The following is a 56511-nucleotide window of genomic DNA, read 5'->3' as shown; positions in this document are numbered from 1 at the left end:
GGAAGAGAAAGCCGCGAAGCATCTTGATACGGTATCCCGTGGTATACTGGGATCGTTGACGCCGCAGTTGCAAAATGCTAGCTGGACACGCGACGAGCTTGAAGCTGTCACGTCCCGTTTCGCGGAGGAGCAAGGGACGAAATTCGGCAAGCTGGCCGGCCCGATGCGCGCGGCCCTGGCAGGCCGGGCCGCGACGCCGAGCGTGTTCGATATGATGCTCGTTCTGGGCCGCGAGGAAACCATCGCGCGGCTGGACGACGCAGCCACCGGAGGGGACGCATAGCACCGCGAGGGGCGACTCCACGGGATAAATGCCGGCCTTGGACATCCGTTCAAGGCATTGAGATGAAGGGAATATCTATGTCAGACACCTCCAAATCCGCGACTTTGACGATCGATGGCGAAAGCTATGATCTGCCGATCCTGACGCCGACCTGCGGGCCGGATGTTGTCGATATCCGCAAGCTTTATTCGCAGGCGGGCGTTTTCACCTACGATCCCGGTTTCACATCCACGGCAAGCTGCGACAGCTCCATCACCTTCATTGATGGCGACAAGGGCGAATTGCTGCATCGCGGCTACCCGATCGAGCAACTGGCCGAAAAATCGCATTATCTGGAAGTCTGCTACCTGCTGCTTTATGGCGAACTTCCCTCTGCCGCGGATCTGGAAAAATTCGAGGCGACGATCACGCGCCACACGATGATCCACGAGCAGATGCACAATTTCTTCCGCGGCTTCCGCCGCGACGCGCATCCGATGGCGACCATGGTGGGCGTGGTCGGTGCGATGTCAGCCTTCTACCACGACAGCACCGATATCGGCGATGAGCGCCAGCGCGAGGTCGCCTCGCACCGGCTGATTGCGAAAATGCCGACCATCGCGGCGATGGCCTATAAATACTCCATCGGCCAGCCTTTCGTCTATCCGCGCAACGATCTCGATTACGCCGCGAACTTCCTGCATATGTGCTTTGCCGTTCCGGCCGAGGAATACGAGGTCGATCCGATCCTCGCCCGCGCGATGGACCGGATCTTCACGCTGCACGCCGATCACGAGCAGAACGCCTCGACCTCCACGGTGCGTCTGGCGTCGTCCTCGGGCGCCAATCCCTTCGCCTGCATCGCGGCGGGCATCGCCTGTCTCTGGGGTCCGGCGCATGGCGGCGCAAACCAGGCCTGTTTGGAGATGCTCAAGGAAATCGGCTCGCCCGACAATATCCCCGAATATATCGCGCGCGCGAAGGACAAGAACGATCCGTTCCGCCTGATGGGTTTCGGCCATCGCGTCTACAAGAATTTCGATCCGCGCGCGACGGTGATGAAGCAATCGGCGGATGAAGTGCTCGATCTCATGGGCGTAGAAAACAACCCGATCCTCGCCACGGCGAAGGAACTGGAAAAGGCCGCCCTGGCGGATGAGTATTTCGCAGAGAAGAAACTCTTCCCGAATGTCGATTTCTATTCGGGCATCATCCTCGAAGCGATGGGTTTCCCAACCTCCATGTTCACGCCGATTTTCGCCCTGAGCCGCACCGTGGGGTGGATTTCCCAGTGGAAAGAGCAGCTTGCCGACCCGCAAATGAAAATCGGCCGCCCGCGCCAGCTTTACGAAGGCAGCGGACCGCGGGATTACGTGGATATCGAGAACCGCTGATTCGGAAAGCGACTCCGCAACGTGATCGCCGGGCTTGACCTGGCGATTCCCTGCAAACCGGAGATCCTCGGGCCTAGCCCGAAGGACGCTTGGCGTTGTGACGCGAGGGGCCGTCTACCGACCCTCGTAACGTGCGGGGCGTTTTTCCAAAAAGGCCAGGACGCCCTCCTGAAAATCGCGGGTTTTGCCGCAGCGGCCTTGTAGGCGTGCCTCCAGCGAAAGCTGGGATTCGAGAGTGTTGTCAAAGGATTCCCGGATCGCTTCTTTCACCCCGGCATAGGCCGCGGTCGGCCCCTGGGCGAGATGCGCCGCGCGCGCTTTCCAATGATCGGTAAAGGCCGCGTCCGAGACCGCCTCCCAGATCATCCCCCAGTCATCGGCCTGCCTTGCCGTGATCTTTTCGGCGAAGAGCGCGGCACCCATGGCCTTGGCCAATCCGATCTGGCGCGGCAGATACCATGTGCCGCCCGCATCCGGCACGAGACCGATCCGGGTGAAGGCCTGAAGGAAAAATGCACTTTCGGTGGCGATCGTCACATCGGCGGCCAGCGCCAGATTGGCCCCGGCCCCGGCCGCCGCGCCGTTCACGGCTGAAATCGTCGGCACGGGGCAATCATAGATGGCGCGGAGCATCGGCACGTATTCATCGCGCAGCACGCGTTCCATGTCGAGATTGGCAACCGATCTCGCATCGCCCAAGTCCTGCCCCGAGCAAAAGGAATCGCCCGCCCCGGTGAGAACGACCACCCGCGCCTTGCGTCCGCCTTCGAGCACCGCATCGGTAATCTCGGCCCGCATCCGGCTGCTCAGGGCATTTTTGACGTCCGGCCGGTTCAGGGTGACGGTGGCGATATCTTCCGCGATATTGAAGGTGATCGTGTCGTAATCCATGCGCTAGGCCTTCCTGGTCAGGGTTGCACGCATGAAACACGGGGCGGTATGGCTTGGCAAAGCCAAACGCGGCGTCACTCTTGCTTGAGGATTTCCTTGAGCCGGGCCCGCTCGGCCTCCGACAGTCCGGCCTCTGCCGGGGCCGCCGCGTTGGAGCGGCTGCGGATGTAGACCGCGCCGACGCCGAGCGCGATCAGAAACAGAACCGGCCCCGTCGCCCAAAGCAGGATATTCCAGCCATCGGTGCGCGGCTTGAGCAGGACGAATTCGCCATACCGCTCGACAAGGAAATCGATCACCTCCGCGTCGCTATCGCCTTCGACGAGCCGTTCCCGCACAACCAGCCGCAATTCTCGCGCAAGGGCTGCGTTGGATTCGTCGATGCTCTCGTTCTGGCAAACAAGGCAGCGCAGCCCCTTCGACAATTCGCGCGCCCGCTCTTCGAGCGCCGGATCGGCCAGAACCTCGTCAGGCTGCACCGCGAGCGCGGGCAGCGTCGATCCGATTACCATGAGCGCAACCAGCGCCGCTTTCATAAGCCGAAATAGGTTCATTCCGCCGGCACCCCCCGCGGCGCGCGCGCCTTCCTGGCCCCCGCCGCCACACGATAGCGACGGTCGGACAGCGACAGGAAGCCGCCAAGCGCCATCAGGATGGACCCCGCCCAGATCCAGTTTGCGAGCGGCTTGATATAGGTCCGCATCACCCAGCCGCCATTCTCCTGCTCGTCGCCGATCACGACATAGATGTCGCGCAGAACGCGATAATCGATGGCCGCCTCGGTCGTCGGCATTTGCGCGACCGGGTAATTGCGCTTCTCGGGGTTGAGATGGGCGATCTGCTCTGCGTCCTTGCGCACGATCACATCGCCCATCGTCGAGAAATAGTTCGGCCCGCGGACCTCGCGCACGCCGGTGAGTTCCAGCTCGAACGCGCCGACCTCGAACGGCTCTCCGACCTTGGCGACACGAATGTCCTCCTCCTGCCAGGCCATCAGCCCGGCAATGCCGACCATCGTGATGCCCAGCCCGGTATGCGCGACCGCCTTGCCCCAATCGGCGCGCGGCAAGCGGCGCAGGCGGGACAGGTCGCGATCGCGCCCCGTGCGGTTCAGAAGGTCGATCGCAGCGCCCGACACGATCCATGCGCCAAGGAAGACGCCGACAGGGCCAAGCAGGCTATTGCCGGTTTGCATCGTCCAGAACAGGCCCGTCAGCAGCACCGCGAGGATGAAGGCCGGTGTCAACTGCCGCAGCGTCCGGCCCAGTTTGGCCCGCTTCCAGCTAAGCATGGAGCCGACAGGCAGGAGCAGGCCGAGCACGACCATGAACGGCGTGAAGGCCATATTGAAGAAGGGCGCGCCGACGCTCAGCTTGCTGTCGAAGAACATCTCGGCCACCACGGGCCAGAGCGTGCCGACGAAGACGACGAAACAGCTCACCGCGAGCAGTACGTTATTGGCCACCAGCGCGCTTTCGCGGCTGACGACGCCGAAGACGCCCTTGGCCTCCATCGCGCTGGCGCGCGCCGCGTAAAGCGTGAGCGCGCCGCCGGTGAAGACGACCATGATTGCGAGGATGAACACGCCGCGTTCGGGATCGTTGGCGAAGGCATGCACAGAGGTCAGCAGCCCGGAGCGGACGATGAACGTGCCGATGAGCGAGAAGCCGAAGGCAAGGATCGCCAGAAGCATGGTCCAGCTTTTAAGCGCCTCTCGCTTTTCCACCACGATGGCCGAGTGCAGCAGGGCGGCGGCCAGAAGCCACGGCATGAAGGACGCGTTCTCGACCGGATCCCAGAACCAGAACCCGCCCCAGCCAAGCTCGTAATAGGCCCACCACGACCCCAGCGCGATACCGATGGTCAGAAACACCCAGGCCGCCAGCGTCCAGGGGCGCACCCAGCGGCCCCATGCGGCATCGACGCGGCCTTCGATGAGTGCGGCGACCGCGAAGCTGAAGCAGATGCTCAGGCCGACATAGCCAAGATAGAGGAAGGGCGGATGGAAGGCGAGGCCGGGATCCTGCAGCAAGGGATTGAGGTCCTGCCCGTCGAAGGGCGGCACCGCAAGGCGCAGGAACGGGTTCGAGGTGAAGAGGATGAAAGCGAAGAACGCGACCGCGATGGCCGATTGCACCGCCAGCACCCGCGCGCGGAGCGTGGGGGGCAACCCATTGCCGAACCACGCCGCCATCGCGCCGAAGAGCGTCAGGATCAGCACCCAGAGCAGCATCGAGCCCTCGTGATTGCCCCAGACGCCGCTGATCTTGTAGAGCATCGGCTTGGCCGAATGGCTGTTGAGCCAGACCAGACGGACCGAGAAATCCGATACGACAAAGGCGTAGGTCAGCGCGACGAAGGAAAACGCGGTCAGCAGGAATTGCACGCTTGCCGCGGGTTCGGCCACTGCCATCCATCCCGGCCATCGTTTATGCGCACCGACGAGCGGCACGATGGTTTGCACGATCGCGACAAGGAACGCGAGGATGAGGGCGAAATGGCCGAGCTCTGTAATCATGGGCGCGAATATAGTCCGTCGCGCGTCTTGAGGCCAACCGCTAACGGCGGGAATCGCGGTTCACATTGTCGCGGGTTTTCCCTTGGCGGATAACGCCGGACGCAGAGTTGCGTCCGGGTTCGCCTAGTGGCGGTGTTTCAGCCAGTCGTCCAGCGCCGCGTTACCGTCCGCGTTGACCGGGCCTGTTGATGCGTTCTGAGGGGCGTGCCGCTCGATCACGGGCGGCACGGCGCTCCTCATCAGATCCCGCCGGAAGTCCCGCCCTTTCTCGAGATGCCGCGCGCCGAAATAGAAGCTGACGATCGCGCCCAGAAGCCACCAGAGCGGCTCCGGTACCAGCGCAAGACCCGCCATTCGTGCGCCGAACCAGACCGGATCGATCATCGCCGACACGAACAGCCCCAGCGTGCCCAGCGCCATGGCCGGGCGCGGCAGGCGGTTGAGCGCATCCATCAGCCTGTCGAAGCGGCCGCGCTCCGGCGCGCGGAACTCGGCTCCGAACTGCCCCAAAGCCGCCTCGCGAGCGGAATGATCGCGTTGCGCCTGCGCCTCGGCGTTGGGAATGAACACCTCCGCCGTGTCGCGCACCACGTTGCGCCCCGATCCGAAGATCGCGGCCAGAACCTCACCGATCAATCCCATGCCGCCACCCTTTGTTGAAACGCCCGTTCATCAAGATGATACCGCGCGGCGATGAACGCCTCCGCCCGCTTCACCCAGCCGCCCTTGCCGCCCGAGCGGCTGCGCGCGTATTTGCGGCTCGCCGGGCGGCGGTCGGCCAGATCGAGATAATAGTTGCGCCGTTCGATCCCGTAGGCATCGACCATGTGATCCGGCGCGGCCGCGAAGGCCCGCGCAGTCGCAGCGATGGTGCGCGGGCCGATGGCACCGTCCACCGCCACGGCGAAGCCCATCTTGCCCAGCAGGCGTTGCAGGATCTTCACCGCATTTTTGCCCGCGTTCACATACATATCGAACACCGTGGCCTGTAGCGCCTCCGGCAGATCGCCGATGCGCGGACGGGTGAAATAGTGCTGAAGGAAAATCTCCACCGCCTGGCCTTCGGTCAGATGCCGAACATCCGCCGCCGTCACCTGCCCGTCCCCCGTCAGATCGAGCCCCAGCCGACGCATGGTGTGGATCGTCACGCCGTATTTCGTCGCCCCGCCCGGATCGTCCGGATCATCGACATAGCCGCCCTCGCGTCGCACGATCTCACGCGCGATCCGGCGCACCCGGTCATTGTCGCTCATCATCGCCCCCTTTGCCCTGACGCGCCAAGGCTCCGCAAAGAAGGTTAATGGCGCGCAAACGCAGCGCGCGGCGAAAGGCTTTGACAATCCTGCGCCGGCTTGCCACCCAGTCCCGCATGACCGATCTGCCCTTCCTCACCCCTCTCTCGCCCGAACAGCAACGCGCCGCCGACTTGGCCGAACCGTGGCCGCTCGCCCATGTCGACCGCGTGCGCTTTTCAGAACTCGACCCGCTCGGCCATGTGAATAACGTGGCCTACCTGACATGGTTCGAGATCGCCCGCGTCGCCTATTTCAAGCATATCGGCCTCTCACGCTACCGCGACGCGGAGGCCGAGCCGCGCATCGTCATCAGGCGCGGGGAGCTGGACTGGCTCAAGGAAATGCACGCCGATGAGCCTTATGTGATCACGTCGAAAACCGTCGCCTACCGGACGAGCAGTTTCACCATGGCTCAGGAGGTCTGGTCCGGCGGCACGCAGCGCGCGGCGTTTCGGGGCGTGATCGTTCTTCTTCGCCCGGACGGGTCGGGCAAGATGCCGATCCCGCAGGCGATCCGCGATCATTTCCATCAAGTCGATGGCGTGCCGCGCGATCAGGAATAGCGCTTTACATACTCCACCAGCGCCCGCGTGCTGGCGTCCTTGCCGTCCGCCGGCCTTTCCCCGCTGACCACCGGTCCGAGCGAGGTCGCCAGTTCCTTGCCAAGCTCCACCCCCCATTGATCGAAGGAGTTGATCCCCAGGATCACACCCTCGACAAACACGCGATGTTCGTAAAGCGCAATGATCTGGCCCAGCGTCTCGGGCGTCAGTTTCGGCAGCATCAGCGTGGTCGAGGGCCGATTGCCCGGAAACACCCGGTGCCGCGCCTGCCGTTCCAGTTCCTTGCCCGAAAGCCCCTTTTCCGCCATCAAACGGCGCGCCTCTTCAAGCGACCGGCCGCGCATCAGCGCTTCGGATTGCGCAAGGCAATTGGCGATCAGCAGCTCGTGGTGATGGCGCAATTCGGGCTCATGCCCTTCGGCGGCGACCATGAATTCGCAGGGGATCACCCGCGTGCCCTGATGGATCAGCTGATAGAACGCATGCTGCCCGTTGGTCCCCGGCTCGCCCCAGACCACGGGGCCGGACTCGACCGGAAGATTGCTGCCATCCATCGCGACCGACTTACCGTTACTCTCCATCTCGAGCTGTTGCAGATAGGCCGGCAGCCGCGCCAAGCGGTTCTCATAGGGCAGCACGGCGCGCGTTGCATGGCCCAGCCCCTGATTGTGCCAGATGCCGACAAGCGCCAGCATCACCGGCATGTTGTCGGCCAGATCGGCGGCGCGAAAATGCCGGTCCATCGCCTGCCCGCCGCGCAGGAAGGCGCGGAACGCCTGCGGCCCGATGGCGATCATCAGCGACAGTCCGATCGGCCCCCAGACCGAATAGCGCCCGCCGACCCAATCGGCGAAGCCCAGCACCCGCTTGGGCGGTATCCCCCACTCGGCCGCCTCCTCCTGATTGGAGGACAGCGCGATGAACCGCCCGTCGGCGCTGACGCCTTGATCCGACAGCCATGCCCGCGCCGTGCGCGCGTTGGTCATCGTCTCGATGGTAGTGAAGGTCTTGGATGCGACGATGAAAAGCGTCTTCTTTGGATCGCACCCGCGCAGCGTGTCGGCGATATCCGCCGCATCCACGTTCGATACGAAATGACAGCGCGGCCCGTCGCGATAGGGCGACAGCGCAAGATAGGCCATTGCCGGGCCAAGATCGGAGCCGCCGATGCCGATATTCACCACATCGGTGACATCGGACCCCCGCACCTCCTCGGCCAGCGCCTCCATCCGCGCCAGCGTATCCAGAACGCCGGGCATCACGTCCCGCCCGTCCACCTCGACCGGCCCGCCATCGAGATTGCGCAGCGCGGTATGCAGCACCGCGCGGCCCTCGGTCTCGTTGATGGCCGCGCCGCTGAACATGGCCTCGCGCCGCGCCTCGACATCCGCGCCGCGTGCCAGATCGAGCAGAACGTCGCGCGTTGCGGCATCGATCTGGGTTTTGGAATAATCGAAAAGCATGTCCAGCGCGGTAACGCTGAACGCTTCCGCCCGGTCCGCATCCGTTTCGAAAAGCCCGAGGATCGATCGCTCCCGCCCTTCCTCTGCAACCCGCTTCAAGTCACCCCACATGCCGCCTACTCCGCCCAATGCACAATGGCCTGATCGAGAACCGCGTTGATCGGCGCTTCTTCGGGTGAAAGCCCATCCGCCCGTTCGAGCGCCTCGCGCTTTTCCTTTCCGAAAATCAGCACATGCTTGCGCATCGCATCGTTCAAAACCCGCGCACTGAAGGTGATGCGCGGCTCTGGCGCGCCAGGCGCGCGCATCGCCAGAAGCGTCGGCGCATCCGGCGACAGCGCGGTTTCCAGCTGATCGGCACCGGGAAAGATCGACGCGGTGTGCATGTCCTCACCCATACCAAGAAGCACGACCGAAAGCGGCAACCGCTCTTCGATTTCCGCCTGCAACGCGTCCAGCGCATCCTCCGGTTCGGCCACCGGGCGGTGAAGCGGCAGCAGCCGCGCCTCCGCCGCCCGTTCCACCAGCAAACGCTCGCGGATCAGACGGGTGTTCGAGCGCGGGCTGTCCTCGGGCACCCAGCGTTCATCCGTCAGCACCACATCGACCCGGCTCCAATCGAGATTCGCGGCGCACAGATCGTCGAAGACCGGCCCCGGCGATGTGCCGCCCGGCACCGCAAGAACCGCGCGATCTTCATGTTGCAGGATCATGCGCAGATCGCCCGACAGCTTGTTCGCCAGGTGAATCGTCAGCATCTCCCTGTCCGGATAGGTCTGCAAATCAAAGCTCATGGCCTCATCCCCCGTCAGTTTTCAACGGCTCTTGCGTGTGTCGGCCACCATCACACCGCAGGGGGGCGGACGGTTCAACCCTTGATCTTTCGTCACGCCGACACGGGCCGCCCTCGGGCGCGCCCATGCGCCTTACGCCTTGATCTCCCGCCACTTCCGGCCATCGCGATGCATCAGCATCAGCGCATCTTCGGGGCCGGAACTGCCCGCATCGTATTCCTTGGGCACGTCATTGCGATCCTCCCAGCCCGCGATCAGCGGATCGGTCCAGGCCCATGCCGCCTCGACCTCGTCGCCGCGCATGAAGAGCGTCTGGTTGCCCCGGATCACGTCCATGATGAGCCGCTCATAGGCATCCGGCGCTTCCTCGGCCTCCGGGCCGAGCGCTTCGGCGAAGCTCATGTCGAGCGGCACATCGAGCAACCGCATCCCCCCCGGTCCAGGCTCCTTGATCGTCACGTCCAGAGTCATGCCCTCGTTCGGCTGCAGCCGGATGGCAAGCACATTGCGATGCCGACCGGCATCGGCTCCGAAGATCGAATGGGGGGCATCCTTGAAGACCACCGCGATCTCGGAATTGCGCGCCTTGAGCCTCTTGCCCGTTCGCAGATAGAACGGCGTTCCCGCCCAGCGCCAATTCGAAATGTGGCACCTCATGGCGATGAAACTTTCAGTGCGCGAGCGTGGGTTCTCCACATCCTCGCGATAGCCCGGCTCGTCTTTCGTCGCGGTGTATTGCCCGCGCACGATATGGTGCGGCTCCACCGGCTCCAGGGCGCGGATCACCTTGAGCTTTTCGTCGCGCACCGCGTCTGGCTCGAACTTCGCAGGCGGCTCCATCGCGATCAGGCACAACAGCTGCATGAGGTGGTTCTGCATCATGTCACGCATCGCGCCCGACTTGTCGTAATAGCTGCCGCGACCGCTCACGCCGACGGTTTCCGCAACCGTGATCTGGATGTGATCGACATATTGCGAATTCCAAAGCGGTTCGAACAACATGTTGCCGAAACGCACCGCCATCAGGTTCTGCACGGTCTCCTTGCCGAGATAATGATCGATCCGGTAGATTTGCGTCTCGTCGAAATGCTCTGCCAGCGTAGCATTGAGCGCGCGGGCGCTTTGCAGATCATGCCCGAACGGCTTTTCCACCACGATCCGGCTGTCTGGCGTCGCCAGTCCGAAACGGTGCAGCCGTTCAGCAAGTGCCCCGAAGAGCGAAGGCCCGACCGAGAAATAGAAGGCCCGCACGCGATCGCTGCGCAGCTTTTCGTTGATCTCGGACCAGCCGCCATCGCCCTGCGCATCCGTCGCGACGTAATGAACGATCTTCAGAAAGGCATCGAGCGTGCCGCTGTCGCAAGCCCGGTCGCCGCCGAATTCCGCAATCGCCTCCGATGCCATGTCCCGATACCCGGCATCGTCGAGTTCCGAGCGCGCCGCCCCGATGATCTGCGATCCGTCCGGGATTTGCCCGGCGCAGAACCGGCGAAACAGCCCCGGCAGGATCTTCCGCCGCGCAAGATCGCCGGTTCCGCCAAAGATCACCAGATCGAACGGGTCTACGGGAATGACGCGGGATACCATGGCGAAATCCTTTCGATTCTGCTGCGTTTGCGATCTTGTTAGCGCTAACCGAGGCAAAGTAAACCTCGGATCGCCCATTCCGGGGTGAGCCTAGCACGCGCGTGCCAGCCTGCAACGCAAACCGCAGGGCGCGGCGGCAAAGCCTCGCCAGAGGCCGATGATGCCGCTTGATCCCGCCCGATCCGCATGCGACGAGGCACCACCAAGGAGGCGAATATGGCACCGCGCAAGATCATCATCGACACCGATCCCGGCCAGGACGACGCCGTCGCCATCCTGCTCGCCCTCGCTTCCCCCGACGAGATCGAGGTGCTGGGCATCACCGCCGTGGCGGGCAACGTGCCGCTCGCGCTCACTCAGAAAAATGCCCGGATCGTCTGCGAACTGGCAGGCCGGACCGACATGCGTGTCTTTGCGGGTTGCGATGCGCCCATCTCGCGCAAGCTGGTCACGGCAGAGCATGTTCACGGCAAGACCGGGCTCGACGGCCCGGTGCTGCCCGATCCGGTGATGGCGTTGCAGGATACTCATGCCGTCGATTTCATCATCGACACGCTGCGCGCCGAGCCCCCGGGAACGGTCACGCTCTGCCCGCTCGGGCCTCTCACCAATATCGCCGTGGCGCTGGAACGCGCTCCCGATATCGCCGGGCGGATCGAAGAGATCGTGTTGATGGGCGGCGCTTATTTCGAGGTCGGCAACATCACCCCGACCGCCGAATTCAACATCTATGTCGATCCCGATGCCGCGAAGATCGTCTTCGGCTGTGGCGCACCGATCACCGTCATGCCGCTTGACGTGACCCACAAGGCGCTGGTGACGAAACCGCGCAACGACGCCTTCCGCGCGCTCGATACCCCTGTCGGGGTCACAGTGGCCGAGATGACGGATTTCTTCGAACGGTTCGACAAGGAGAAATACGGCAGTGACGGCGCGCCGCTGCACGATCCTTGCGTAACCGCCTATCTCATCGCGCCCGAGCTTTTCTCCGGGCGGCACATCAATGTCGAGATCGAAACCGTATCCGATCTGACTCTCGGCATGACCGTCGCCGACTGGTGGCGCGTGACGGACCGTGCGCCCAACGCGACCTTCATGGGCGATCTGGATGCGGACGGCTTCTTCACCCTGCTGACGGACCGGATCGCGCGGCTATGAGATCGCTGCATCTGGCCGCGCCCGAGGATCTACCGAAACTCCTGCCGCTCGTCGCCGCCTTTCACGAAGAACAGGGCTTCGGCACCACGCCCGAACATCAGCACGATGCGATCGCGCCGCTGCTCGAAGGCAGCCCGCATGGCGCGATCTGGCTCATCGGCCCGCGCCGCGCGCCGGTGGGATATGTCGCGCTGTCCTTCGGCTGGTCGGTCGAATTCGGCGGGCTCGACGCGATGATCGACGAGTTGTTCATCCGCCGCGCGGTTCGCAAGCGCGGTATGGGAGGCGAAGCGCTGGACGCGCTGGCCAAGGCGCTGCGCGAGGGCGGCATCCATGCTCTCCACCTCGAAGCGCGCCGCGACGACGACACCCTGAGCCGCTTCTATGCCCGCGCCCGGTTCCAGCCCCGCGACGGCTACCGACTCATGTCGCGGGTGCTCTGACTACAGAAGCGCGCCGACGACGACGATCATCAGGATCGAATAGACCATCACCCCGCCGCCGATCAGCCAGACCGGATAATTGCGCGCCATGCCGGCCTTGGCCAGTTCCTTCGCCTGATAGATCAGGTCGGGCCACGTATAGCTGACGAAATCGCCTTGCGTGAAAATCACCTTGATGCGCCCCTCTCCATCGACGACAGGCAAGCGGCGGAAGCGATCATTCGACATGATGCGCAGCCAATCCACCACGTCATCCGTCTCGCGCGCAAGACGCGGGTTTTCCGTCATGATCTCGGACAGTTTGGTCGTCTTGGCGTCGCGCCCCTGCGCCACCAGCTTTCGCATCACGTCACGTTCGGTGGCGATGCCGACAACCTTCTCCTGCTCGTCGACAACGACGACCGAGCCGAAATTCTTTTCGCTCATCGCCTGAACCGCCTCGTCGACGCTAGCCTCCGGTCCGAAACACAATGGCTTGGGTTTGGTCGAAAATTCCGGACGATCCTTCAATTGCATCCCGTATGGATTATGATCCGTCATCGTGAAATCTCCCTTACAATAGAGCCTTGATGCTAGAGCCAATCGAATAAAGGCAAATGGCTGGAGATCGGCGGCGCATGGACCTATCTTCAGGCCATGACCCTGCACATTCCCTTCGACAACAGCTATGCCGCCCTTCCGCCGGACTTCTTCGCCCGTGTTTCGCCCGTCCCGGTGAAAGCACCGAGCCTCATCGCGTTCAACGCCGATCTGGCGCGCGAGATCGGTATCGACGGCTGGGATGAAGCCGATCTCGCACCCGTATTCGGCGGCAACCGGGTCCCCGACGGCGCGAGCCCGCTTGCGCAGCTTTATGCCGGGCACCAGTTTGGCCAGTACAACCCCCGCCTCGGCGACGGGCGCGCAGTGCTCTTGGGCGAAACCGTGGGGCCGGACGGCATCCGCCGCGACATCCAGCTCAAGGGTTCGGGCCGCACGCCCTTTTCACGCATGGGCGACGGGCGCGCCTGGCTCGGCCCGGTTCTGCGCGAATACGTCGTCAGCGAGGCGATGCACGCGCTCGGCGTGCCAACGACCCGCGCTCTGGCGGCGGTGCGCACCGGCGAGCCGGTCTACCGCGAACGGCCCCTGCCCGGCGCGGTCCTCACGCGCGTTGCGCAAAGCCATCTGCGCGTCGGCACCTTTCAGGCCATCGCCGCCACGGGTGATCACGACGCGCTGCAAACGCTCTTCGACTACGCGGTCGCGCGGCATTACCCCGATGCGGCCGATCCGGCGCTGTTCCTCGACGCGGTCATGCGGCGGCAGGCGGCGCTAGTCGCGCAGTGGCTTTCGCTCGGCTTCATCCACGGCGTGATGAATACCGACAATTGCGCCATTTCGGGCGAGACCATAGATTACGGCCCCTGCGCCTTCATGGACAGCTACCATCCCGCGACCGTCTATTCCTCGATCGACCGGTTCGGGCGCTACAGCTATGCCGCGCAGGCCGATATCATCGTCTGGAACATGGCGCAGCTTGCATCGGCGCTGCTTGGGCTGATGCCCGACCCCGAAGCGGCGGTGGAGCCGTTCACCGCGCAGATCCACACCATGCCCGAGATGATCCGAAGCGAGTGGCTGAAGCGCTTTGCCGCCAAGATCGGGATTTCCGATCCGCGCGCCGAGGATGCGCAGCTGATCACCGATCTTCTGGCCCTGATGGAAGCGTCCGAAACGGATTTCACCAATACGTTCAGAGGCTTGATCGATGGCAGCGCGCGCGGCCTCTTCGCCGATCCAACGGGGTTCGATCAATGGTCCGAGCTTTGGCAAAAGCGCCTTGAGACCGAGCCGGATGCCGCTTCGATGATGGCGCAAGCCAACCCCGTGCTGATCCCGCGCAATCACCGCATCGAGGAAATGATCGCCGCCGCCGTCGAGGGCGACGATACGCTCTTTCATCGCCTGAACGCGGCCTATGCCGCGCCCTTCGAGGCGAACGAGGCCGATGCGGATCTGCGCCAGCCCCCCCGCCCCGAAGAGGTCGTGACCGCCACCTTTTGCGGCACCTGAGCGGGCAGTCGCCTTGACCGTCCGAATCTGTCATCCTCGCCAGCAACATAGCGAGGGAGATGGAAGATGAGTTTGATGGGAACGCTGGCCAAGATGGCCATCGGATATGCCGCCGCACGCGGCGTCGATCACTTCACGCGCGGCAAGGGGATGGGCGGGCTTTCGGGCGGCGCACAGGTCAAGGGCGACAATCCGATGTCCAACATGCAGGCGCAGATGAGCCAGATGATGGGCGGCAAGGACAACCCGCTCTCCGGGCTGATGGAGAATCTGCAATCGGGCGGCTTCGATTTCTCCGCGCTCATGGGCGGCGGTTCATCAGAGCGGACGGCTGAAAAGCGCGGGCTTCTGTCCTCGGGCGACGCCGAAGCGGGCGGCGGGACCGGCCTTGCCGGGATGCTCGCGGCAGCCAGCGGCATGGCCGCGATGGGCGGGCGCAACATGGGCGGCATGCTCGATCAGGCCGCCAAGTCCGGCGCGATGACGCCAGAGGCCGAGGAAACCGCCGCGCTCATGCTGCGCGCAATGATTCAGGCCGCCAAGTCCGATGGCGGGATCGACGAGGCCGAACGCGCCAAGATCCTCGAAACCGTGGGCGAGGATGCCGACGCGGATGATATCGCCTTCGTCAAGACCCAGCTTGACGCGCACGTCGACGCCGACGCGCTGGCCAATGACACCCCGGCGCATCTGCGCACGCAGGTCTATTCCGCCTCGCTCATGACGATCCGCGTCGATACCGAGGCCGAGGCGCAATATCTCGATCGTCTTGCCCGCGCGATGGGGCTGGATCAAACAACGGTCAACACGCTGCATATGCAGATGGGCGTGACGCCTCTCTACAGCTGACGCACCCGCCATGAAGGGTCTGTAGCTGGCCTTTGCTGGCGTGATGATACTCACGCCGGACGCCCTCCTGATACGTCTGTCCGGCCTCGGCGCCGCGCCGCTCGTGGCGTGGCGCGGGCTGTCGATGGGAACGATTTTCCTGTTCGCGGCGCTGCTGACGGGTCAGGCGCGGCAGATCCCGAGGCTCGCCTCGCCCGCCGGGGCAGCGCTCATCCTCGCGCAGACGGCCAATGCCACGCTCTTTGCCACCGCGATCTATCTTGCCCCCGTCGCGGCGGTGCTGATCGCCGTGGCCACGGTGCCGATCTGCGCCGCGCTCTGGTCATGGCTGCTTTACCGAGAGGCGACGCGGCGGGCGACATGGATCGCCATCCTGTTCGTCAGCGCGGGGATCTTCATCGCCATGACCGGCAAGGGCGACATGGCGCTCAACCCCGATGCGGTGCTCGGTGTCTGCGCCGGGCTCGGCGTCGCGCTCAGCCTGTCGCTCAACTTCACGTTGCTCAGGCACAATCCGCAACTGCCGCTGCTCGGCGCGGTCGGGCTGGGCGCGCTGCTGGCCGGGCTGTGGGCGCTTGGCTTGTCGGGCGCGGCGGCGCTCACGCAAGGAACGCTCTGGCCCATCGCCACCGCGAGCCTGATCGTCCTGCCCGCGTCGTTCTACCTGATGTCCGAAGCCTCGCGGCACACCGCATCGGTCAATGTCAGCCTGTTCCTGCTGCTGGAGACCGTGTTCGGCCCGGTCTGGGTCTGGATCTTCATCGGCGAGGCACCCACAATCCGCATGCTGGTCGGCGGCGCCATCGTCGTGACTGCCCTGCTGGTTTATCTGGGACACCTGCGCCGCCACGCGTAGAAATCCGCGCCGGCCTTATGGTCAGCGCGGGCGCGAAACGCTACACCCCGGCGAAAGACGACAAGAGGCCCGGCGATGCCTGATACCATCATCTCGCGCTGCGAAGCCCAGGGGCTGCGGCTCACCGATCAACGTCGCACCATAGCGCATGTGTTGGAAGGCTCGCGCGATCATCCCGATGTCGAGGAGCTTTACGCCCGTGCCTCGGCCATCGACCCCAATATCTCGCTTGCCACGGTCTATCGCACCGTCAAGCTGTTCGAGGAGGCGGGAATCCTCGAAAAGGTGGATTTCGGCGATGGCCGTGCCCGCTACGAGGATGCCGAGCGGGACCACCACGACCACCTGATCGACCTGCAAACCGGCAAGGTGATCGAATTCGTCGATCCAGAGATCGAGGCGCTTCAGGAGAAGATCGCCACCAAGCTGGGCTACAAGCTCAAGGGTCACAAGCTGGAGCTTTACGGTGTGAAGCTGAAGAAGTGACGAACGCTCTGGCCTTGGCCCGCCAAGAGGCGTAACGCCAGAGCCATGCAGAATTTTCAGGGCATCCTGCTGATGATCGCCGCGATGGCCGGCTTTGCGCTCGGCGATGTCGGGATCAAGCTACTGACGCAAACCGTTCCGCTCAGCCAGATCATCGTGACCTTCGGCGGCGTCGGCACGGCGCTGCTCGCCCTCGCGACGCTGCGCTCCGGCCAGCCATTACTGCCCGCCGCGCTGGCGAACCGGGCGGTTGCCTCGCGCTATTGCGCGGAGATCACGGCCACGCTCTTCATGTCAAACGCATTGGCGCTGGTGCCGCTCTCCCTGCTCACCGCGATCCTGCAGGCCGGCCCGCTGATGGTCGCGCTCGGCGCCGTGGTGTTTTTCGGCGAATCCGTCAGCTGGCGGCGCTGGTGTGCCATTTGCATCGGTCTGATCGGCGTGCTGGTGATTCTGCGCCCCGGTGGCGAAGGCTTCGATCTGGCCGCGCTCCTGCCGGTCGGCGCTATGCTCGCGCTCGCGGCGCGCGATCTGTCGACACGCGCGGCGCCCGGAACCTTGACGAATCTGCAATTGGCGACACTCGGCTTCTCGGCCTTCATCGTCGCGGGGTGCCTGCAACTGCCGTTCTACGGGCGCTGGATCATGCCCGACCTGCGGGAGATCGGCTTCTTCGCGCTTGCAATCGTGCCGAGCATCATGGCCTACTACGCGATCACCGCCGCGATGCGGGTCGGCGAGATCTCGGTCGTCACACCGTTCCGCTACGCGCGGCTGATCTTCGGGCTGACGCTGGGCGCGGTTCTCTTCGGTGAACGGATCGATGGATGGATGCTTGTCGGCGGCGCGCTGGTCGTCGGGTCCGGCATCTACACCGTGCTGCGCGAACGCGCGGCGCGGCGTGCCGCGCTTGCCGGGCTCGAGCCGGCACGGCGCGCCCTCTAGCGTCATCGTCCGCTGTTCACTTTATCCCTCCGCCTGTTATACCGCCCCAAACAGCCAAGCAGCAGGGACGCCCGACATGAGCACCATCATCGACATCTACGCCCGCGAAATCCTCGACAGCCGGGGCAACCCCACGGTCGAGGTCGACGTCATGCTCGAAGACGGCACCATCGGCCGCGCCGCCGTGCCCTCGGGCGCATCGACCGGTGCCTATGAGGCGGTCGAGAAACGCGACGGCGACAAGGCCCGCTACAAGGGTAAGGGCGTTCTGGAAGCCGTGGCGTCCGTCAATGGCGAGATCGCCGAAGAGATCGTCGGCATGGACGCGACCGAACAGGTCGGCATCGACATGGCGATGATCGAGCTTGACGGCACCGACAACAAGAGCCGCCTCGGCGCCAACGCGATCCTCGGCGTCAGCCTTGCCGCCGCCAAGGCCGCTGCCGATTTCTCGGCCCAGCCGCTTTACCGTTATGTCGGCGGCACATCGGCGCGCGTTCTGCCGGTGCCGATGATGAACATCATCAACGGCGGCGAACATGCCGACAACCCTATCGACATCCAGGAATTCATGATCATGCCGGTGGCAGCGGAGAATATCCGCGACGCGGTGCGCATCGGCGCGGAAGTGTTCCATACGCTGAAAAAGGAGCTGACCGATGCGGGCCTGTCCACCGGCATCGGCGACGAGGGCGGTTTCGCCCCGAACCTCAGCTCGACGCGCGATGCACTCGATTTCGTGCTGAAATCCATCGAAAAGGCCGGCTACACGCCGGGCGACGACATCATGCTCGCCCTCGATTGCGCGGCGACGGAATATTACAAGGACGGCGCCTATGTGCTTTCGGGCGAGGGCAAGACGCTGAGTTCGGACGAGAACGTGTCCTACCTGCAGGCGCTTGTGCAGGATTACCCGATCTTCTCGATCGAGGATGGCATGGCGGAAGATGACTGGGACGGATGGGCGACGCTCACCGACGTTCTGGGCGACAAGGTGCAGCTTGTGGGCGACGATCTTTTCGTGACAAACCCCGCCCGTCTGGCCGAGGGGATCGAGAAGGGCTGCGCCAATTCGATGCTGGTCAAGGTCAACCAGATCGGCACCCTGACCGAAACGCTGCGCGCTGTCGATATGGCCCACCGCGCGCGCTATACCAATGTGATGAGCCACCGCTCGGGGGAGACCGAAGATGCCACCATCGCCGATCTGGCAGTCGCGACGAATTGCGGGCAGATCAAGACCGGCTCGCTGGCGCGGTCGGACCGGTTGGCGAAATACAACCAGCTGATCCGCATCGAGGAGATGCTGGCCGAAACCGCCGAATACGCCGGGCGCTCGATCCTGAAAGGGTGATTTCGACCTTTCCTTCGAAGAGTTGAGCAGGCCGGGCGCTGCGCGCCCGGTTTGAGTATTTGGAAAGAGAAGACGTTGGAAAGGCGGGCCTCTGGCTCAGCTTTCCGCGCCCGGCTCCTTGTAGACCCCCTGCTCCTTGAGCGCGTCCACCACCTCGGTCGGCATGTAATCCTCGTCATGCTTGGCCAGGATTTCCGTTGCTTCGAACACGCCATCCACCAGGCGACCGGTGCCGACCATGCCCTGGTTTTCGGCGAAAAGGTCGGGCAGCACGCCGCTATAGGTCACCGGCACGGCCGCGCCGCCATCGGTGACGGTGAAGGAAATAACCGACCCCTGCCCGCGCACGAGCGAGCCTTCTTCGACCAGTCCGCCGATGCGGAACACTTCGTTCGGGGCGGGCGGCTCTTCGGCCACCTGGCTGGGCGAGCGGAAGAAATTGATGCCGTCGCGCATCCCGTATCCGATCAGTGCCGTCGACAGGACCAGCGCGACCACGGCCAGCGCGATCACCTGGATTCGTCTTTGCTTTTTCAGCGACTTCAGAGCCATGACATCCTCACATAGCGATACAGGCGCAATATAAGCACAAAGGCGCGGTCCGAACACTGCGACAGATCAAACTTCGGAACGATCGTCAGGGAAAGCAGGGAGCGAGCTCCAGCCCCATCGCCTCATCGAGGCCGAGCATGAGATTGGCGTTTTGCACCGCCTGCCCCGATGAGCCCTTGGTCAGGTTGTCGAGCGCGGCGACGACGATGGCGCGGCCCGCGATCCGGTCTCCAGTGACGCCGATATGGCAATAATTCGAGCCGCGCACATGATGCGTCGAGGGGGTGTCTCCGAAGGGCAGAACTTCGATGAAACGCTCTCGAACATAGGCGTTCGAAAGCGCGTCATGCACGGCCCGCGGATCGCCGCTCACATAGCAGGTGGCGAGGATGCCGCGATTGGCAGGGATGAGATGAGGCGTGAACTGAACCCGGACCGGCGCACCGGCGAGATCGGAAAACTCCTGATCGAATTCACCCAGGTGGCGATGCGTGCCGCCGACCGCATAGGCGTTGACCCCTTCGGACAGCTCTGCATGCAGCAGGTTTTCCTTCAGCGCGCGGCCCGCGCCGGAGACCGCGCATTTCAGATCGAGGATGATGTCATCGAGCCCGATCACGCGATCCGCGATCAAGGGGCGCAGCGCGTATTGGCCGGTTGCGGCATTGCAGCCCGTGCCGGCGACCAGCCGGGCTGCGGCGATCTCATCGCGGTAGAACTCGGTCAGCCCGTAGACGGCGCTCGATTGAAGCGCGGGCGCGGCATGGGCATTGCCATACCATGTCTCGTAATCCGCCGTATCGCGCAGACGAAAATCGGCGGACAGATCGACGATCTTCAACCCTTCGGGAAGCTGCGCGATCACCTCCTGGCTGGTCTTGTGCGGCAGGGCGCAGAAGCACAGGTCGATGCCGGAGAAATCGATCTCTTCCCAGCGGACAAGCTGCGGCAGAGCGAGATGGCGTAGATGCGGGAAGACCTGCGCGATGCTTTGCCCCGCCTTGGAATTGGCCGCGAGCGCCGCCACCTCCATTTGCGGATGGGTGGCAATGAGCCGCAACAGTTCGGCCCCCGTGTAGCCGCTCGCGCCGATGATTGCGATCTTGTAGCTCATATCGTTCCTGCCCCGTAATGACGGATCAAATCGGTTGAAAGCGGATCTCGCGCCGCAGAAATTGCGTCGCCCGATCCGAAACGCGCCCGGCATCGCCCGATGTCAGGAACAGCGCCTCCTCACCCGGACCGTGCATGTTCGGATGGCGCCGCAGGTAATCGGCCAGCGAGGCGGCCACCAGATCGGCCTGCGAATAAACGGCCACATCGGGGCCGAGCGCCGCCTGGAACGCATCTTGCAACAAGGGATAATGCGTACAGCCCAGGATCGCCGCTTCCGGCGCGGGCATCTTGCGTTTGAGCGCATCGACATGGGACCGAACCAGCGCTTCGGCCAAAATCATGTCTCCCTCTTCGATCGCATCGACAAGACCGCCGCAGGCCTGCGCCTCCACGTCGACACCAATGGCGCGGAAGGCCAGTTCGCGCTGAAAGGCGCGGCTGCTGACCGTGGCGGGTGTGGCGAAGAGCGCGACATGCTTGACCGCCACCTCGCGCGGCGGGGAGTTGTCGCCCCACTGACGTTCGGTCAGCGCCTCGATCAGCGGGACAAAGACGCCCAGAACGCGCTTGCCCGGCGGCACCCAGCTTTCCTGCATCCGCCGCAGCGCCGCCGCCGAGGCGGTATTGCAAGCCAGGATCACCAGATCGCAACCCGCCGCCCAAAGACGTTCGGTCGCAGCGCAGGTCAGGTCGTAGACGTCATCGGCATCGCGCACGCCATAAGGCGCATTGCGGTTGTCGCCGAAATAGACGAACGGCACCTCCGGCATCTCGCGCGTGACCGCGTCGAGCACCGTCAGACCGCCAAGTCCGCTGTCGAAAATACCCACGGCCATGTTCGCCCGTTCCCCTGCAAAAGCTGCCCCGATTGGTTGCCTGTCTCATACGGCGCTTTGCGGGGAGAATCCATTGCCCGGGCCGATCTTTTCCTTCGCGGTAGAAGCATTGGACGCGATTTTCGAAATTGTTTGCGCAGGCTGTTGCGAGTGCCCTCGCACTTACTCCGCCGCGCGGCTCAATCCCGCGCCGCCGCTTTGCAGGACGGCCAAGAGTTCCTCGCGCCGCTTCTCGGCCCTTGCGGCGTTGGCCTGTTTCACCGGGCCGAATCCCTTGATCTGCAGCGGCAATTCGGCGAGCGCGACAAGCGCGTCCATTGTCTCGGGCCGCACTTTCGGCAGCCATTCGGAGAAGTCTGCCTCGTATTGCCGGATCAGCGCGCGTTCCATGCGCCGCTCTTCTGTCCGCCCGAACGGATCGAAGGGCGTGCCACGCAGCGCCTTGAGGCGCGCGAGGATACCGAAGCCGGTCAGCATCCTTTCGCCATAAGCCTTCTTGAGAGGCCGACCGTCCGGGCCGTCCTCGCTGAAGATCGGCGGCGCGAGATGGAAGGTCATGCGGAAATCGCCACCGAACTCGGCGCGGGCCTTGTCGCGCGTTTCGAGATGCAGGCGCGCGACCTCGTATTCGTCCTTGTAAGCCAGCAGCTTGTGATAGCCCTTGGCGATCGCCTCTTTGAGGCGCGGATCGTCGGCCTCGTTCACCAGCTTCAGATAGCGCCCGGCATATCGTTTCGACTGGTATGCCGCGAGATGATCGGCCCGGAAGGCGATCTTCTCGTCCAGCGTCTTCGGCAGGGCGATCACATCCGGCTCGGCCAAGCGCGCGGCCTCTTCGGGATGCAGCACTGCCCAGCGGCCGATTTCGAAGGCACGCAGGTTCTTCTCGGCCGCTGCGCCGTTCAACTCCACCGCCTGCCGGATCGCGCCCATGCTCAGTGGCACCAGCCCGCGCTGCCACGCTGCGCCGAGGATCATCATGTTGGAAAAAATCGTATCGCCCAGCGTCGCCTTCGCCAGATCGGAGGCATCGAAGAAATCCACACGCTCCTTGAGCCGCGCTTCAAGAGTCAGGCGCAACCGCTCGCTTGGCAACGCGAATTCGGTGTTGCGGGTGAAATCGCCGGTGATGATCTCGTGGCTGTTCACCACGCCGCCCGTTCGCCCGGCCTTCATCAGACCCAGCGTCTTGGCCCCGGCACTGACCACCAGATCGCCGCCGATCAGCGTGTCCATCTCGCCCGTCGCCACGCGGATCGCGCTGATGTCCTCGGGGCGGTTGGCCAGACGCAGATGGATATGCACCGCGCCGCCCTTTTGGGCGAGGCCCGCCATCTCCATCATGCCCGCACCCTTGCCGTCGATCTGCGCCGCCTGCGCCAGCACCGCGCCGATGGTGACAACGCCGGTGCCGCCGACGCCGGTGATGACGATGTTCCACGTCCCGTCAATCTGCGGCAGTTCGGGGTCCGGCAGGTCGGGCAAGGTCAGATCCGTGGTCGCCCCTTTCTTCACCTGCGCCCCTTCGAGCGTGACGAAAGACGGGCAGAACCCCTTGAGGCAGGAAAAATCCTTGTTGCAGGACGACTGGTCAATCGCGCGTTTGCGGCCGAGTTCGGTTTCCTTCGGCACGATGGACACACAGTTCGATTGCACCCCGCAATCGCCGCAGCCTTCGCAGACTTCGGTGTTGATGAACACGCGCTTGTCGGGGTCGGGAAACTGCCCGCGCTTGCGGCGGCGGCGCTTTTCGGCGGCGCAGGTCTGGATGTAGATGATCGCGCTGACGCCTGTCGTGTTTGCAAACTTCTCCTGCACGGTTTGCAAATCTGCGCGCTCTTTCATTTCAATGCCTTGCGGGAAGGCTTTGAAGTCCACGTCCTCTTTCTCGTCATAGACCACCGCGATATGCGGCACGCCCATCGCCTTGAGTTCGGCGGCGATCTGCTGGGGCGAAAGCCCGCCCTCGTTCTTCTGGCCGCCGGTCATGGCGACGGCATCGTTGTAGAGGATCTTGTAGGTGATCGTTGTGCCCGCAGCCAGCGCCGCGCGGATCGCTTGCACGCCGGAATGGTTGTAGGTCCCGTCGCCAAGGTTCTGAAACACATGCGGTCTTTTGGAAAACAGCGACTCCCCGATCCAGTTCGCACCCTCCGCACCCATATGCGTAAAGCCCACGGTCTCGCGGTCCATCCACTGCACCATGTAGTGACAGCCGATCCCGGCATAGCCTCGGCTGCCCTCGGGCAGCTTGGTCGAGCTGTTGTGCGGGCAGCCTGAACAGAAATAGGGCAGACGCGCCGCGATCTCTACGGCATTGTCAGCTTTCTTTGCATCTTCAATGGCTTGCAGTCCGGCCTTGATGCGATCCGTGTTGCGACCTTCCTCGATGAGGATGCCGCCCAGCTTTTCGGCGATCATCACCGGATCGAGCGCGCCGCGCGTCGGGAACAACTCGTCCCGGTGCATGCCGCCCGCGCCGCCCTTGTACCAGCCATAGACGCGCCGCCCGCGCCGGTCGTCGAAGATAGCTTCCTTGATCTGCACCTCAATCAGCTTGCGCTTTTCCTCGACCACGACGATGAGTTCCAGCCCCTCGGCCCAATCGTGAAAACCCTCCATGTCGAGCGGCCAGGTCTGGCCCACCTTGTAGGTCGTGATCCCGAGCCGCTCGGCCTCATCGGCATCGATACCCAGAAGGTTGAGCGCGTGGACCAGATCGAGCCAGTTCTTGCCCGCCGCGACGAAGCCGATCTTCGCGCCGGGTTTGCCCCAGACCCGCTTGTCCATCTTGTTGGCGTGCGAAAACGCCTCTGCCGCAAAGCGTTTGTAGTCGATCATCCGCGCTTCCTGCGCGTGCGGCGTGTCGCCGAGGCGGATGTTCAACCCGCCCTCGGGCATGTCGAATTGCGGCAGCGCGAAAGACATGCGGTCCGGCCGCCCATCGACCACCGCCGTCGCCTCGACCGTGTCCTTCATCGTCTTCAGCCCGACCCAAAGCCCCGAAAACCGCGATAGCGCAAAGCCGTAAAGCCCGTAATCCAGCACCTCCTGCACCCCGGCGGGCGAGACCACCGGCATATAGGCATCCACCATCGCCCATTCGGACTGGTGCAGCACCGTCGAGCTTTCGCCCGTATGATCGTCCCCCATCGCCATCAGCACGCCGCCATGTTTCGACGTGCCGGCCATGTTGGCATGGCGCATCGCATCGCCCGAGCGGTCCACACCCGGACCCTTGCCATACCAAAGGCCAAAGACACCATCATGCGTGCCCTCGCCCCGCAACTCGGCCTGCTGCGCGCCCCAAAGCGCGGTCACGGCAAGATCCTCGTTCAGCCCTTCCTTGAAGGTCACATCGGCAGCCTTGAGAAACCGTGCCGCCTTGTTCATCTGCAAATCCACCGCCCCCAGGGGCGAGCCGCGATAGCCGGTGACATAGCCTGCCGTGTTCAGCCCCGCCGCCAGATCGCGTGCCTTCTGCATCAGCATCAAACGCACCAGCGCCTGCGTGCCGTTCAGAAGAACCGGCGATTTCGTCAGATCGAACCGGTCGTTCAGTGAAATATCGGCCTTGCTCATCACACGCCTCCCAACGCTGGACTTGGCTTCACCTTAACATAGATTTAGGTCACACAGACTGACCTTCATGGAAATTTTTTCGTGATAAATCAGGCATCCGAAAACTTCTCGTTCATAAATTCGGTTATGTCCTGTAAAGCGGTCGAAACGACGGAAAGCGAATGACATGGACTGGGATAAACTCAGAATCTTTCACGCGGTCGCCGATGCCGGCAGCCTGACCCATGCGGGGGATACGCTGCACCTGTCGCAATCGGCGGTTTCGCGGCAGATCCGCGCGCTGGAGGATTCGCTCAACACAGTCCTGTTTCACCGCCACGCGCGAGGGCTGATTCTCACCGAACAGGGCGAATTGCTCTTCGATGCCACGCGTTCGATGAACAAGCGCATCGATGCTGCCACCGCCCGAATCCGCGACAGCGAGGAAGAAGCGTTCGGCGAATTGCGCGTCACCACCACCACGGGGTTCGGTTCGCTCTGGCTGGCGCCGCGGCTCCCCAAGCTTTACGCCAAATATCCCAACCTCAATATCGACCTGATGCTGGAGGAGCGGGTGCTCGACCTGCCGATGCGCGAGGCCGATGTCGCCGTGCGCATGAAGGAGCCGAGCCAGGCCGATCTTATCCGCAAGAAGCTGATGACCATCCGCATGCGGCTTTACGCCTCGCCCGAATACCTCGCCGAACACGGCGCGCCGGACACCATCGAGGACATGCGGGCGCATCGCCTGATCTGTCAGAACCCGCGCGACTCGCAGGTCAGCGCGGGCATGATGCTGAACCAGCGGCTCTTGGCCAATGCCGATCTGACGCTGACGGTGAACAATTACTTTGGGGTCCTGCAAGCTGTGCGCTCCGGGCTCGGGATCGGCGTCCTTCCCGATTATATCCTGGCGGATTTTCCAACCATACAGCGCGTTCTGCCCGATCTGGAATCCATCGAAGTGCCTGTCTACCTCGCCTATCCCGAAGAGCTGCGGCAGTCCAAGCGTATCGCCGCGTTCCGCGATTTCGTGCAGGACGAGATCGTCGCCCATCGCCAGACGCGCCGGGCGCTCGAAGCCGAGCAGGGCGCGGATCTGTGACCCTTGCGCCGCACGCATAGCGGGATTGTGCCGAGCGGTGCGCCCTTTTCCTTGCCAACTTGCCTGCGCGTGCCATATTCGGATCATGTGAGACGGAACGCATTGGCGTTTCATCTTCATACCTCCCTGTTGGACTTCGGCCGAGCTTCTGCTCGGCCTTTTTTTTGACCCCAACCGCCCGATATTAAGCCGATGGACAAACGCAAGTATCCAAACCGCATCCGTTGGGCCTTGTTGGCGCGTCCTTTCTGGCTGACGCTGGGCGGGATCGCGCTGCTCCTCGGGATCATCGGAGCGTTCCTTCCCGTCATGCCCACGACCCCGCTGCTGATCGTCGCCGCCTTCGCGTTCGGCAAGGGATCGCCGCGCATTCGGGCCTGGATCATCGATCATCCGCATTTCGGCCCGCCCGTCGTCGCATGGGAAGAACGCGGCGCGATCGCGCGGCGGCACAAGATCATCGCCACCTCGATGATGGGCATCACCTTTGCCGGAAGCGTGCTGTTCGGCCTGCCGCTCTATGTGCTCGCGATCCAGGCAGTGTGCCTCGGCGGTGCGGCGCTGTTCGTGCTTACGCGCCCCGATGCATGAGTTCGCATTGTCCTGCCCGGCGCCTTGTCCTAAAGAGCGCATAACATGCAGCCACCGACAGGATGCCAGATGCAAGAGCCCGCCATCACCGAAGATCTGATCGCCGCGCATGGCATCAATTCCGACGAATACGCCGAGATCCTGCGCATCCTGAACCGCGAGCCGACCTTCACGGAACTCGGCATCTTCTCGGCGATGTGGAACGAGCATTGCTCCTACAAATCCTCGAAAATCCACCTCAAGACGCTGCCGACCACCGGCCCGCAGGTCATCTGCGGCCCCGGCGAAAATGCGGGCGTCGTGGATATCGGCGACGGTCAGGCGGTGGTTTTCAAGATGGAGAGCCACAATCACCCATCCTATATCGAGCCCTACCAGGGCGCGGCCACCGGCGTGGGCGGTATCCTGCGCGACGTGTTCACCATGGGCGCACGCCCCATCGCGGCAATGAACGCGCTCAGCTTCGGCGAAAAGGACCACCCCAAGACGCGCCAGCTCGTGCATGGCGTGGTCGAGGGGATCGGCGGCTACGGCAACTGCTTCGGCGTGCCCACCGTGGGCGGCGAAGTGCGGTTCCATCCGGCCTATAACGGCAATTGCCTCGTCAACGCCTTTGCCGCCGGTCTGGCCGATGCCGACAAGATCTTCTATTCGGCGGCCTCGGGCGTCGGACGCCCTGTGGTTTACCTCGGTGCCAAGACCGGCCGCGACGGTGTCGGCGGCGCGTCGATGGCCAGTGCCGAGTTCGATGACAGCATCGAGGAAAAGCGCCCGACCGTGCAGGTCGGCGATCCCTTCACCGAAAAGCGCCTGATGGAGGCGTGTCTAGAACTGATGCAAACCGGCGCGGTCATTTCGATTCAGGACATGGGCGCGGCGGGCCTCACCTGCTCGGCGGTCGAGATGGGCGACAAGGGCAAGCTGGGCATCCGGCTCGACCTCGAAAAGGTGCCGCAGCGCGAAGAGGCCATGACGGCCTACGAGATGATGCTCTCGGAAAGCCAGGAGCGTATGCTCATGGTGCTCGATCCCGCCAAGGAGGCCGAGGCCCGCGCGGTGTTCGACAAATGGGATCTCGATTTCGCCATTGTCGGCGAGACCATCGACGAGGATCGCTTTCTCATCGTCCATAACGGCGAGACGAAAGCCGATATGCCGCTCTCCCGCCTCGCCTCCTCGGCCCCCGAATACAACCGCCCGTGGGAGGAGACCGAACCGGCCGCGCCGCTCGACGACGTGCCGCAGGTCGATCCCATCGATGCGCTCCGTGCGCTGATCTGCAGCCCCAATTACTGCGCCCGCAATTGGGTGTTCGAGCAATATGACACGATGGTCATGGCCGACACGGTGCAAGGCCCCGGCTGGGGCGCGGGCGTGATCCGCGTGCACGGCACGGACACGATGCTCGCCTTCACATCGGACGTGACCCCGCGCTACGTTCGGGCGAACCCCGTTGAGGGCGGCAAGCAGGCGGTGGCCGAAGCCTATCGCAACCTGTGCGCAGTTGGTGCGAAACCACTGGCGAGCACCGACAACCTCAATTTCGGCAATCCTGAAAAACCGCAGATCATGGGCCAGTTCGTCGGCGCGATCCGGGGTATCGGTGAAGCCTGTTCGGCGCTCGACATGCCGATCGTATCGGGCAACGTCTCGCTCTATAACGAAACCGACGGTCAGGCGATCCTGCCCACCCCCACCATCGGCGCAGTGGGCCTCATCGCCGCCGGCGAAGAGCCGATCCTCGGCCGCGCGCGCGAGGGGCATGTGGCGCTGGTCATCGGCGAAACGCAGGGCCATCTGGGCCAGTCCGCGCTGCTCTACGAGGTCTTCAACCGCGAGGATGGCGATGCGCCCGCGGTCGATCTCCAGGCAGAGCGCCGCAACGGCGCGTTCATCCGCGACAACCGCGATCTCATCAAGGCCTGCACCGATCTCTCCGATGGCGGGCTGGCGCTCGCCGCCTTCGAGATGGCCGAGGCCTCCGGCACTGGCGTGCTTATCGACGAGACCGACCAGGCACGGCTTTTCGGCGAGGATCAGGGCCGCTATCTCGTCGCCTGCAATTTCGATCAGGCCGAAGCGCTGATGATCGCCGCCGGGCAGGCCGATGTACCGGTCCAGAGCGTCGGTCGCTTCACCGGCGACAAGGTCCGCATCGGCAACTCCGAAGGCGGTCTCGCCGATCTTTCAGCACTTTATCGCGGCGCTTTCGCCGATCATTTCGCGTAACCGCGGTTTGCAAACCGCTTGCCGCCCGCAAAAAACGCCCCGGATCGCTCCGGGGCGTTTTCCTGTGTTCGGCCGAAAGATGCGGTTACTCGGCCGGAACCTCAGCCCCTTCGCCGCCCCCGACAAGACTGTCCGGCAGCACGAAGGCGACCAACACGAAGACCGCGCCCAGCGCGATGCCCAGAAGATCGCCGGAAATCGCCGTCAGCCCGTCATAGCCGCTGCCGGGCACCGTCCCGAGCGTGACCTTGCCGCCGGCCACATCGTCCAGCATCCCGCTGGCCTTCCAGGCCGGATAGGTCGCCATGTAGGTAGCGGCGCCAAGCAGCCCGCCCGCGATGAAGAACAGCGCATCCTTGCGCCCCGCCGCCGCGGCAGCGACCCCGGTGCCGGGGCAATAGCCCGACGCCGCCCAGCCCGCACCCAGAAGCAGCCCGCCGATGAAGACCCCGATATAAGCTGCCTTCACCGACATGTGGCCGACATCGACAAGGCCGATCATCTGGCCGCCGAACATCAGGATCGAGCCGGTTCCGATGGCCAGAAGGATTGTCTTCATCAGGTGCAGCCGCCGCAGCGTGAGCATCCCGACGATCCAGTTTGGGCTCGTCGCCCCGATCCGGTCGAGCACGGCGCCGAAGGCTGCGCCGATCACGATGGCAAGAAGAATGGATGTCATTGGTTCAGCCCCTCTTATACATCAGCATGGCGGTAGGAATGGCCGCCGCGAAAGCGCCCAGCGCGAAAATGTAGCCCGAAAGCGACGTCTGCATCATGCCCGACATCATGTGCCCCGAGGTGCATCCGCCCGCGAGCCGTGCGCCGTAAAGCACAATGAACCCGCCAAGGAAGGCCACGCCATAGCGCTTCCAGGGCGTGTCGCCGAAATTGGCCCGCCAGATCGCCGGCGCGGCCCGTTCCAGCTTGTCGATCCCGCCGCGCAGCCGCGAGGACAGGAACGCTCCCAGCGCCATGGCAAGCACGAAGACGAAGCTGTAATTCAGCGGATTGGACGCGTTGGCCGCGTATTTTCCGCCGGATTTGGCCATATAGGCATTGGTCGAGGTGTAGCCCTCTTCGGTCTGAGTGATGAAACCGGGATTGACGGCATCCGCGATGATCCCGTCGAGAATGACGAACTGCGTCGACACCCCGATCGGCTTGACGAGCAGCACGGCGGCAAAGAACACCGTTCCCAGCAGCAGCCCGCCGATTTTCCAGTTGAGTGTCATGCGACGCTCCTTCTTGATATATTCTGAGTCTCGCATGTATTTATATTCGAAAGACCGAATACGTCAAGTCCGGCCCGCGCCGCAGACGTGGCGGAATTGACCTTGCACCGCGTGTCTGACAGGCTCGCGCCCACCATTCCGGCCCGGAGCCTTTCGTGACCATCACCGCCGTTCTGTGCATCCGCAACGAGGCCGCGTTCCTGCTCGATTGGTTGGCATGGCACCGCGCGATGGGCGTGACGGATTTCGTCGTTGTCTCGAACGAATGCACAGATGGCAGCGACGCGATGCTCGACCGGCTCGCGGCACTGGGATGGCTGGAGCATATTCGCAACGCGCCGCCCTATGGCAAGGGGGGCGTGCAGTTCAGCGGGCTCAAGCTTGCCGCGAAAGCCGATGCCGTGCGCCGCGCCGACTGGCTGGTCACGCTCGATATCGACGAATTTGCGAACGTCCATGTCGCTGGCCGCACCCTGCCCGCCCTGATCGACGCGCTTCCAGAGGCGACGGCGATCACCCTGACATGGCGCAATTTCGGCAATGCCGGCGTCATCGCCTATGAGGATCGCCCCGTGCCGCTGCAGTTCATCCACGCTGCGCCGCGCATCCTGCGCTGGCCCTGGCGCGCGGCGATGTTCAAGACGCTCTATCGCAATGACCGGACCTATCGAAATCTCGGCATCCACCGGCCCCGCAACCCGGTCGCCGCGCGGCTTGCCGATGCGCGCTGGTTCGACGGATCGGGCCGCGCGCTGGGGCCGGAGATGGCGACGGGGCGCGTTTTTTCGGACTACCGCCAAAACCAGCACGCGCTCGTTCAGCTCAACCATTACCCGCTCGGCGCGGTGGAAAGCTATGTGCTCAAATCCGACCGCGGGCGCGGGGTTCATGCCAAGGACACGCTCGGTCTCGACTACTGGATCGAGCGCAACCTGAATATCGAAGAGGACCGCACGGCCCTGCCGCTCTGGGATCGCGCCGCGCCGATCCGCGATGCGCTTGCGCGCGATCCGGTGCTCGCCGATCTTCACGCCCGCGCCGTCGACTGGCGGAAGAACCGCTTTGCCGCGCTTCTGCTGAAGGATCGTTTCCGCGATCTTTACGGTCGCCTGATGATGGCCGCCCCGTCGCGCCCGGTGCCGGAGCAAACGGCGGATCTGCTCATCTCGCGCGCCCTGAAAGGCGCGGCCGATCCGCGCGAAACTTCATAGTCTTCGCGGCTTTTGGGCGCAATTCTGCCCGATTCCCCCGATAGTTTCCTTTCGAGAAAAAGACCTGCCGGAAGGAAACCGGGCAGCGGGCAAGACGTAGCGAGGATGCTTTGACGATGCAGGATACGACCCGGCCATATCATATATCTCTGACCGATCTGCGCCCCGCACAATGGATCGACGAGATGAGGGCATTGGGCGAAACTTTCGGCTTCTTCGAGCCGCTTGGCAAGCGCCACAACGCCACCTTCATCGAGGAAGGCGACACGCTGCTGGTCAGCTTCGAGTCGCTGCCCGCGATACAGGCGCTTTCGGAAGACGCGCGTCCCGACGGGTTCGATATCGCGCGGGAGAAGGGATGGTCTTGCCTGTCGGTGATTTCGATGCGCGATACATGGTTCCGCGACGGAGAGGTTTACGGCTTCTTCGACCAGCTTACCGATGACGGCTTTTTCGAGGATTTCGATCAGGTGATCTTCTACGGGGCCGGACCGTGCGGCTATGCCGCCTGCGCCTTTTCGGTTACCGCGCCCGGCGCCACGGTGATCGCGCTGGAGCCGCAGGCGACGCTCGATCCGCGCGTGACCGAATGGGACGACCGCTTTACCGAGATGCGCAAGCTCGATTTCACCGACCGATACGGTTTTGCCCCCGACATGCTCGAAGCGGCGGAGCGCGCGTATATCATCTACGATCCGCAGAAACCGCTCGACGCCATGCATTCGGCCCTGTTCGAGCGCGGCGGAATCACCAGGTTCCGCGCCCGCCATCTGGGCGGCGGGATGCAATCGCATCTGGCGCGGATGGGTGTTTTGAACGATCTTGTGCACAGCGCCTCCGCCGGCACGCTGGACGCGGCCCGGTTCGCCGCTCTCTACCGCAAACGGCGCGACCACGTCAGCTATTGCAAGCGCCTTTTCAGCGCCATCGACGAGACGGAGCGCCCCTACATGGCCGAAGCCGTCTGCGCCTATATCGTGGATCACTGGGGCGCACCGCGCTATCGGCGCAAGCTCAAGAAACTGCGCAATGCGCGCGACTGCCCGGACGACGACAGCGACGATGAAGAAGCCGCGTCGTAACCCCGCCTGACGTGCGGATGATCGGCGCATGCGTTCTGGCGTCGCCTCGCCCGCCATGCTAACGGCAAGCGCATGACCGACACGCTGACGCTTCGCACCCCCGATGATTGGCACCTGCATCTGCGCGATGGCGCCATGCTGCGCGCCGTGACGCCTGAAACCGCGCGCCATTTCGCCCGCGCCATCATCATGCCGAACCTCGTTCCGCCCGTGGTGACGGCTGCCGACGCGGCCGCCTATCGCGACCGGATCATGGCCGCCCTTCCCGAAGGCGCGCGGTTCCAGCCGCTGATGACGCTTTACCTGACCGAGCAGACGGACCCGGAGGATCTTGCCCGGGCGCATGAGAGCGGGCTGATCACGGCGGTCAAACTTTACCCCGCCGGGGCGACCACAAATTCGGCCAGCGGCGTCAGGGATTTCGACAAGGTGCGTCCGGTGCTGGAACGCATGGCCGAGATCGGCTGCCCGCTTTGCGTGCATGGAGAAGTCACCGACAGCGACATCGACATTTTCGACCGCGAGGCGGTCTTTATCGACCGCGTGCTCGATCCGATCCGCAAGGCAACGCCGGGATTGCGGGTGGTCATGGAACATATCACCACGATGCAGGGCGTCGAATACGCCTCCGATGGCGGACCCGATCTGGGCGCGACGATCACCACGCATCACCTCGTCATCAATCGCAACCACATCCTCGCTGGCGGGATCAAACCGCATTACTACTGCCTGCCCGTCGCAAAGCGGGAGGAACACCGCCTTGCGCTGCGCCGTGCCGCCACTTCCGGCGATCCGACATTCTTCCTCGGCACCGACAGCGCGCCGCATACCGACGCGAACAAGCTGCAGCCCTGCGGCTGCGCGGGATGTTTCACCGCGCCGAACACGCTCTCGATCCTCGCCCATGTGTTCGAGGAGGAAGGCGCGCTGGACAGGCTCGAAGCCTTCACCAGCCTGAACGGCCCGCGCTTTTACCGCCTGCCGGTCAACGAGGACCGCATCACCCTCACCAAGGGCGCGCCCGTGTCCTACGCCGAACGGATCGTCACCGAAGACGGGCCGGTCACGCTCTTCGATCCGGGCTTTCCGCTGCTCTGGCAGGTCCAGACATGAGCGCAGCGCGGCGGGTGAAGTTCGGCACACCGGCCCCGCGCCCTCACTGCTATCGCGGCGCGACGACATAAATTCCTATACAGGTGATCCCCTATGAAAGCTGCGCTTCGCAACCCGCTTCTCGCCCTGACCGCGCTGGGCATCGCCGGCTGCGCCACCCCGCGAGAGCAGTGCATCTCGCAGGCCAACGAGCAATACCGCACCGCCGAGGCCGCGCTCGCCACGGCGCAGACGAATATCGCGCGCGGCTATGCGCTGCATTCGCAAAGCGTGCCCTACACCGTTCAGAACACCTGCTATCGCGACGATCCGAATTCGGATGTGATGATCCCCTATTCCTGCCCATCCACCCAGTACCGCACCGAAACCACGCCGGTGCCGATCGACGCCGCGAACGAGCGGCAGAAGGTGGCCGAATACCGCAAGATCCTGCCGCAGCTGCGCCGTCAGGCGGCGGCTGGTGTACAAAGCTGCATCGCGCAATATCCCGAATGAGCTTGCAGCGGCGCGGTCCCGCCGCGCTTTCCCTCCGGCGCGAAACCGTCTAGAGCGGGCGAAAACAGCCGGAGCCTGCCATGATCCCGACCTCCTACCCGCCTGCCGAAGAAATCGCCCGCCTGACCGCGCGGATGCTGCTCGAGATCGGGGCAGTGAATTTCCGGCCGCAGGAGCCGTTCACCCTCGCTTCCGGCCTGCCCAGCCCGACCTATATCGACTGCCGCAAGCTGATCTCGCACCCGCGCATCCGCGCCACGCTGATGGATTTCCTGACCGTCACGGTCATGCGGAATGCAGGCTTCGAGGCCTTCGACAACATCGCCGGCGGCGAGACGGCGGGCATCCCCTTCGCCGCTCTGGTCGCCGAACGCATGGCCCTGCCCATGACCTATGTGCGCAAGAAGCCCAAGGGCTATGGCCGCAACGCACGGATCGAGGGCGACATGAGCGAGGGCCAGCGCGTGCTGCTGGTCGAGGATCTGACCACGGATGGCGGCTCCAAACTGTCCTTCGTCGACGCCATCCGCAAAACCGGCGCGAGTTGCGCGCATACGGCCGTGATCTTCTATTACGACATCTTCCCCGAAACCGAAAAGACGCTCGGCGATCACGGCGTGAGCCTGCATCACCTGTGCACATGGTGGGACGTTCTGGCCGAGGCGAAGGCGCAGGCGGCCTTCGATTCGCAGACCCTGCGCGAGGTCGAGGACTTCCTCAACGATCCTCGCGCGTGGCAGGACGCGCGCCGCTAAAAACCGTTTGGATGCGCAAAATGTCGCGCGTATGAATGGCTGTTTCCCGCGTGTCGCGGGGAACACAGGCTTGGCGGGATCTCACAAGATATCGGCGGCGCGGGTGAAACTGACGCAACATGAGCCATGAAATTCGTGCTATGGCCTTATCCACAGGTTATACATTTTGCTTTGACGCCCGGAATTGGGTAGGTCCGTCACCGGGATCAGCATGAGGCAGGCAATGAACGAGATCACCGCATTCAATCCGACCGGCGCGGAGATTCAGAACCCCGAAACCATGCCCCATTCCGTCGAGGCCGAGCAGCAGCTTCTGGGCGCGATCCTGACCAATAACGACATTTTCGACCGCGTCGCATCGATCATCGGGCCGCAGCATTTCTACGATCCCGTCCACGCGCGCATCTTCGATATCGTCTCCGCCCGCATTGCCAAGAACAACCTTGCCTCACCCGTCACGCTCAAGGCCTTCATGGAGGATGACGAGGGGCTGAAGGAACTCGGCGGGCCGGCCTATCTCGCGCGGCTGGCGGGCGCCGCGATTTCCTCCTTCGCGGTGCGCGACTATGCGCAGATGATCTACGATCTTGCCGTGCGCCGCGACCTGATCGCGCTGGGCCGCGACATTTCCAGCAAGGCCGCCAAGGTCGATGTCGCCTCCGAGCCGCGCGAGCAGATTGTGGAGGCCGAACAGGCGCTCTACAAGCTGGCCGAACAGGGCCGCAGCGAAAGCGGCTTTCAGAGTTTCCTCAAGGCGGTCACCGACGCGGTCAACGTCGCCAACGCCGCCTATCAACGCGAGGGCGGGCTTGCGGGCATTTCCACCGGCCTGACCGATATGGACCGCAAGCTGGGCGGTTTGCACCCGTCCGACCTGCTCATCCTCGCCGGGCGTCCGTCGATGGGGAAAACCTCGCTTGCCACCAACATCGCGTTCAACATCGCCAAGGCCTATCGCAGGGGCATTCGCCCGGATGGCACCGAGGGCACGGTCGAAGGCGGCGTTGTCGGCTTCTATTCGCTGGAGATGAGCGCCGAGCAGCTGGCCGCGCGGATTCTGTCGGAAGCCTCCGAGGTGCCGTCGGAACAGATCCGGCGCGGCGACATGACCGAAGCCGAGTTCCGCCGTTTCGTCGATGCCGCCAAATCGCTCGAAGCCTGCCCGCTTTATATCGACGACACGCCCGCCCTGCCGATTAGCCAGCTTGCCGCACGCGCGCGGCGGCTCAAGCGGACGCATGGGCTCGATGTGCTGATGGTGGACTATCTGCAACTCGTCCGCCCCGCGTCGGCCAAGGACAGCCGCGTCAACGAGGTCTCCGAGATCACGCAAGGCCTCAAGGCGATCGCCAAGGAGCTCGATATCCCGGTGATCGCCCTGTCACAGCTTAGCCGTCAGGTCGAAAGCCGCGAGGACAAGCGCCCGCAACTGTCGGACCTGCGCGAATCCGGTTCCATCGAACAGGATGCCGACGTGGTGATGTTCGTGTTCCGCGAGGAATACTACAAGGAACGCGAGAAACCGGGCGATCATGAGCTGGAAAAGATGGCCGCATGGCAGGACGAGATGGAGCGCCTGCATGGCAAAGCCGAGGTCATCATCGGCAAGCAGCGCCACGGCCCTATCGGCACGGTCGAGCTGAGCTTCGAGGGCCGCTTTACCCGTTTCGGCAACCTCATCAAGCCGTGGCAGCAGGGCGCGGAGGAGATGTGATCAGGGCAGCCTGACCATCCCGCCGAAGGGCGTTTGCGTCTGCCAGCCATCCGCCACGCCCAGAATGGCGCAGGCCGCCTTGATGCAACCGGCATGTGTGACGACCAGCGCACCCTCCGGCGTCGCCTCCAGCGCGGCGCAGATCCGGCGCTCCAGCATCGCGACACTCTCGCCGCCATGGCCCGCGAAATCGTGGAAATCATCGGCCCAGGCATCCAGCTCATGGCGCGGGATCGCGTCCCAGGGCGTCCCTTCCCAGGCTCCGAAATCCATCTCGATCCAATCGCTTGCGCGTATCGGCTCAAGAGACAGATGCGCGCCGATATGCTCGGCAAGCCTGCGGCAGCGAGCCAGAGGCGAGGTCAGAAGATGCGAGGGCTTGGCGATGGCGCGCAGCACCGCTTCCGCGTCGCGCTCGAAACTCTCCGCCAGCGCAAGATCGGTGCGCCCGTAACAGGTGCCGCGCGCAACCTCCGGCGCGGTGTGCCGCAGCAGCGTCAGAGCCACGCCGCCAGCCCCAGATAGAACCCCAGTTCCGCCAATTGCTGCACCGCGCCGAGGCAATCGCCGGTATAGCCGCCCAGCTTGCGCAGGAAGATCCGGCGAAAGCCCAGAACCGCCAAAGCGCCCACCGCCAGCGCGGTGAGGGTCGCACCGAACCCGAACCAGAGCAGCGCGAAAAGACCCGGCAGCGCGCTCGCCAGAAGCGCGAAACGAAAGCCGCCCCGCGACACCGTCGGCGCCACGAATTTCGCGCCGGTTTCGCGGGCATAGTCATGCGTGGCGATGATCGTCACCGTGGCCATGCGGCTCAGCATATGCCCGGCGATCAGCGCAGCGGCGGCCCCGCCCGGCGTCATCGCCGCAAGCACAGCGACTTTCAGCGCCAGAACCAGCCCCAGCGTCCCCGTGCCATAGGTGCCGATCCGGCTGTCGCGCATGATCTCGAGCGCGCGCTCGCGGGTCAGCCCGCCGCCCAGCCCGTCGGCGGCATCGGCCAGCCCGTCCTCGTGAAACGCGCCGGTGATCAGGATCGTCGCCGCCACCGACAAGAGCACCGCAACGCCCATCGTCCAGACCTGCGCCGCCCCGTACAGCACGAGGGCGCCAACCGTACCGATCAGCCCGCCGACCAAAGGATAATACCGCGTCGCGCGGATCAGCAGCGCATTCGAAAACGGCAGATCGCGCGGCACGGGTAGGCGGGTCAGGAACTGCACCGCGAGCAGGAAAACCTGCCATTCGCTTGCCCGCGCACTCATGCCTTGCCCGACACGCCGGCACTTTCAAAACTCGCCATGTCGTTCAGCATCGCGGCGGCGGATTTGACGACCGGCCAAACCAGCACCGCGCCGGTGCCCTCGCCCAGCCGCAGGTTCAGATCGAGCAGCGGCTCGGCGTCCAGCGCTTCGAGAATCGCATCATGGCCCGGCTCTGCCGATCTGTGCGCGAACACCATCGCGCCGCGCGCCTCGGGCGTCATGCGCACGGCAATGAGCGCGGCGGCGCCGGCGATGAAGCCGTCCACGAGAACGAGCCGCCCGGCATCTGCGGCGCCCTGCATCGCGCCGGCGATCATGGCGATCTCGAACCCGCCATATTCGGCCAGCACCTCCGCCGGATCGCGCAGTGCCGGGCAGCGTGCCGCCGCTTCGCGCAACAGCGCCTGCTTGCGCCTCAGACCCTCATCGTCCAGCCCCGTGCCGCGCCCCGTCAGATCATCGATATCGCGCCCGGTGAGCTTATGCGCGATCAGCGTGGCCGAAGAGGTGTTGCCGATCCCCATCTCGCCGAAAGCGACCGCATCGACCGCCCCGTCCTGCCCTAGCTCGCAGCCGATCCCGAGCGCCGTGTCGCGCTGCGCCGTGCTCATCGCAGGGCCTGCCCGGAAATCGGCCGTGCCTTCCGCGATCGGGTGGTCGAGCACGCCGGGCAGATCGAACGGCCCGCCCAGAACGCCCGCGTTGACCACGCGCAGATCCACCCCGGCGACGGCGCAAAACACATTGGCCGCCGCCCCGCCGGTTGCGAAGTTGAGCACCATCTGCCGCGTCACCTCTGCCGGATAGGCGGACACCCCGCTCCGCGCGATGCCGTGATCGGCCGCAAATATGGTCAGCGCGCAGCTTTGCATCCTTGGCGTCAATGTGCCTTTCACCCGCGCCACCTGCGCCGCCAGAGCCTCCATCCGGCCCAGCGCGCCAAGCGGTTTGGTCTTGCCGTCGATCTTTGCCGCCAGCGCGGCTTCGAAATTTCGATCCATCATGCCCGTCGCCTTAGCCATGCCGCGCCTGCGTCACAATGGCAAATTCGTAGCGCAGGCGCGGCTTTATCGCTTGACCCGCCGCGCGTGGATGGCGATGAGCCGCATATGGCACAGGCGCAACTCACAATCGATCTGGATGCGATCCGCGGCAACTGGCGCGCGCTCGCCGCGATGAACGCGGGCGAGACCGGCGCGGTGGTCAAGGCCGATGCCTACGGATTGGGCGCATCGCGCGTGGCACCGGCGCTTGCCGATGCCGGCGCGCGCACCTTCTTCGTCGCTCAGGCCGAGGAAGGCGCAAGCCTGCGCCACGCGCTCGGCCCCGGCCCGCGCATCTGCGTCTATGGCGGGCATATGGAGGGCGATGCCGCGCTGCTGCGCGATGCCGATCTGGTGCCGATGCTCAATTCCATCGACCAGATGCTTCGCCATGTCGAGGCGTTGCCCGGCCATGCCTTCGGCATCCAGCTCGACAGCGGCATGAACCGGCTCGGCATGGAGCCTGCCGAATGGGCGGCCCTGCGCGATATCGCGCTGCGGCAAAGACCGGTGTTGGTGATGAGCCACTTGGCCTGCGCGGACGAACCCGGCCACGGCATGAACGAGTTTCAGCTGCGGACCTTCCGCCAGATGACCGACGGGATCGACGCGCCGCGCTCGCTTGCGGCCACGGGCGGCACGCTGCTCGGGGCAGAGTATCATTTCGAGATGACGCGCCCCGGTATCGGGCTTTATGGCGGGCTGCCTTTCGTTGACGCCGCGCCCGTGGCGGCGCTGACCGTGCCGGTCATACAGGTGCGCGACGTCGATCCGGGGGAATCGGTGGGCTATGGCAACGCCTGGGTCGCTCGCGTGCCGAGCCGGATCGCCACGATCTCGGCAGGCTATGCCGACGGGATCATACGCGCGATGGGACCGAAGGCTAATGTGTGGGCGAATGAAACGCGCTGCAGGATCGTCGGCCGCATCTCGATGGATCTGATCGGCATCGATGTCGGCGCGCTGCGCGAGGTGCCGGACAGGGTCGAACTGCTCGGACCGCATCAATCCATCGACGCCTTGGCCGACGCGGCGGGCACCATCGGCTATGAAATTCTCACCGCGCTTGGTGCGCGCTATCGCCGGCACTATATCGGCGGGTAACGCCGGAGCCCGCCATGACCTTCTTCGATCCCACGCCTGTCCTGCTGGCCTATATCTTCGTGCAGCGCTTCGTGTTTTTCGAGGTTCTGGCGCTGCTCGCGCTTCTGCGTCTGATCGGTGGGCGCGGCCCAGCGCGCGTTCCTGCGGCCCTGACATTGGCGCTGTGCCTCGCGGCGATCCTGACCATTCTCGCCCCAGCGCTGAACCTGCAATCGCTGCCGCTCTATCCGCAGATCGCGCGGCTTCTGGCGACGAGCGGCGGGACGGTGTTGCCGCTTATCGCGTCGGCGCTCTTTGCGACCAGCCTGCTTTTCCCCGGACGCCGGTGGCGCTGGATCGACTGGGCGCATGGCACGCTTCTTGCTGTATTTCTTGGCCTTTGGATTGCCACGCGGCTCTGACGCCTGTCGTCAATCGGCGCGAAACAATCCGCCTTCGCGGGCGGGATTGATGCCAAATTTCGCGAGCCGCGAAAAAAATCGTTAAAAAACAGTATGGGAAATTTTAGTATCGGCGTAAACTCGCCGATATTGTCTGTTTGCGAGATTTTTATTGGGGGATTTTAACAATGGCTCATCTGCGTTCAATTTCGGTTCTGGCAGTCTGGCTCATGCAACATCTGGCGCTTGTCCTGCTGGCCGCTCTGGCGCTCGGGCTGACCGGCTACACACTCGCCTGCCTGTTCGGCTATGCGCCCTGGCTGGAAATGACCGCAATATTTGGGGGCTACGCCTATCCTCAAGCCGGGCATGTTGTGCAGGGCGGCATCACCGCGCTGGCGCTTTCCCTGTGCTTCTTTCTGCCCGCGAACAGCCGGATCATGGCGCTGGAGACGTCGCATCGCCGGTTCCAGATCGCGATGGAGGATGTCGCCCGTGCCTACCGTCTGTCCCATGCCGCCGACCGCGAGGGCGTGTTCAACATGCGCTCCGAATTCGATTCGGTTCGCGAACGCATCGCCTTCTTGCGCGATCACCCCGATCTGGCCGAACTGGAACCGGCCGTTCTCGAGGTCGCCAGCCAGATGAGCCATGTCTCGCGCGAGCTTGCACAGACCTATTCGGACCGCAGCGTCGCCCGTGCGCGCGATTTCCTGATCCAGCGCCAGCAGGAAATCGAGGAGTTCAACGCAAGGCTCGCAGAGGCCAAGGCCACCGCCGCTGAAATGCGCGTCTGGGTGGACAAGGTCGAGATCGAGGAAAGCGTCGCGCGGGCGCAGCTTGAACGGCTTTGCGAGGAATTGTCGGAGATCCTTCCCGAACTTTACGCCGCCGAGCCGGTCGCGGAAGAGCCGACCGAAATCGTCACGCAAGCCCAGGTCGAGGTCTGGGACGATCCCGCGCACAACCCCGGTGCGACCTTTCCCGACGATTCCGACAATCGCATCGTTGCGCTTCTGGCGCGGCGCGCTGCCGAATAGGCACGCCCCGCCGGCTGCCGCTTGCAGCGCCCCGCAGCTTGCGCCACAAGCAACGGCATGGCGAAAAACGCGACCTTCCTCTGCCAGAGCTGCGGCAACAGCACGACCAAGTGGTCGGGCCGCTGCGATGCGTGCGGTGAATGGAACTCGATCGTCGAGGAAGTGCCGCTTGCCGCCGGCCCTGCCTCCAAGACGCTCGGCACATCGAAGGGCCGCGCCCTGCCGCTGGGCGATCTGTCGGGCACCGAAACGCCGCCCCCGCGCACCATGTCAAAGCTCGATGAGCTTGACCGCGTGCTGGGCGGCGGACTGGTCCCTGCGTCCGCACTGCTGGTGGGGGGCGATCCGGGGATCGGCAAATCGACGCTCCTTCTGCAGGCCGCCGCCGCCTTCGCGCGCGCGGGCCTGAATGTCGTCTATATCTCGGGCGAGGAAGCCAGCGCGCAGGTGCGCATGCGCGCCGCGCGGCTGGGCCTGCGCGATGCGCCCGTGAAGCTGGCGACGGAAACCAACCTGCGCGACATCCTCACGACGCTGGAGACCGAAAAGCCGGACCTGGCGATCATCGATTCGATCCAGACGATGTGGGCCGACAACGTCGCCTCCGCGCCCGGCAGCGTGTCGCAGGTGCGCGCCTCGGCGCATGAGCTGACCAGCTTTGCCAAAAGGCGCGGCACCTCCGTCGTCATGGTCGGCCATGTCACCAAGGACGGACAGATCGCGGGGCCGCGCGTTGTCGAACACATGGTCGACACTGTGCTCTATTTCGAGGGCGAACGCGGTCACCAGTTCCGTATCCTGCGCGCGGTGAAAAACCGCTTCGGACCGGCCGACGAGATCGGCGTCTTCGAGATGACGGGCGAAGGGCTGGCGCAGGTGTCCAACCCATCCGCGCTCTTTTTGTCCGAACGCGGCGCGCCGACGCCCGGATCGGCGGTGTTCGCCGGAATCGAGGGCACGCGCCCCGTGCTGGTCGAATTCCAGGCACTTGTCGCGCCCACGCCGCATAGCCAGCCCCGCCGCACCGTCGTCGGCTGGGATGGCGGACGGCTGGCGATGATACTGGCGGTGCTGGAATCCCGCTGCGGCATCCCGTTCGCGGGCATGGATGTCTATCTCAATGTCGCCGGCGGCATGAAGGTGAGCGAACCGGCCGCCGATCTGGCCGTCGCCGCTGCGCTTCTGAGCGCGCGCGAGGATGTAGCCCTGCCCGCCGAGACGGTGGTTTTCGGCGAAATCAGCCTCTCCGGCGCGCTACGCCCCGTAGGGCAAACGGAAAACCGCTTGAAAGAAGCGCAAAAACTTGGTTTTTCCGCCGCAATCGTGCCAAAGGGGGGCAAGGCGCTGCCCAAGGGCGGGATCGACGTTACCGAAATCGACGCACTGACAAGTTTCGTCGGCGACGTGTTCGGCGCCGGTTGAGCCAAGGCAAATAACAGAAGGGCGAGAGATCGTTGGAAGGGTTCACCATTATTGACGCCATCGTGGCCGTCATCATCGTTCTCTCGGCGCTGCTGGCCTATTCGCGCGGCATCGTGCGCGAGACGCTCGCCATTCTCGGCTGGATCGCCGCCGCCATCGTCGGTTTCATGTTCGGCCCGCAACTGCGCCCGCTGATGTCGGAAATCCCTGTGATCGGCGAATTCATGGCCGGCAGTTGCGAGCTTTCGGTGATCGGCGGCTTCGCCGTCGTCTTCACCATCGCGCTGGTCATCATGTCCTTCCTGACACCGCTCTTCTCCTCGCTCGTGCAGCGCTCGGCGCTTGGCGGCGTGGATCAGGGTTTCGGCTTTCTCTTCGGCGTCGTGCGCGGGGTGCTGCTCGTCGCCATCGCGTTTTTCGTCTACGAGGTCGTCATCACCGCGCAGGACGTGCCGATGATCGATGACAGCCGCTCCGCCGCCGTGTTCAGCCGCATGACCGGCCAGATCGAGAACCAGAACCCCGAAGCGGCCCTCGGATGGATCACAGCGCAATATGAAAGCCTTGTCGGCGTCTGCGATGCACCTGCCGCGAACGAAACGTGATCCATCAGGCCGTGACACACGCGGCTCGCGCGCTTAAGAGGGGGGCAATCTTCCGCCCCGGATTCGGAGGTCCATCGTGTCCGACGCCCAAATGCCCCTCGCCCATCCGTTCGACGATGACAAGCTGAAGGAAGAATGCGGCATCTTCGGCGTTGTCGGCGTGGCCGATGCGGCGAATTTCGTCGCGCTCGGCCTGCACGCGCTGCAACATCGCGGTCAGGAAGCCGGCGGCATCGTTTCCTACGCGCCGGAGCACGGCTTCAATTCCGCCCGCCGCTTCGGCTATGTGCGCGATAATTTCACCTCTCAGAAACTGATGGAAACCCTGCCGGGCGCGCTGTCCATCGGCCATGTGCGCTATTCCACCGCCGGGTCCAAGGGCCAGACGCAGATGCGCGACGTGCAGCCCTTCTTCGGCGAATTTTCCATGGGCGGCGCGGCGATTGCCCATAACGGCAATATCACCAATGCCGAAGCGCTGCGACGCGAACTGATCGACCGCGGCTCGATCTTTCAAAGCTCGTCCGACAGCGAATGCATCATCCACCTGATGGCCCGATCACTGCAACGCAACATCCCCGAGCGGATGGAAGACGCGCTGCGCCGCGTGGAAGGCGCGTTCTCGGTCGTCGCGATGACCCGCACCAAGCTGATCGGCGTGCGCGATCCGCTCGGCGTGCGCCCGCTGGTGCTGGGCAGGATCGGCGACGGCTGGGCGCTGTCGTCGGAAACCTGCGCGCTCGACATCATCGGCGCGGAATATGTGCGCGAAATCGAACCGGGCGAAATGGTCGTCATCACCGCCGAACACGGTGTCGAATCGGTGCGCCCCTTCCGCCCCCGCAAGCCGCGCTTCTGCATCTTCGAGCATGTCTATTTCTCGCGCCCCGACAGCATCATCGGCAGCCGGTCGGTCTATGAAACCCGTCGGCAAATCGGCGTCGAACTGGCCCGCGAAGCGCCGGTGGACGCCGATCTCGTTTGCCCCGTCCCCGACAGCGGCACGCCGGCGGCCATCGGCTTCGCGTTCGAGTCGGGCATCCCCTATGGCATGGGGATCATCCGCAACCAGTATATGGGCCGCACCTTCATCGAACCGACCGAGCAGATCCGCAACATGGGCGTGCGGCTCAAGCTCAACGTCAACCGCGCGCTGATCAAGGGAAAGCGGGTGATCCTCGTCGATGACAGCGTGGTGCGCGGCACCACCTCTCGCAAGATCAAGGACATGATCCTCGATGCCGGCGCGGCCGAAGTGCATTTCCGCATCGCCTCTCCGCCCACCGCCTGGCCCTGCTTTTACGGCGTGGACACGCCGCAGCGCGAAAAGCTCCTCGCCGCCACGATGTCGGAGACCGAGATGCGCGATCATCTGGGTGTGGACAGCCTGCGCTTCATCTCGCTCGACGGGCTCTACCGCGCGGTCGGCGAAGCGTCGGGCCGCGACGCCGATTGCCCGCAATATTGCGATGCCTGCTTCTCGGGCGAATACCCGGTCGAGCCGTCGGACATGCTTGAAAAGGGCTTCCAGATGAAAGCCGCCGAATAAGGCTTCTCTGTTTCAAAAATATCTCGGGGGGAGGCGCTTCGCGCCGGGGGGCAGCGCCCCCCTTTCTGCCTAACGATAAAGCAGCGACCGCCCTTCGTGGAAAAGATGCACCTTCTCCGGCCGCGCGCCCAGCTTGACCGGCTTGCGCCGCAGATCGGCATGGATGCCCGGCAGCTTGCCGATCACCGGCTCCGCGCCATTCCGGGCCTCGAAATAAAGCAGCGTCACCTCGCCCAGCGCCTCGGTGATATCGACACGGCCTTCGAAAATATACTCGCCCGCCGTCTCGTCGAAATCCTCGGGCCGCACGCCGACAGTCACCTTCATCCCCATATCCGCCTCGGTGGTCGGGTAGTCCGACACCGCGACGCCGCCACCTTCCATTGCAACCCTGGTCTGCGCGCCGGTGCCGACGATCTCGCCCGGCAGCAGGTTCATCGCCGGTGAGCCGATGAATTGCGCCACGAATTCGCTATTGGGCCGCTCGTAAAGCTCCAGCGGCGCGCCCACCTGCGCAATGCCCTTGTTCGCCAGAACGACGATGCGGCTGGCGAGGGTCATCGCCTCGACCTGATCGTGCGTGACATAGATCATCGTCGATTCCGGCATCTGCTCCTTGAGCTGCGCGATCTCGATCCGCGTCGCCACGCGCAGCGCGGCATCGAGGTTGGAAAGCGGCTCGTCGAACAGATAGACCTTCGGATCGCGCACGATGGACCGCCCGATCGCCACACGCTGCCGCTGCCCGCCCGAAAGCGCCTTTGGCAGACGGTCGAGATATTCGTCCAGTTGCAGCATCTTCGCCGCCCGGTCCACCGCTGCGTCGATCTCGGATTGCGGCTTCTTGGCGATCTTGAGCGCGAAACTCATGTTCTCGCGCACGGTCATATGCGGATAAAGCGCGTAGGACTGGAATACCATGGCGATCCCGCGCATCGCGGGCGGCATGTCGTTGACGCGCTCGCCGTCGATTTCCAGCGTGCCGCCGGTGATCTTCTCCAGCCCCGCGATCATCCGCAGGAGGGTCGACTTGCCGCAGCCGGACGGGCCGACAAAGACGATCAGCTCCCCTTGCTCGATCTCCAGATTGATATCGTTCAGCACGTTCACCGAACCGGCATAGGTCTTTTCAACATCCGTCAGCTTGAGATTGGCCATATCGTCCCTCCCCTGTCCCGTTCGATCAGGCTTTCATTTTCAGCGCGAGGCTGGGTTGCCACGGGCCGAGATGCAGCTTGCCGTCAGGCTGCGGGCCGATGCTGCCCAGCTCCTGCCCGATCTGCGTCCAGGCGCCTTGCGGCATGTCGATCACCGCCGGCTCGTCGCTCAAGTTGAAGGCGCAGAAAATGGTCTGCCCCTCGTGGCTGCGCGTGAAATGCACGATGGGCCCGGTCGCGTTCACCTTGCCGTCATCGCCCCGGGCGAGCGCCGGGTGGGCATGGCGAAACGCGATGACACGGCGGTAGTGATGCAGGATCGCCGCCGGATCCTCTTCCTGATGCGCGACGGTGCGCTGCAGATGCTCATGGCTGACCGGCAGCCAGGGCATGCCGGTCGAAAAGCCGCCATTCTGGTTCGACGCTTCCCACACCATCGGCGTCCGGCATCCGTCGCGGCCCTTGAATTCGGGCCAGAATTCGATGCCGTAAGGGTCTTGCAGATCCTCGAAGGCCACCTCGGCCTCGCGCAGTCCGAGTTCCTCGCCCTGGTAAAGGCAGGTAGAGCCGCGCAGGCACATGATGAGCGTCGCCATCAGCTTGACGCCCGCATGATCGAGATCCCAGCGCGTCGCATGACGCGTCACGTCATGGTTCGAAAACGCCCAGCAAGGCCAGCCATCGGTCGCAACCTCGTCCACCCGGTTGAGCACTTGCGCCACCTCGCGTGCCGAAGGGCGGGCATTGCCGAGAAATTCGAACGCATAGCACATCTGCATCAGATCGTCGCCGGCGGTGTATTCGCCCAGCAATTCCAGCCCGCGCTGTGCATCGCCGATCTCGCCGACGGCGGCGGCACCATAAGGCTCCATCACGGCGCGCAAGCGGCGCAGGAAATCGAGGTTCTCCGGCTGGTTCTTGTCGTAGAGATGTTCCTGGTGGTTATAGGGGTTCACACGCGGCGCGATGGTGGCGTTGCGCATCTCGGGGGGCAGCGGCGGGTTGTCGCGAAGCTGCGCGTCATGCATGTAGAAGTTGATCGTATCGAGCCGGAAGCCATCGACGCCGCGGTCCAGCCAGAACCGCGCGACGTCGAGCAACGCGTCCTGAACGGCGGGTTCATGAAAGTTCAGATCGGGTTGCGAGGTCAGGAAGTTGTGCAGGTAATACTGCTCACGCCCGCCATCCCATTGCCAGGCCGGCCCGCCGAAGATCGACAGCCAGTTGTTCGGCGGCGTGCCATCCGGTTTCGGATCGGCCCAGACATACCAGTTCGCCCGGTCATTGTCGCGGCTCAGCCGGCTTTGCTGGAACCACGGGTGCTGGTCCGATGTGTGGCTCAGCACCAGATCGATCATCACCCGCATCCCGTGCTGATGCGCGGTATGAATGACCGCATCGAAATCGGCGAGGCTGCCGAACATCGGATCGACATCGCAGTAATTGCTGACGTCATAGCCGAAATCCTTCATCGGAGAAGTGAAGAACGGGCTGATCCAGACCGCATCGACGCCGAGCGAGGCGACATAGGGCAGCCGCTGCGCGATGCCCAGAAGGTCGCCGATCCCGTCTCCATTGCTGTCCTGGAAGCTGCGCGGATAGATCTGGTAGATCACCGCCCCCCGCCACCAGTCCCGATCCATCGCGGGCATCTCGTCCGCCTTGATCCGTGCAACGCTCATGTCTTGTCTTTCTCTGGTTCGGCCCGTTTTGGGCCTGATGTGTTAGATATAACGCCCACGTGCCGCGTCTACTTGACCGATCCGGCCAGCAGCCCGCGCACGAGGTATTTCTGCATCGCGAAGAACACCAGCAGCGGCACCGCGATGGACACGAAGGCCGCTGTGGCGAGGATTTCCCAATTGCCGCCGCGCGTGCCCAGCAATTCGACGATCTGGTTCGTCATCACCGTGGTCTGCCCCGTCGCGTCGATCAGGAACACCTTGGCGACCAGCAGGTCGTTCCAGGTCCAGAGGAACTGGAAGATCGCGAAACTGGCCAGCGCCGGGAAGCTGAGCGGCAGGATGATCTTGGTGAAGATCTGGAATTCGGTCGCTCCGTCCACCCGCGCATTCTCGATGATGTCACGCGGCAGACCGACCATGTAATTGCGCAAAAGATAGATCGCCAGAGGCAAACCGAAGCCGGTATGCGCCAGCCATGTGCCGAGATATCCCTTGCCGATGCCGATATTGAGGTGAAGCTTCAACAGCGGAATGAGCGCCAGTTGCAGCGGCACCACCAAGAGCCCCACCACCGCCGCGATCAGCAGCGCGCGACCGGGAAAATCCATCCAGGCCAGCGCATAGGCCGCGAAGGCCGCGATCACGATGGGAATGATCGTCGCCGGGATCGTCACCGTCAGCGTGTTGAAGAACGCCTTTGCCATGCTGTCCGTCCGGTCGCCGGAAAAAAGCACCTGCTCGTAATTGGCCAGCGTGAAATCGGGCGGCAATTCGGCGGTGACGAACACGCGCTGGCCCCGGTTGCCGCCGATTTCCTCGGCGCTTTCGATGCGGTAATCGCCATTGGCCTCGACCGTGATCGTCCCGCCACGGCGCAGCTCTGCCGTGTCGCCGGGGGCATAGGCGCCCACATCGCGTGAGGACGTGCCCCAGGCGGACATGTCGATGCCTTCAGGCAGGTTCTCTCCGGTGAAGAGATTGCCCTCGATCACGTAGACACCGTTTTGCAATTCCTGCGCATCCGCACCAGCGGCGCGCACGACAAGGCTCTGCTCGGTCGGGAAAAGCGCCTTCCACCAGCCCGACGATGAGATCTGATCCGCCGTGCGGAAGGAAGACACGAAAAGCCCCACCGTCGGAAAGAGCCAGAGAATGACCAGCAGCGCGACCGAGATATGCACCGCCCATGTCAGCGAGGATTTGGTTCCGGCGATGTTATCCACAACTTGCCTCCTTGTGAGCGCGGGCCATCAGCGCATCTCCTTGCGGGCATTGCGCACGTTCCAGACAAGGATCGGCGTGACCAGCAGCATGATGACGATGGCGCTGGCCGATCCGACACCCCAGTCATTCGCGCGGAAGAGCTTGTCGAACATGTAATTCGCCAGAACCTGCGTTTCCCATTGCCCGTTGGTCATGGCGAACACGATGTCGAAAATCTTGAGAACCACCAGCGTGATCGTCGTCCAGACCACCACGATCGTGCCGGCGATCTGCGGGATCTTGATCTTGAAGAAAATCTGCAACGGGCTGGCTCCGTCCACGATGGCCGCCTCGATGGTTTCCTCGGGGATGCCGCGCAGGGCGGCCGAGAGGATCACCATGGCAAAGCCGGTCTGGATCCAGATCAGGACGATCATCAAAAGGAAACTGTTCCAGATCGGGATCGTCAGCCATTGCTGCGGATCATTGCCCGTCATCCAGACATAGACCGCGTTGAGAACGCCGATCTGTTCGGTTCCCGGCGGGCGCGCATCGTAGACCAGCTTCCAGATCACCGCCGCGCCGACGAAGGAAATCGCCATCGGCATGAAGATCAGCGATTTGGCGATATTGCCCCATTTGATCCGGTCGGTGAGCTGCGCCGCCAGCAGTCCGAAGGCGGTGGACAGGGCCGGCACCACGATGAGCCAAAGCATGTTGTTGCGCATCGCTTCCCAGAATTTCGGCTCCGACGCCATTTGCTGGTAATTCGCCAGCCCCACGAACGCCCCGCCCTGATCGCGGTCGGTCAGCGACAGGCGGATTGTCTCGAACACCGGATAGGCAAGATAGAGCCCCAGCGCGAGGATGGCGGGCAGAAGGAAGAGCCATGGCCGCACCATGTTGGCACGGTTGATGTTCTTTCCTGCGTTCGTCCCGCGCGCCGGAAACACCACCTTGTCGAGCAACTGGTTGGAGAAATAGAAATACGCCAGGCAGCCGCCGACACCGATGGCAATGGTCACGAGACCTTGTATTGCGGGGTTCATGTCGTCCCTCCCGGAAGCTGCGCCGTGGCTTTGCGTTTTTGGGGCTACGGGCCGCCCTATACGGCGGACGACCCTGCATTTTCGCAAAACGCTATTTGATTGCGTCCCAGCTGTCCTGGATGTCGCTCGCGACCTTTTCAGCATCCGCGCCGCCGGCGTAATCGACCATGCCCGTCCAGAACGTGCCGGCACCCACGCCGCCCGGCATCAGGTCGGACGCATCGAAGCGGAAGGTCGTGGCATCGAGAAGGATCTGGTTCATCTTGGCGGTCGGCTCGTCCACGAATTTGGAGCTGTCGACACCCTGAAGCGGCGTCAGGAAGCCGCCATTGGCCATCCAGATCTCATGCGCGTCGGTCGTCTGTAGATAGGCGATCAGATCATGCGCCGCCTCGCTTTCGTTGGTGATCGCCCAAAGCGTGCCGGCGCCCAGCACCGGCTGGCCGAGATCCTTGTTCTCATAAGCGGGCAGATAGAAGAAATCCGCGTCGAACCCGACCTCGGTGCCTTCCGGGAAGAAAGCCGGAATGAAGGACGCTTGGCGGTGCATGTAGCATTGCGGCGGCGCGGCAAAGAGACCCTTGGGGCTGTCGCGGAAATCGGTGGAGGCCACAGCCCCTGCACCGCCCGCCACATAATCGTCATTGCGCGCGAAGGCGCCGAATTCCTCGATCGCGGCAACAACGCGCGGATCGTCGAAGGGAATCTCGTTGTTCACCCACTGGTCATAGACCTCGGGGGGCTGCGTGCGCAGCATCATGTCCTCGACCCAGTCGGTCGCCGGCCAGCCGGTCGCGCCGCCCGATCCCAGACCGATGCACCAGGGCGTTTCGCCATCCTCGACGATCTGCTCGGTCAGCGCCTTGAGCTCTTCCATCGTCTCGGGAATCTCGTAGCCCGCATCCTCGAAATTTTCCGGCACATACCAGACCATCGATTTCACATCGACCTTGTAGAACAGGCCATAGAGATGATCCTCGCCATCCGGCCCTTCGAATGTCGCAAGATCGACCCACGACTCCCCGGCGGCGTAATTTTCGCGAATCCAGTCGGCGGTGCCATCCTTGAGCGGCGTCAGGAAACCGCGCTTCGCCATGTCGGAGGCAAGCCCCGGCTGCGGAAACACCGATACGTTCGGCGCGGAGCCCGCTTCGGCATCGACGACGATCTGCTGCTCGAAACTGTCGGAGCCGACATAGCTGACATTGTGACCGGATTTTTCCGCGAAATCGGCCAGCACCTCTTCGACCATCGCCTGGTCGGGGCCGAGCCAGGGCCCGAACACCGTCAAATCCTCGGCAGAGGCGGCCCCGGCACAGAGCGCGAGAATCGCGGTGCCGGATGTGAGTGTCTTTTGCATGAAAGTCCTCCCGAATTGCGCGAGTGCCGCGCTTTGTTGGCTTCGCCCCGGAATCACTCCAAAGCGCTTTGGATGGCGCAGCGTCGCGCAATTCACACCTTCTGTCAATCCGTGCAGCCACGCGATCTTGTCAATCATATCATGAAAGTCAGCTTGCGTTTAGCGCTAAAACAGGGTTCCCACACTCACGAATTTATGCGTTAATCGCGCAACCTCTTTCAAAGCGCTTTGGAAAACCCGTGAATCTCAAGCAACTTTCCGAGCACCTCAAGCTCTCGCAAACCACGGTCAGCCGCGCGCTCAACGGCTATCCGGAGGTCAGCGAGGCGACACGGCAGCGCGTGCTCAAAGCAGCGCAGGATCTGAACTACCGTCCCAACACGCGTGCAAAGGGCCTCGCCACGGGGCGTTCCATGGCGATTGGGCACGTGATCCCGGTGTCGACCCAACACGAGATGGTCAATCCGGTTTTCGGCGATTTCATCGCCGGCGCCGGGGAGATCTACAGCCGCGAAGGTTATGACATGGTGCTGTCACTCATCGCGGACCGCGACGAGGCGAGCGCCTATCAGGATATCCGCTCGCGCGGGATGGTTGATGGGATCATCGTTCACGGCCCGGTCATCAACGATGTGCGGATCGCGATGCTGTCGCGGATCGGGTTGCCCTTTGTCGTGCATGGGCGCTCGACCGATGTGAACCTGCCCTATTCCTGGGTCGATGTGAACAATCGCGGCGCGTTCGAGCGCGGCACGCAATTCCTGATCGAACTGGGGCATCGGCGGATCGGGCTGCTCAACGGGCTGGAGCATATGGATTACGCCTTCCGCCGCCGCAGCGGATATGAGCGCGCGCTGGCCGCGCAGGGGCTTGCGCCCGACCCCGCGCTGATGCGCAGCGCCGAGATGACCGAGATTTATGGCTATCGCGCCGCCAGGGAAATGCTGATGCTCGGCGATGCGCCGACCGCGTTCCTGTGCTCCTCTATCATCACTGCCATCGGCGTACGCCGCGCGGTTCACGAGGCGGGCCTGACACTGGCGCGCGACGTGTCGGTGATCACCTTTGACGACGAGTTGAGCTATTTGCAGAACGGCGATGACGTGCCGATCTTCACAGCGCTGCGCTCATCGGTGCGCCAAGCCGGTCGGCAGGCGGCGGACATGCTGTTGTCGCTGATCGCAAGGCCGAAGGATGCGCCCGGATCGCAATTGCTGGAGGCCGACCTGATCATCGGCCGCTCGACCGGCCCGGCGCCGCGCTGAAGGAATCCAACGATGCTGAATTTCACCCGCGCCGATTTCCCCGAAGGCTTCCTGTTCGGCACGGCCACATCGAGCTACCAGACCGAAGGCCATAGCTTCGGCGGGGCCGGCCCGACCCATTGGGACAGCTTCGCCGCAACGCCCGGCAATGTCGTGCGGGCCGAAAATGGCGATATCGCCTGCGATCATTACCACCGCTTCGCTGAGGATTTCGATCTGGTCGCGCGGGCCGGATTCGATGCCTATCGTTTCTCGACAAGCTGGGCACGGGTGCTGCCCGAAGGGCGCGGCGCGGTCAACGAAGAGGGGCTCGATTTCTACGACCGGCTGGCCGACGCGCTGCTGGAGCGCGGGCTGAAACCCTGCGCCACGCTCTACCACTGGGAACTGCCCGCGCCGCTCGCCGATCTGGGCGGCTGGCGCAACCGCGATATCGCCGGTTGGTTCGCCGATTACACAGAGATCATCATGCGCCGCATCGGTGACCGGATGTTTTCGGTCGCGCCGATCAACGAGCCGTGGTGCGTTGGCTGGCTGTCGCATTTCCTCGGCCAGCACGCGCCCGGCCTGCGAGACATCCGCGCCACGGCGCACGCGATGCACCATGTCCTTCTGGCCCATGGCCGGGCGATCCAGACGATGCGCGCGCTAGGCCTGGATAACCTCGGCGGCGTGTTCAACCTGGAATGGGCCAGTCCCGCCGATGACAGCGAGGCCGCACGCGACGCCGCAGCGCTTTACGACGGCTATTACAACCGCTTCTTCCTGTCGGGCGTGTTCAAGGGATGCTACCCGGACAACGTGATGCAGGGGCTCGGCCCGCATATGCCGAAGGGATGGCACGACGATTTCGACGTGATCGGCGCCCCGCTCGATTGGTGCGGGATCAATTATTACACCCGCAAGGTGATCGCGCCGAACGATGGCCCCTGGCCGCATCATCACGAGATCGAAGGCCCGCTCGACAAAACCTTCATGGATTGGGAGATCTATCCGCAAGGGCTTTACGATTTCCTCATCCGTACCGCACGCGACTATACAGGCGATCTCCCGCTCTATGTGACAGAGAACGGCATGGCCGCGCCTGATATCATCGAGAATGGCCGGATCGACGATCCGCACCGGATCGCATATCTCGACGCCCATGTCGCAATGGTGCGCCAAGCCCTGGCAGAAGGGGTGCCGGTCAAGGGCTATTTCATCTGGTCCCTGCTCGACAATTACGAATGGGCGCTTGGCTATGATAAACGCTTCGGGCTGGTGCATGTCGATTTCGACACTCTGGACCGCACGCCCAAATCCTCCTATCACGCCCTGACAGTCGCGCTGACCCGGACCTGACATGACCCGAGACCTGACCGCCCTCGTCGCCGATCTCGGCGGCACCAACACCCGCGTTGCCCTGACGCGCGGCGCGCGCGTGCGCGAGGACACGATCCGGCGTTTCCGCAACGCCGATCATCCGGATCTCGGCGCGGTTCTGCGCGCCTATATGGCCGATTGCCCGGAAACACCGGACGCCGCCTGCGTCGCCATGGCCGGCCCGGTGCGCGACGGGGTGGGCGAGCTGACCAATCTCGACTGGATCGTCACCCGCAGCGCCGTGGCCGAAGCGACGGGCGCGCGCACCGTTGCCGTGCTGAACGATCTGCAGGCGCAGGGCCATGCGATCGATCATCTGGATCTCGACGCGGTGCAGACCATCCGCCCCGGCCGATCCGCAAGCGAACGCGCCGCGCGGCTGGTGATCGGGGTCGGCACGGGCATGAACGCCGCCGCGGTCTACCGGCTCGGGGATCGCACGCTGGTGCCGCCATCCGAGGCGGGCCACGTCTCCCTGCCCGCGCAGACGGATACCGAACTGCGCCTGCTGGACTGGATCGCATCGCGCCACGGCACGCCGGGGCTCGAAGACATCGTGTCGGGGCGCGGTTTCGAACGCATCTATGCGTGGCTCGGCGAGGAAGCGCGTGACAGCCGCGCGCTGAAGGCGTCCGCCATCATGCAGGCGCTGGAGGATGGCACCGACCCGCGCGCCCACGAGGCGGCGTGCATCTTCGTGCGCATGCTCGGGCGAGCGGTAGGCAACCTGACGCTGGTTCACCTGCCCTTCGGCGGCGTCTATCTTTGCGGCGGCGTGGCGAGGCATTTCGCGCCCCACCTCGACGCTTTGGGGTTTCACGCGGCCTTCATGGACAAGGGCCGCTTCGCCGATTTCATGGCGCAGTTTCCCGTGCATCTCGTAACCGATGATTACGCCGCGCTGACCGGATCGGCGGCGCATCTGGTCGAGCTTCTGGCCTGACGCCGGCGCGCGGCTCAGGCCTCGGCAAAGGCTGCCTTCAACCCTTCAAGCGTCATACGGTCCGCATCAGTCCGCTCCACCGGCACCGCCTGCGCCCCGAGCGCAGCGGCATAGGCGCGGCACAGCTTGTCCTCGCCAACAAGCGCGACCTGCTGGCCCAGCCAATAGGGGCGCGCGGCCGCAAGCTCGACCCCGATCAACACGCCGGCAAGCCGCGCGGCTTCCTGCCCGGAATCCGCCGACCCGAGCACATGCGCGGCCCGCAACGAAGACAGCCGCGCCGCCATCTCTGCCGGGCGCGTCATCGCCCCGGCCACCGCTTCGACAAAGGCGGCCTCGTCCCACGCATCTGCCGAGACCGCGCCGCCCAAAAGCCTGCTTTGGGCAAGACAATCGCGCAGTGTGCTGGTCAGGAAACTGCGAAAACTAACGATCTCGCCCGCACTGATATGCGCCCAGACGGTCTGCGCTTCGGGCAGGCAGATCACCCCGTCGAACTTAGGATTGAGCGCGAGATAGCCCTTGATCCGGGTCTCCGCCCCTTTGGTCAAATCCGTCGGCTGCGCTTGCCGAAGACCGGGCAGGAGCCACAGATCGAGCCCCACCCCTTGACACTTCACGGCGTTCGCCAGACCGGGCGGCGCACAGGGAACCGGCACGTATCCCCGCTCGGGATCTTCGATCAACGCAGGCAAACCGCTCGCCAATATCGGCACGCTCGGCGTTTCTCCTAAAACGGCGGTCAACGCATCCACGATATCGGTCGGCTTTTCAGCGCCACTTGCGCCGACTTCCCGCGAAGACCGCACCTCGCCGGCCCGAGACATCCCCCAGATCCGCAAGTGCGCACCGCGCCATTCGACCGCGATCCAATCCGCCATGGCGTCAATTCAACGGGATCGACAGCTTGAGCTGGACAGTCTCGACGCCCGGATTTTCGTCGTAGAGCCCCGCGTTGGAGCGGTGATCGTAACTCAGCGCAACGCGCCAACCGCGCACAGTCTCGTATCCCAATTCCAAACCGGAGCGAAACGCCACCTCACCGCCCAGATCGAAACCGCCATTGTCGAAATAAAGCCCCGGCATGGCATGCAATTCGGCATAGGCACCGCTTTGGCCGAAGAAATGGGCATAGGTGGCGCCATAGCCGATCCAGGTTTCGCCATTCTCGCCAAGGGACAACCCCGCCGCGGTGCCGAACGGCCCGAACTTCGTTCGCGTATCGTAGCGCAGATAGACCTCGGCCGCTGCATCAGCTTGTCTCTCCAGCACTTGCCCGCCCGAGATCGACAGGCGCGGCGTGACCTCCGAACGGCCAAGACAGCCCTCATCCGTGCCGCAATGGGACATCCCCATATCGGTCAACCCGGCGATCAACAACAAAGCCGCAAACGTCCCGTCCGCCATGGTGCATCTTCCTTCAGGTCATTGTTTCGGGCCGATTGCATCGGCGCGTGCGACGAATGTCAACCGCCGGACGACCGGTCGGCATGCGTCGGCATGGAAAGGGCGGCGTATCGGGCCCAAACGCAAAAAAGGCCAAACCGGAACGGCTTGGCCTTCAAAATGCGTTTTCC

The 56511-nt window shown here is 64.0% G+C and carries 54 protein-coding genes (1 of these 54 only partly in view); 29 read left to right on the top strand and 25 right to left on the bottom strand.

Translation table 11 applies throughout. The annotated features are described in order from the left end of the window. Positions 1–283, top strand: the end of a protein-coding gene (gene gltX / locus M3465_RS14180; protein ID WP_249502432.1) for a glutamate--tRNA ligase. Its footprint begins 1130 nt before the window's first position; only the last 283 of its 1413 coding nucleotides appear in the window; its start codon lies beyond the left edge, outside the window; it ends in the stop codon at positions 281–283. Between the two features lie 77 nt (positions 284–360). Continuing rightward, entirely contained in the window at positions 361–1656 is a 1296-nt protein-coding gene (locus M3465_RS14175) for a citrate synthase (RefSeq protein ID WP_249502431.1), read from the top strand. A gap of 114 nt (positions 1657–1770) precedes the next feature. Here the strand turns inward: M3465_RS14175 and M3465_RS14170 are convergent, their stop codons facing one another. The 5 genes from M3465_RS14170 to M3465_RS14150 all read right to left on the bottom strand — a co-directional run bounded on the left by M3465_RS14170 (position 1771) and on the right by M3465_RS14150 (position 6318). Continuing rightward, positions 1771–2547 carry an enoyl-CoA hydratase-related protein gene (locus M3465_RS14170; RefSeq protein ID WP_249502430.1) on the bottom strand — a complete coding sequence of 259 codons (777 nt, stop codon included), beginning with the start codon at positions 2545–2547 and terminating at the stop codon, positions 1771–1773. 74 nt (positions 2548–2621) lie between these two features. Next, the gene (locus tag M3465_RS14165) at positions 2622–3083 is read right to left on the bottom strand and encodes a cytochrome c-type biogenesis protein (protein WP_502846122.1); all 462 of its coding nucleotides are present in this window, start codon (positions 3081–3083) and stop codon (positions 2622–2624) included. Between the two features lie 14 nt (positions 3084–3097). Continuing rightward, positions 3098–5065 (bottom strand): heme lyase CcmF/NrfE family subunit, encoded by a 1968-nt coding sequence (locus M3465_RS14160; RefSeq protein WP_249502428.1) that lies wholly within the window; start codon positions 5063–5065, stop codon positions 3098–3100. Positions 5066–5188: 123 nt separating this feature from the next. Continuing rightward, positions 5189–5707 carry a holin family protein gene (locus M3465_RS14155; RefSeq protein WP_249502427.1) on the bottom strand — a complete coding sequence of 173 codons (519 nt, stop codon included), beginning with the start codon at positions 5705–5707 and terminating at the stop codon, positions 5189–5191. Then, positions 5698–6318: a holin-associated N-acetylmuramidase gene (locus M3465_RS14150; protein WP_249502426.1), complete on the bottom strand. Its 621-nt coding sequence runs from the start codon at positions 6316–6318 to the stop codon at positions 5698–5700. The genes M3465_RS14155 and M3465_RS14150 overlap by 10 nt, the downstream gene beginning before the upstream one ends. Before the next feature lie 47 nt (positions 6319–6365). Here M3465_RS14150 and M3465_RS14145 point away from each other — a divergent pair, with 47 nt between their 5' ends. After that, a complete protein-coding gene (locus M3465_RS14145) occupies positions 6366–6923 on the top strand; it encodes an acyl-CoA thioesterase (protein ID WP_249502425.1) in 558 nt (185 codons plus the stop codon). Here the strand turns inward: M3465_RS14145 and pgi are convergent. The 3 genes from pgi to zwf all read right to left on the bottom strand — a co-directional run bounded on the left by pgi (position 6914) and on the right by zwf (position 10767). After that, the gene (pgi, locus tag M3465_RS14140; RefSeq protein WP_249502424.1) at positions 6914–8497 is read right to left on the bottom strand and encodes a glucose-6-phosphate isomerase; all 1584 of its coding nucleotides are present in this window, start codon (positions 8495–8497) and stop codon (positions 6914–6916) included. The genes M3465_RS14145 and pgi overlap by 10 nt on opposite strands. Before the next feature lie 5 nt (positions 8498–8502). After that, the gene (gene pgl, locus M3465_RS14135) at positions 8503–9180 is read right to left on the bottom strand and encodes a 6-phosphogluconolactonase (RefSeq protein WP_249502423.1); all 678 of its coding nucleotides are present in this window, start codon (positions 9178–9180) and stop codon (positions 8503–8505) included. 132 nt (positions 9181–9312) lie between these two features. After that, a complete protein-coding gene (gene zwf / locus M3465_RS14130; protein ID WP_249502422.1) occupies positions 9313–10767 on the bottom strand; it encodes a glucose-6-phosphate dehydrogenase in 1455 nt (484 codons plus the stop codon). A gap of 216 nt (positions 10768–10983) precedes the next feature. On the opposite strand from zwf, the gene M3465_RS14125 reads away from it, so the two are divergent. Continuing rightward, positions 10984–11925 carry a nucleoside hydrolase gene (locus tag M3465_RS14125; RefSeq protein ID WP_249502421.1) on the top strand — a complete coding sequence of 314 codons (942 nt, stop codon included), beginning with the start codon at positions 10984–10986 and terminating at the stop codon, positions 11923–11925. Next, positions 11922–12368: a GNAT family N-acetyltransferase gene (locus M3465_RS14120; RefSeq protein ID WP_249502420.1), complete on the top strand. Its 447-nt coding sequence runs from the start codon at positions 11922–11924 to the stop codon at positions 12366–12368. The genes M3465_RS14125 and M3465_RS14120 overlap by 4 nt, the downstream gene beginning before the upstream one ends. Here M3465_RS14120 and M3465_RS14115 read toward each other — a convergent pair whose 3' ends face one another. After that, entirely contained in the window at positions 12369–12908 is a 540-nt protein-coding gene (locus tag M3465_RS14115; RefSeq protein ID WP_249502419.1) for a CBS domain-containing protein, read from the bottom strand. A 96-nt stretch (positions 12909–13004) separates the two neighbouring features. On the opposite strand from M3465_RS14115, the gene M3465_RS14110 reads away from it, so the two are divergent. The 6 genes from M3465_RS14110 to eno all read left to right on the top strand — a co-directional run bounded on the left by M3465_RS14110 (position 13005) and on the right by eno (position 18913). Then, positions 13005–14423 (top strand): protein adenylyltransferase SelO, encoded by a 1419-nt coding sequence (locus M3465_RS14110; protein ID WP_249502418.1) that lies wholly within the window; start codon positions 13005–13007, stop codon positions 14421–14423. 66 nt (positions 14424–14489) lie between these two features. Continuing rightward, positions 14490–15272: a DUF533 domain-containing protein gene (locus tag M3465_RS14105; RefSeq protein ID WP_249502417.1), complete on the top strand. Its 783-nt coding sequence runs from the start codon at positions 14490–14492 to the stop codon at positions 15270–15272. A 43-nt stretch (positions 15273–15315) separates the two neighbouring features. Continuing rightward, on the top strand, positions 15316–16128 hold the full coding sequence (locus M3465_RS14100; protein ID WP_249502729.1) for a DMT family transporter: 813 nt from the start codon (positions 15316–15318) through the stop codon (positions 16126–16128). A gap of 75 nt (positions 16129–16203) precedes the next feature. Next, positions 16204–16614: a Fur family transcriptional regulator gene (locus M3465_RS14095; protein WP_249502416.1), complete on the top strand. Its 411-nt coding sequence runs from the start codon at positions 16204–16206 to the stop codon at positions 16612–16614. 45 nt (positions 16615–16659) lie between these two features. Further along, positions 16660–17559: a DMT family transporter gene (locus M3465_RS14090; protein ID WP_249502415.1), complete on the top strand. Its 900-nt coding sequence runs from the start codon at positions 16660–16662 to the stop codon at positions 17557–17559. Positions 17560–17635: 76 nt separating this feature from the next. Further along, positions 17636–18913: a phosphopyruvate hydratase gene (eno, locus tag M3465_RS14085; RefSeq protein WP_249502414.1), complete on the top strand. Its 1278-nt coding sequence runs from the start codon at positions 17636–17638 to the stop codon at positions 18911–18913. A 96-nt stretch (positions 18914–19009) separates the two neighbouring features. Here eno and ccmE read toward each other — a convergent pair whose 3' ends face one another. The 4 genes from ccmE to M3465_RS14065 all read right to left on the bottom strand — a co-directional run bounded on the left by ccmE (position 19010) and on the right by M3465_RS14065 (position 24999). Beyond that, positions 19010–19465, bottom strand: a complete 456-nt coding sequence (gene ccmE, locus M3465_RS14080; RefSeq protein WP_249502413.1) for a cytochrome c maturation protein CcmE — start codon at positions 19463–19465, stop codon at positions 19010–19012. Between the two features lie 85 nt (positions 19466–19550). Next, a complete protein-coding gene (argC, locus tag M3465_RS14075; RefSeq protein WP_249502412.1) occupies positions 19551–20579 on the bottom strand; it encodes an N-acetyl-gamma-glutamyl-phosphate reductase in 1029 nt (342 codons plus the stop codon). A 25-nt stretch (positions 20580–20604) separates the two neighbouring features. Next, positions 20605–21417, bottom strand: coding sequence for a glutamate racemase (gene murI, locus M3465_RS14070; RefSeq protein WP_249502411.1), 813 nt, complete (start codon positions 21415–21417; stop codon positions 20605–20607). 162 nt (positions 21418–21579) lie between these two features. Continuing rightward, positions 21580–24999, bottom strand: a complete 3420-nt coding sequence (locus tag M3465_RS14065) for an indolepyruvate ferredoxin oxidoreductase family protein (RefSeq protein ID WP_249502410.1) — start codon at positions 24997–24999, stop codon at positions 21580–21582. Between the two features lie 166 nt (positions 25000–25165). On the opposite strand from M3465_RS14065, the gene M3465_RS14060 reads away from it, so the two are divergent. The 3 genes from M3465_RS14060 to purL all read left to right on the top strand — a co-directional run bounded on the left by M3465_RS14060 (position 25166) and on the right by purL (position 28903). Further along, the gene (locus M3465_RS14060) at positions 25166–26083 is read left to right on the top strand and encodes a LysR family transcriptional regulator (RefSeq protein ID WP_249502409.1); all 918 of its coding nucleotides are present in this window, start codon (positions 25166–25168) and stop codon (positions 26081–26083) included. A gap of 192 nt (positions 26084–26275) precedes the next feature. After that, positions 26276–26674, top strand: a complete 399-nt coding sequence (locus M3465_RS14055; RefSeq protein WP_249502408.1) for a YbaN family protein — start codon at positions 26276–26278, stop codon at positions 26672–26674. Positions 26675–26743: 69 nt separating this feature from the next. Further along, on the top strand, positions 26744–28903 hold the full coding sequence (gene purL, locus M3465_RS14050) for a phosphoribosylformylglycinamidine synthase subunit PurL (RefSeq protein WP_249502407.1): 2160 nt from the start codon (positions 26744–26746) through the stop codon (positions 28901–28903). An 85-nt stretch (positions 28904–28988) separates the two neighbouring features. On the opposite strand, the gene M3465_RS14045 is transcribed toward purL, so the two are convergent. Both M3465_RS14045 and M3465_RS14040 read right to left on the bottom strand, forming a co-directional pair. Further along, positions 28989–29582, bottom strand: a complete 594-nt coding sequence (locus M3465_RS14045; RefSeq protein ID WP_249502406.1) for a YeeE/YedE thiosulfate transporter family protein — start codon at positions 29580–29582, stop codon at positions 28989–28991. Between the two features lie 4 nt (positions 29583–29586). Then, positions 29587–30171, bottom strand: a complete 585-nt coding sequence (locus M3465_RS14040) for a YeeE/YedE thiosulfate transporter family protein (protein ID WP_283255065.1) — start codon at positions 30169–30171, stop codon at positions 29587–29589. Positions 30172–30290: 119 nt separating this feature from the next. On the opposite strand from M3465_RS14040, the gene M3465_RS14035 reads away from it, so the two are divergent. The 6 genes from M3465_RS14035 to M3465_RS14010 all read left to right on the top strand — a co-directional run bounded on the left by M3465_RS14035 (position 30291) and on the right by M3465_RS14010 (position 36505). Then, on the top strand, positions 30291–31346 hold the full coding sequence (locus tag M3465_RS14035) for a glycosyltransferase family 2 protein (protein ID WP_249502404.1): 1056 nt from the start codon (positions 30291–30293) through the stop codon (positions 31344–31346). 116 nt (positions 31347–31462) lie between these two features. Next, positions 31463–32428 (top strand): phosphoadenosine phosphosulfate reductase, encoded by a 966-nt coding sequence (locus M3465_RS14030; RefSeq protein ID WP_249502403.1) that lies wholly within the window; start codon positions 31463–31465, stop codon positions 32426–32428. A gap of 72 nt (positions 32429–32500) precedes the next feature. Then, on the top strand, positions 32501–33541 hold the full coding sequence (pyrC, locus tag M3465_RS14025) for a dihydroorotase (RefSeq protein ID WP_249502402.1): 1041 nt from the start codon (positions 32501–32503) through the stop codon (positions 33539–33541). Positions 33542–33634: 93 nt separating this feature from the next. After that, positions 33635–34036: a hypothetical protein gene (locus M3465_RS14020; protein ID WP_249502401.1), complete on the top strand. Its 402-nt coding sequence runs from the start codon at positions 33635–33637 to the stop codon at positions 34034–34036. An 80-nt stretch (positions 34037–34116) separates the two neighbouring features. Continuing rightward, complete coding sequence (locus tag M3465_RS14015) at positions 34117–34791, top strand: orotate phosphoribosyltransferase (protein WP_249502400.1); 675 nt, start codon at positions 34117–34119, stop codon at positions 34789–34791. A gap of 223 nt (positions 34792–35014) precedes the next feature. Further along, on the top strand, positions 35015–36505 hold the full coding sequence (locus tag M3465_RS14010) for a replicative DNA helicase (protein WP_249502399.1): 1491 nt from the start codon (positions 35015–35017) through the stop codon (positions 36503–36505). Here the strand turns inward: M3465_RS14010 and cobC are convergent, their stop codons facing one another. Genes cobC through cobT form a run of 3 tightly spaced genes read right to left on the bottom strand, consistent with a single transcriptional unit; the run spans position 36506 to position 38789 of the window. Further along, a complete protein-coding gene (gene cobC, locus M3465_RS14005; protein ID WP_249502398.1) occupies positions 36506–37012 on the bottom strand; it encodes an alpha-ribazole phosphatase family protein in 507 nt (168 codons plus the stop codon). Next, on the bottom strand, positions 37003–37767 hold the full coding sequence (cobS, locus tag M3465_RS14000) for an adenosylcobinamide-GDP ribazoletransferase (RefSeq protein WP_249502397.1): 765 nt from the start codon (positions 37765–37767) through the stop codon (positions 37003–37005). The genes cobC and cobS overlap by 10 nt, the downstream gene beginning before the upstream one ends. Further along, entirely contained in the window at positions 37764–38789 is a 1026-nt protein-coding gene (gene cobT, locus M3465_RS13995) for a nicotinate-nucleotide--dimethylbenzimidazole phosphoribosyltransferase (protein WP_249502396.1), read from the bottom strand. Before cobT ends, cobS begins: the two co-directional genes overlap by 4 nt. Before the next feature lie 87 nt (positions 38790–38876). On the opposite strand from cobT, the gene alr reads away from it, so the two are divergent. From alr to purF, 6 genes are all read left to right on the top strand, one after another. Continuing rightward, the gene (gene alr, locus M3465_RS13990; protein WP_249502395.1) at positions 38877–39914 is read left to right on the top strand and encodes an alanine racemase; all 1038 of its coding nucleotides are present in this window, start codon (positions 38877–38879) and stop codon (positions 39912–39914) included. A gap of 14 nt (positions 39915–39928) precedes the next feature. Beyond that, the gene (locus M3465_RS13985; protein WP_249502394.1) at positions 39929–40315 is read left to right on the top strand and encodes a hypothetical protein; all 387 of its coding nucleotides are present in this window, start codon (positions 39929–39931) and stop codon (positions 40313–40315) included. Between the two features lie 167 nt (positions 40316–40482). Beyond that, complete coding sequence (locus tag M3465_RS13980) at positions 40483–41334, top strand: DNA repair protein (RefSeq protein ID WP_249502393.1); 852 nt, start codon at positions 40483–40485, stop codon at positions 41332–41334. Between the two features lie 57 nt (positions 41335–41391). Continuing rightward, complete coding sequence (gene radA, locus M3465_RS13975) at positions 41392–42756, top strand: DNA repair protein RadA (RefSeq protein ID WP_249502392.1); 1365 nt, start codon at positions 41392–41394, stop codon at positions 42754–42756. 32 nt (positions 42757–42788) lie between these two features. Further along, a complete protein-coding gene (locus M3465_RS13970) occupies positions 42789–43361 on the top strand; it encodes a CvpA family protein (RefSeq protein ID WP_249502391.1) in 573 nt (190 codons plus the stop codon). A 91-nt stretch (positions 43362–43452) separates the two neighbouring features. After that, on the top strand, positions 43453–44910 hold the full coding sequence (purF, locus tag M3465_RS13965) for an amidophosphoribosyltransferase (protein WP_249502728.1): 1458 nt from the start codon (positions 43453–43455) through the stop codon (positions 44908–44910). Positions 44911–44979: 69 nt separating this feature from the next. Here the strand turns inward: purF and M3465_RS13960 are convergent, their stop codons facing one another. From M3465_RS13960 to M3465_RS13940, 5 genes are all read right to left on the bottom strand, one after another. Next, positions 44980–46068, bottom strand: a complete 1089-nt coding sequence (locus tag M3465_RS13960) for an ABC transporter ATP-binding protein (RefSeq protein WP_249502390.1) — start codon at positions 46066–46068, stop codon at positions 44980–44982. Positions 46069–46093: 25 nt separating this feature from the next. Next, positions 46094–47749, bottom strand: a complete 1656-nt coding sequence (locus tag M3465_RS13955) for an alpha-amylase family glycosyl hydrolase (RefSeq protein ID WP_249502389.1) — start codon at positions 47747–47749, stop codon at positions 46094–46096. Between the two features lie 68 nt (positions 47750–47817). Next, complete coding sequence (locus tag M3465_RS13950) at positions 47818–48975, bottom strand: carbohydrate ABC transporter permease (protein ID WP_249502388.1); 1158 nt, start codon at positions 48973–48975, stop codon at positions 47818–47820. Between the two features lie 27 nt (positions 48976–49002). Further along, positions 49003–50004, bottom strand: a complete 1002-nt coding sequence (locus M3465_RS13945; RefSeq protein ID WP_249502387.1) for a carbohydrate ABC transporter permease — start codon at positions 50002–50004, stop codon at positions 49003–49005. A gap of 91 nt (positions 50005–50095) precedes the next feature. Then, a complete protein-coding gene (locus tag M3465_RS13940) occupies positions 50096–51364 on the bottom strand; it encodes an ABC transporter substrate-binding protein (protein ID WP_249502386.1) in 1269 nt (422 codons plus the stop codon). Between the two features lie 239 nt (positions 51365–51603). On the opposite strand from M3465_RS13940, the gene M3465_RS13935 reads away from it, so the two are divergent. Genes M3465_RS13935 through M3465_RS13925 form a run of 3 tightly spaced genes read left to right on the top strand, consistent with a single transcriptional unit; the run spans position 51604 to position 54934 of the window. Next, positions 51604–52629, top strand: a complete 1026-nt coding sequence (locus M3465_RS13935; RefSeq protein ID WP_249502385.1) for a substrate-binding domain-containing protein — start codon at positions 51604–51606, stop codon at positions 52627–52629. A 12-nt stretch (positions 52630–52641) separates the two neighbouring features. Further along, the gene (locus tag M3465_RS13930; RefSeq protein WP_249502384.1) at positions 52642–53970 is read left to right on the top strand and encodes a GH1 family beta-glucosidase; all 1329 of its coding nucleotides are present in this window, start codon (positions 52642–52644) and stop codon (positions 53968–53970) included. 1 nt (position 53971) lies between these two features. Further along, a complete protein-coding gene (locus M3465_RS13925; protein ID WP_249502383.1) occupies positions 53972–54934 on the top strand; it encodes a glucokinase in 963 nt (320 codons plus the stop codon). 14 nt (positions 54935–54948) lie between these two features. Here the strand turns inward: M3465_RS13925 and M3465_RS13920 are convergent, their stop codons facing one another. Continuing rightward, the gene (locus tag M3465_RS13920) at positions 54949–55815 is read right to left on the bottom strand and encodes a 2-dehydro-3-deoxygalactonokinase (protein WP_249502382.1); all 867 of its coding nucleotides are present in this window, start codon (positions 55813–55815) and stop codon (positions 54949–54951) included. Between the two features lie 4 nt (positions 55816–55819). Continuing rightward, a complete protein-coding gene (locus M3465_RS13915; protein ID WP_249502381.1) occupies positions 55820–56341 on the bottom strand; it encodes an acyloxyacyl hydrolase in 522 nt (173 codons plus the stop codon). Positions 56342–56511 lie beyond the last annotated feature (170 nt).

It is taken from the genome of Marivita sp. GX14005 (assembly GCF_023370775.1).
Classification (GTDB): domain Bacteria; phylum Pseudomonadota; class Alphaproteobacteria; order Rhodobacterales; family Rhodobacteraceae; genus Marivita.
Note: the sequence above shows the minus strand (reverse complement) of the source record. Positions and strands in the feature narration are given on the sequence as shown.

What these genes read in the sequence shown, in the direction of transcription:
- purF (WP_249502728.1), top strand. Translation starts at nt 43,453, where the DNA reads ATGCCCCTCGCCCATCCGTTCGACGATGACAAGCTGAAGGAAGAATGC.
- M3465_RS13985 (WP_249502394.1), top strand. Translation starts at nt 39,929, where the DNA reads ATGACCTTCTTCGATCCCACGCCTGTCCTGCTGGCCTATATCTTCGTG.
- M3465_RS14115 (WP_249502419.1), bottom strand. Translation starts at nt 12,908, where the DNA reads ATGACGGATCATAATCCATACGGGATGCAATTGAAGGATCGTCCGGAA.
- M3465_RS14125 (WP_249502421.1), top strand. Translation starts at nt 10,984, where the DNA reads ATGGCACCGCGCAAGATCATCATCGACACCGATCCCGGCCAGGACGAC.
- ccmE (WP_249502413.1), bottom strand. Translation starts at nt 19,465, where the DNA reads ATGGCTCTGAAGTCGCTGAAAAAGCAAAGACGAATCCAGGTGATCGCG.
- M3465_RS14145 (WP_249502425.1), top strand. Translation starts at nt 6,366, where the DNA reads ATGGCGCGCAAACGCAGCGCGCGGCGAAAGGCTTTGACAATCCTGCGC.
- zwf (WP_249502422.1), bottom strand. Translation starts at nt 10,767, where the DNA reads ATGGTATCCCGCGTCATTCCCGTAGACCCGTTCGATCTGGTGATCTTT.
- M3465_RS13945 (WP_249502387.1), bottom strand. Translation starts at nt 50,004, where the DNA reads ATGAACCCCGCAATACAAGGTCTCGTGACCATTGCCATCGGTGTCGGC.
- M3465_RS14060 (WP_249502409.1), top strand. Translation starts at nt 25,166, where the DNA reads ATGGACTGGGATAAACTCAGAATCTTTCACGCGGTCGCCGATGCCGGC.
- alr (WP_249502395.1), top strand. Translation starts at nt 38,877, where the DNA reads ATGGCACAGGCGCAACTCACAATCGATCTGGATGCGATCCGCGGCAAC.
- M3465_RS14015 (WP_249502400.1), top strand. Translation starts at nt 34,117, where the DNA reads ATGATCCCGACCTCCTACCCGCCTGCCGAAGAAATCGCCCGCCTGACC.
- M3465_RS13955 (WP_249502389.1), bottom strand. Translation starts at nt 47,749, where the DNA reads ATGAGCGTTGCACGGATCAAGGCGGACGAGATGCCCGCGATGGATCGG.
- M3465_RS14155 (WP_249502427.1), bottom strand. Translation starts at nt 5,707, where the DNA reads ATGGGATTGATCGGTGAGGTTCTGGCCGCGATCTTCGGATCGGGGCGC.
- M3465_RS14065 (WP_249502410.1), bottom strand. Translation starts at nt 24,999, where the DNA reads ATGAGCAAGGCCGATATTTCACTGAACGACCGGTTCGATCTGACGAAA.
- M3465_RS13930 (WP_249502384.1), top strand. Translation starts at nt 52,642, where the DNA reads ATGCTGAATTTCACCCGCGCCGATTTCCCCGAAGGCTTCCTGTTCGGC.
- M3465_RS13920 (WP_249502382.1), bottom strand. Translation starts at nt 55,815, where the DNA reads ATGGCGGATTGGATCGCGGTCGAATGGCGCGGTGCGCACTTGCGGATC.
- M3465_RS13960 (WP_249502390.1), bottom strand. Translation starts at nt 46,068, where the DNA reads ATGGCCAATCTCAAGCTGACGGATGTTGAAAAGACCTATGCCGGTTCG.
- radA (WP_249502392.1), top strand. Translation starts at nt 41,392, where the DNA reads ATGGCGAAAAACGCGACCTTCCTCTGCCAGAGCTGCGGCAACAGCACG.
- M3465_RS14165 (WP_502846122.1), bottom strand. Translation starts at nt 3,083, where the DNA reads ATGAAAGCGGCGCTGGTTGCGCTCATGGTAATCGGATCGACGCTGCCC.
- M3465_RS14020 (WP_249502401.1), top strand. Translation starts at nt 33,635, where the DNA reads ATGAAAGCTGCGCTTCGCAACCCGCTTCTCGCCCTGACCGCGCTGGGC.
- purL (WP_249502407.1), top strand. Translation starts at nt 26,744, where the DNA reads ATGCAAGAGCCCGCCATCACCGAAGATCTGATCGCCGCGCATGGCATC.
- M3465_RS14090 (WP_249502415.1), top strand. Translation starts at nt 16,660, where the DNA reads ATGCAGAATTTTCAGGGCATCCTGCTGATGATCGCCGCGATGGCCGGC.
- M3465_RS14120 (WP_249502420.1), top strand. Translation starts at nt 11,922, where the DNA reads ATGAGATCGCTGCATCTGGCCGCGCCCGAGGATCTACCGAAACTCCTG.
- M3465_RS13980 (WP_249502393.1), top strand. Translation starts at nt 40,483, where the DNA reads ATGGCTCATCTGCGTTCAATTTCGGTTCTGGCAGTCTGGCTCATGCAA.
- M3465_RS14160 (WP_249502428.1), bottom strand. Translation starts at nt 5,065, where the DNA reads ATGATTACAGAGCTCGGCCATTTCGCCCTCATCCTCGCGTTCCTTGTC.
- M3465_RS14110 (WP_249502418.1), top strand. Translation starts at nt 13,005, where the DNA reads ATGACCCTGCACATTCCCTTCGACAACAGCTATGCCGCCCTTCCGCCG.
- M3465_RS14030 (WP_249502403.1), top strand. Translation starts at nt 31,463, where the DNA reads ATGCAGGATACGACCCGGCCATATCATATATCTCTGACCGATCTGCGC.
- M3465_RS14010 (WP_249502399.1), top strand. Translation starts at nt 35,015, where the DNA reads ATGAACGAGATCACCGCATTCAATCCGACCGGCGCGGAGATTCAGAAC.
- pyrC (WP_249502402.1), top strand. Translation starts at nt 32,501, where the DNA reads ATGACCGACACGCTGACGCTTCGCACCCCCGATGATTGGCACCTGCAT.
- M3465_RS14150 (WP_249502426.1), bottom strand. Translation starts at nt 6,318, where the DNA reads ATGAGCGACAATGACCGGGTGCGCCGGATCGCGCGTGAGATCGTGCGA.
- M3465_RS14055 (WP_249502408.1), top strand. Translation starts at nt 26,276, where the DNA reads ATGGACAAACGCAAGTATCCAAACCGCATCCGTTGGGCCTTGTTGGCG.
- pgl (WP_249502423.1), bottom strand. Translation starts at nt 9,180, where the DNA reads ATGAGCTTTGATTTGCAGACCTATCCGGACAGGGAGATGCTGACGATT.
- M3465_RS14170 (WP_249502430.1), bottom strand. Translation starts at nt 2,547, where the DNA reads ATGGATTACGACACGATCACCTTCAATATCGCGGAAGATATCGCCACC.
- murI (WP_249502411.1), bottom strand. Translation starts at nt 21,417, where the DNA reads ATGGCCGTGGGTATTTTCGACAGCGGACTTGGCGGTCTGACGGTGCTC.
- M3465_RS13915 (WP_249502381.1), bottom strand. Translation starts at nt 56,341, where the DNA reads ATGGCGGACGGGACGTTTGCGGCTTTGTTGTTGATCGCCGGGTTGACC.
- pgi (WP_249502424.1), bottom strand. Translation starts at nt 8,497, where the DNA reads ATGTGGGGTGACTTGAAGCGGGTTGCAGAGGAAGGGCGGGAGCGATCG.
- eno (WP_249502414.1), top strand. Translation starts at nt 17,636, where the DNA reads ATGAGCACCATCATCGACATCTACGCCCGCGAAATCCTCGACAGCCGG.
- M3465_RS13925 (WP_249502383.1), top strand. Translation starts at nt 53,972, where the DNA reads ATGACCCGAGACCTGACCGCCCTCGTCGCCGATCTCGGCGGCACCAAC.
- argC (WP_249502412.1), bottom strand. Translation starts at nt 20,579, where the DNA reads ATGAGCTACAAGATCGCAATCATCGGCGCGAGCGGCTACACGGGGGCC.
- M3465_RS14175 (WP_249502431.1), top strand. Translation starts at nt 361, where the DNA reads ATGTCAGACACCTCCAAATCCGCGACTTTGACGATCGATGGCGAAAGC.
- M3465_RS14095 (WP_249502416.1), top strand. Translation starts at nt 16,204, where the DNA reads ATGCCTGATACCATCATCTCGCGCTGCGAAGCCCAGGGGCTGCGGCTC.
- cobT (WP_249502396.1), bottom strand. Translation starts at nt 38,789, where the DNA reads ATGGCTAAGGCGACGGGCATGATGGATCGAAATTTCGAAGCCGCGCTG.
- M3465_RS14100 (WP_249502729.1), top strand. Translation starts at nt 15,316, where the DNA reads ATGATACTCACGCCGGACGCCCTCCTGATACGTCTGTCCGGCCTCGGC.
- M3465_RS13940 (WP_249502386.1), bottom strand. Translation starts at nt 51,364, where the DNA reads ATGCAAAAGACACTCACATCCGGCACCGCGATTCTCGCGCTCTGTGCC.
- M3465_RS14040 (WP_283255065.1), bottom strand. Translation starts at nt 30,171, where the DNA reads ATGCGAGACTCAGAATATATCAAGAAGGAGCGTCGCATGACACTCAAC.
- cobS (WP_249502397.1), bottom strand. Translation starts at nt 37,767, where the DNA reads ATGAGTGCGCGGGCAAGCGAATGGCAGGTTTTCCTGCTCGCGGTGCAG.
- M3465_RS14105 (WP_249502417.1), top strand. Translation starts at nt 14,490, where the DNA reads ATGAGTTTGATGGGAACGCTGGCCAAGATGGCCATCGGATATGCCGCC.
- M3465_RS14045 (WP_249502406.1), bottom strand. Translation starts at nt 29,582, where the DNA reads ATGACATCCATTCTTCTTGCCATCGTGATCGGCGCAGCCTTCGGCGCC.